General features: G+C 50.6%; 58 protein-coding genes, 2 tRNA genes, 1 other RNA gene and 1 other annotated feature (1 of these 62 cut by a window edge). Of the genes, 54 read left to right on the forward strand and 7 right to left on the reverse strand.

The window, feature by feature from the left end:
• Nucleotides 1-207 precede the first annotated feature (207 nt).
• The 3 genes from CCE92_RS12450 (at nucleotide 208) to CCE92_RS12460 (ending at nucleotide 3715) form a co-directional block, all read left to right on the forward strand.
• Nucleotides 208-684, forward strand: a complete 477-nt coding sequence (locus CCE92_RS12450; RefSeq protein WP_088008360.1) for a glutathione peroxidase — start codon at nucleotides 208-210, stop codon at nucleotides 682-684.
• A gap of 104 nt (nucleotides 685-788) precedes the next feature.
• Nucleotides 789-2255 carry an IMP dehydrogenase gene (gene guaB / locus CCE92_RS12455; protein ID WP_088008362.1) on the forward strand — a complete coding sequence of 489 codons (1467 nt, stop codon included), beginning with the start codon at nucleotides 789-791 and terminating at the stop codon, nucleotides 2253-2255.
• 119 nt (nucleotides 2256-2374) lie between these two features.
• Complete coding sequence (locus CCE92_RS12460) at nucleotides 2375-3715, forward strand: D-alanyl-D-alanine carboxypeptidase family protein (RefSeq protein ID WP_088008364.1); 1341 nt, start codon at nucleotides 2375-2377, stop codon at nucleotides 3713-3715.
• Nucleotides 3716-3730: 15 nt separating this feature from the next.
• Here the strand turns inward: CCE92_RS12460 and pdxR are convergent, their stop codons facing one another.
• Nucleotides 3731-5143, reverse strand: coding sequence for a MocR-like pyridoxine biosynthesis transcription factor PdxR (gene pdxR / locus CCE92_RS12465; RefSeq protein WP_088008366.1), 1413 nt, complete (start codon nucleotides 5141-5143; stop codon nucleotides 3731-3733).
• Nucleotides 5144-5547: 404 nt separating this feature from the next.
• Here pdxR and CCE92_RS12470 point away from each other — a divergent pair, with 404 nt between their 5' ends.
• The 3 genes from CCE92_RS12470 (at nucleotide 5548) to CCE92_RS12480 (ending at nucleotide 10346) form a co-directional block, all read left to right on the forward strand.
• Nucleotides 5548-7188, forward strand: coding sequence for a M4 family metallopeptidase (locus tag CCE92_RS12470; protein ID WP_088008368.1), 1641 nt, complete (start codon nucleotides 5548-5550; stop codon nucleotides 7186-7188).
• A 56-nt stretch (nucleotides 7189-7244) separates the two neighbouring features.
• Nucleotides 7245-7459 (forward strand) — a binding site (T-box leader).
• A gap of 66 nt (nucleotides 7460-7525) precedes the next feature.
• Complete coding sequence (gene serS, locus CCE92_RS12475) at nucleotides 7526-8800, forward strand: serine--tRNA ligase (protein WP_088008370.1); 1275 nt, start codon at nucleotides 7526-7528, stop codon at nucleotides 8798-8800.
• 682 nt (nucleotides 8801-9482) lie between these two features.
• On the forward strand, nucleotides 9483-10346 hold the full coding sequence (locus tag CCE92_RS12480) for an alpha/beta fold hydrolase (protein WP_088008372.1): 864 nt from the start codon (nucleotides 9483-9485) through the stop codon (nucleotides 10344-10346).
• Nucleotides 10347-10352: 6 nt separating this feature from the next.
• Here the strand turns inward: CCE92_RS12480 and tadA are convergent, their stop codons facing one another.
• Nucleotides 10353-10841, reverse strand: a complete 489-nt coding sequence (tadA, locus tag CCE92_RS12485; protein WP_088008373.1) for a tRNA adenosine(34) deaminase TadA — start codon at nucleotides 10839-10841, stop codon at nucleotides 10353-10355.
• A 107-nt stretch (nucleotides 10842-10948) separates the two neighbouring features.
• On the opposite strand from tadA, the gene CCE92_RS12490 reads away from it, so the two are divergent.
• The 3 genes from CCE92_RS12490 to CCE92_RS12500 all read left to right on the forward strand — a co-directional run bounded on the left by CCE92_RS12490 (nucleotide 10949) and on the right by CCE92_RS12500 (nucleotide 13275).
• Nucleotides 10949-11812, forward strand: a complete 864-nt coding sequence (locus tag CCE92_RS12490; protein ID WP_088008375.1) for a YitT family protein — start codon at nucleotides 10949-10951, stop codon at nucleotides 11810-11812.
• A gap of 159 nt (nucleotides 11813-11971) precedes the next feature.
• On the forward strand, nucleotides 11972-12610 hold the full coding sequence (locus CCE92_RS12495) for a deoxynucleoside kinase (RefSeq protein ID WP_088008377.1): 639 nt from the start codon (nucleotides 11972-11974) through the stop codon (nucleotides 12608-12610).
• Nucleotides 12607-13275 carry a deoxynucleoside kinase gene (locus CCE92_RS12500; RefSeq protein ID WP_088008379.1) on the forward strand — a complete coding sequence of 223 codons (669 nt, stop codon included), beginning with the start codon at nucleotides 12607-12609 and terminating at the stop codon, nucleotides 13273-13275. The genes CCE92_RS12495 and CCE92_RS12500 overlap by 4 nt, the downstream gene beginning before the upstream one ends.
• Before the next feature lie 60 nt (nucleotides 13276-13335).
• Here the strand turns inward: CCE92_RS12500 and CCE92_RS12505 are convergent, their stop codons facing one another.
• Together CCE92_RS12505 and CCE92_RS12510 are read right to left on the reverse strand one after the other, a co-directional pair.
• Complete coding sequence (locus CCE92_RS12505) at nucleotides 13336-14037, reverse strand: Crp/Fnr family transcriptional regulator (RefSeq protein WP_088008380.1); 702 nt, start codon at nucleotides 14035-14037, stop codon at nucleotides 13336-13338.
• A 305-nt stretch (nucleotides 14038-14342) separates the two neighbouring features.
• Nucleotides 14343-14435: transfer RNA gene (locus tag CCE92_RS12510), tRNA-Ser, on the reverse strand.
• 115 nt (nucleotides 14436-14550) lie between these two features.
• Here CCE92_RS12510 and ffs point away from each other — a divergent pair.
• Nucleotides 14551-14816: signal recognition particle sRNA large type (gene ffs / locus CCE92_RS12515), an RNA gene on the forward strand.
• A 118-nt stretch (nucleotides 14817-14934) separates the two neighbouring features.
• On the opposite strand, the gene CCE92_RS12520 is transcribed toward ffs, so the two are convergent.
• Nucleotides 14935-16038 (reverse strand): ABC transporter ATP-binding protein, encoded by a 1104-nt coding sequence (locus CCE92_RS12520; RefSeq protein WP_088008382.1) that lies wholly within the window; start codon nucleotides 16036-16038, stop codon nucleotides 14935-14937.
• 148 nt (nucleotides 16039-16186) lie between these two features.
• Here CCE92_RS12520 and dnaX point away from each other — a divergent pair, with 148 nt between their 5' ends.
• From dnaX to rsmI, 13 genes are all read left to right on the forward strand, one after another.
• The gene (gene dnaX / locus CCE92_RS12525; protein ID WP_088008384.1) at nucleotides 16187-17923 is read left to right on the forward strand and encodes a DNA polymerase III subunit gamma/tau; all 1737 of its coding nucleotides are present in this window, start codon (nucleotides 16187-16189) and stop codon (nucleotides 17921-17923) included.
• Nucleotides 17924-17949: 26 nt separating this feature from the next.
• A complete protein-coding gene (locus CCE92_RS12530) occupies nucleotides 17950-18270 on the forward strand; it encodes a YbaB/EbfC family nucleoid-associated protein (protein ID WP_088008386.1) in 321 nt (106 codons plus the stop codon).
• Nucleotides 18271-18281: 11 nt separating this feature from the next.
• A complete protein-coding gene (gene recR, locus CCE92_RS12535) occupies nucleotides 18282-18878 on the forward strand; it encodes a recombination mediator RecR (RefSeq protein WP_088008389.1) in 597 nt (198 codons plus the stop codon).
• A gap of 115 nt (nucleotides 18879-18993) precedes the next feature.
• Nucleotides 18994-20424 carry an aminotransferase class I/II-fold pyridoxal phosphate-dependent enzyme gene (locus CCE92_RS12540; RefSeq protein WP_088008391.1) on the forward strand — a complete coding sequence of 477 codons (1431 nt, stop codon included), beginning with the start codon at nucleotides 18994-18996 and terminating at the stop codon, nucleotides 20422-20424.
• Nucleotides 20417-21061 (forward strand): dTMP kinase, encoded by a 645-nt coding sequence (gene tmk / locus CCE92_RS12545; protein WP_088008393.1) that lies wholly within the window; start codon nucleotides 20417-20419, stop codon nucleotides 21059-21061. Before CCE92_RS12540 ends, tmk begins: the two co-directional genes overlap by 8 nt.
• A gap of 53 nt (nucleotides 21062-21114) precedes the next feature.
• Entirely contained in the window at nucleotides 21115-21444 is a 330-nt protein-coding gene (darA, locus tag CCE92_RS12550; RefSeq protein ID WP_088008395.1) for a cyclic di-AMP receptor DarA, read from the forward strand.
• 12 nt (nucleotides 21445-21456) lie between these two features.
• Entirely contained in the window at nucleotides 21457-21897 is a 441-nt protein-coding gene (locus tag CCE92_RS12555; RefSeq protein ID WP_088008396.1) for a YaaR family protein, read from the forward strand.
• A 572-nt stretch (nucleotides 21898-22469) separates the two neighbouring features.
• The gene (holB, locus tag CCE92_RS12560) at nucleotides 22470-23462 is read left to right on the forward strand and encodes a DNA polymerase III subunit delta' (RefSeq protein WP_088008398.1); all 993 of its coding nucleotides are present in this window, start codon (nucleotides 22470-22472) and stop codon (nucleotides 23460-23462) included.
• A gap of 4 nt (nucleotides 23463-23466) precedes the next feature.
• Nucleotides 23467-24279, forward strand: coding sequence for a PSP1 domain-containing protein (locus CCE92_RS12565; protein WP_088008399.1), 813 nt, complete (start codon nucleotides 23467-23469; stop codon nucleotides 24277-24279).
• A gap of 10 nt (nucleotides 24280-24289) precedes the next feature.
• Entirely contained in the window at nucleotides 24290-24643 is a 354-nt protein-coding gene (yabA, locus tag CCE92_RS12570; RefSeq protein WP_088008466.1) for a DNA replication initiation control protein YabA, read from the forward strand.
• A 60-nt stretch (nucleotides 24644-24703) separates the two neighbouring features.
• On the forward strand, nucleotides 24704-25441 hold the full coding sequence (locus CCE92_RS12575; RefSeq protein WP_175578099.1) for a tRNA1(Val) (adenine(37)-N6)-methyltransferase: 738 nt from the start codon (nucleotides 24704-24706) through the stop codon (nucleotides 25439-25441).
• A complete protein-coding gene (locus tag CCE92_RS12580) occupies nucleotides 25428-25697 on the forward strand; it encodes a GIY-YIG nuclease family protein (protein ID WP_088008403.1) in 270 nt (89 codons plus the stop codon). The genes CCE92_RS12575 and CCE92_RS12580 overlap by 14 nt, the downstream gene beginning before the upstream one ends.
• Nucleotides 25694-26572 (forward strand): 16S rRNA (cytidine(1402)-2'-O)-methyltransferase, encoded by an 879-nt coding sequence (rsmI, locus tag CCE92_RS12585; RefSeq protein WP_088008405.1) that lies wholly within the window; start codon nucleotides 25694-25696, stop codon nucleotides 26570-26572. The genes CCE92_RS12580 and rsmI overlap by 4 nt, the downstream gene beginning before the upstream one ends.
• A gap of 42 nt (nucleotides 26573-26614) precedes the next feature.
• Here rsmI and abrB read toward each other — a convergent pair whose 3' ends face one another.
• Complete coding sequence (gene abrB, locus CCE92_RS12590) at nucleotides 26615-26896, reverse strand: transition state genes transcriptional regulator AbrB (RefSeq protein WP_088008407.1); 282 nt, start codon at nucleotides 26894-26896, stop codon at nucleotides 26615-26617.
• A gap of 312 nt (nucleotides 26897-27208) precedes the next feature.
• Here abrB and metG point away from each other — a divergent pair, with 312 nt between their 5' ends.
• The 20 genes from metG to CCE92_RS12690 all read left to right on the forward strand — a co-directional run bounded on the left by metG (nucleotide 27209) and on the right by CCE92_RS12690 (nucleotide 47173).
• The gene (gene metG / locus CCE92_RS12595) at nucleotides 27209-29179 is read left to right on the forward strand and encodes a methionine--tRNA ligase (protein ID WP_088008409.1); all 1971 of its coding nucleotides are present in this window, start codon (nucleotides 27209-27211) and stop codon (nucleotides 29177-29179) included.
• Nucleotides 29180-29369: 190 nt separating this feature from the next.
• A complete protein-coding gene (locus tag CCE92_RS12600) occupies nucleotides 29370-30140 on the forward strand; it encodes a TatD family hydrolase (RefSeq protein ID WP_088008411.1) in 771 nt (256 codons plus the stop codon).
• 39 nt (nucleotides 30141-30179) lie between these two features.
• Entirely contained in the window at nucleotides 30180-30698 is a 519-nt protein-coding gene (locus CCE92_RS12605; protein ID WP_088008413.1) for a ubiquitin-like domain-containing protein, read from the forward strand.
• A gap of 105 nt (nucleotides 30699-30803) precedes the next feature.
• A complete protein-coding gene (gene rnmV / locus CCE92_RS12610) occupies nucleotides 30804-31370 on the forward strand; it encodes a ribonuclease M5 (protein ID WP_088008415.1) in 567 nt (188 codons plus the stop codon).
• Entirely contained in the window at nucleotides 31363-32259 is an 897-nt protein-coding gene (gene rsmA / locus CCE92_RS12615; RefSeq protein WP_088008417.1) for a 16S rRNA (adenine(1518)-N(6)/adenine(1519)-N(6))-dimethyltransferase RsmA, read from the forward strand. Before rnmV ends, rsmA begins: the two co-directional genes overlap by 8 nt.
• A gap of 135 nt (nucleotides 32260-32394) precedes the next feature.
• A complete protein-coding gene (gene veg, locus CCE92_RS12620) occupies nucleotides 32395-32658 on the forward strand; it encodes a biofilm formation stimulator Veg (RefSeq protein WP_088008419.1) in 264 nt (87 codons plus the stop codon).
• A gap of 116 nt (nucleotides 32659-32774) precedes the next feature.
• Nucleotides 32775-33638 (forward strand): 4-(cytidine 5'-diphospho)-2-C-methyl-D-erythritol kinase, encoded by an 864-nt coding sequence (gene ispE, locus CCE92_RS12625; RefSeq protein WP_088008421.1) that lies wholly within the window; start codon nucleotides 32775-32777, stop codon nucleotides 33636-33638.
• 56 nt (nucleotides 33639-33694) lie between these two features.
• Nucleotides 33695-34522 (forward strand): pur operon repressor, encoded by an 828-nt coding sequence (gene purR, locus CCE92_RS12630; protein WP_088008423.1) that lies wholly within the window; start codon nucleotides 33695-33697, stop codon nucleotides 34520-34522.
• A 1-nt stretch (nucleotide 34523) separates the two neighbouring features.
• Nucleotides 34524-34910, forward strand: a complete 387-nt coding sequence (locus tag CCE92_RS12635) for a RidA family protein (RefSeq protein ID WP_088008425.1) — start codon at nucleotides 34524-34526, stop codon at nucleotides 34908-34910.
• Between the two features lie 106 nt (nucleotides 34911-35016).
• Nucleotides 35017-35301 carry a septation regulator SpoVG gene (spoVG, locus tag CCE92_RS12640; protein WP_088008427.1) on the forward strand — a complete coding sequence of 95 codons (285 nt, stop codon included), beginning with the start codon at nucleotides 35017-35019 and terminating at the stop codon, nucleotides 35299-35301.
• Nucleotides 35302-35438: 137 nt separating this feature from the next.
• Nucleotides 35439-36812: a bifunctional UDP-N-acetylglucosamine diphosphorylase/glucosamine-1-phosphate N-acetyltransferase GlmU gene (gene glmU, locus CCE92_RS12645; protein WP_088008429.1), complete on the forward strand. Its 1374-nt coding sequence runs from the start codon at nucleotides 35439-35441 to the stop codon at nucleotides 36810-36812.
• A 14-nt stretch (nucleotides 36813-36826) separates the two neighbouring features.
• On the forward strand, nucleotides 36827-37792 hold the full coding sequence (locus tag CCE92_RS12650; RefSeq protein WP_088008431.1) for a ribose-phosphate diphosphokinase: 966 nt from the start codon (nucleotides 36827-36829) through the stop codon (nucleotides 37790-37792).
• A gap of 70 nt (nucleotides 37793-37862) precedes the next feature.
• Nucleotides 37863-38543, forward strand: a complete 681-nt coding sequence (locus CCE92_RS12655; protein ID WP_088008433.1) for a 50S ribosomal protein L25/general stress protein Ctc — start codon at nucleotides 37863-37865, stop codon at nucleotides 38541-38543.
• A gap of 72 nt (nucleotides 38544-38615) precedes the next feature.
• Nucleotides 38616-39176, forward strand: coding sequence for an aminoacyl-tRNA hydrolase (gene pth / locus CCE92_RS12660; protein WP_088008435.1), 561 nt, complete (start codon nucleotides 38616-38618; stop codon nucleotides 39174-39176).
• Between the two features lie 65 nt (nucleotides 39177-39241).
• On the forward strand, nucleotides 39242-42769 hold the full coding sequence (gene mfd / locus CCE92_RS12665) for a transcription-repair coupling factor (protein ID WP_088008437.1): 3528 nt from the start codon (nucleotides 39242-39244) through the stop codon (nucleotides 42767-42769).
• 13 nt (nucleotides 42770-42782) lie between these two features.
• Entirely contained in the window at nucleotides 42783-44384 is a 1602-nt protein-coding gene (locus tag CCE92_RS12670) for a putative polysaccharide biosynthesis protein (protein WP_241536047.1), read from the forward strand.
• A 10-nt stretch (nucleotides 44385-44394) separates the two neighbouring features.
• Complete coding sequence (yabN, locus tag CCE92_RS12675) at nucleotides 44395-45861, forward strand: bifunctional methyltransferase/pyrophosphohydrolase YabN (protein WP_088008438.1); 1467 nt, start codon at nucleotides 44395-44397, stop codon at nucleotides 45859-45861.
• On the forward strand, nucleotides 45861-46151 hold the full coding sequence (locus CCE92_RS12680) for an RNA-binding S4 domain-containing protein (protein WP_088008440.1): 291 nt from the start codon (nucleotides 45861-45863) through the stop codon (nucleotides 46149-46151). The genes yabN and CCE92_RS12680 overlap by 1 nt, the downstream gene beginning before the upstream one ends.
• Nucleotides 46152-46319: 168 nt before the next feature.
• Nucleotides 46320-46649, forward strand: a complete 330-nt coding sequence (locus CCE92_RS12685; RefSeq protein ID WP_241536049.1) for an FtsB family cell division protein — start codon at nucleotides 46320-46322, stop codon at nucleotides 46647-46649.
• A 104-nt stretch (nucleotides 46650-46753) separates the two neighbouring features.
• Nucleotides 46754-47173, forward strand: coding sequence for a S1 domain-containing RNA-binding protein (locus tag CCE92_RS12690; RefSeq protein WP_088008444.1), 420 nt, complete (start codon nucleotides 46754-46756; stop codon nucleotides 47171-47173).
• Nucleotides 47174-47517: 344 nt separating this feature from the next.
• On the opposite strand, the gene CCE92_RS12695 is transcribed toward CCE92_RS12690, so the two are convergent.
• Nucleotides 47518-47591: transfer RNA gene (locus CCE92_RS12695), tRNA-Met, on the reverse strand.
• Between the two features lie 81 nt (nucleotides 47592-47672).
• Between CCE92_RS12695 and tilS (CCE92_RS12700) the strand changes: the two genes are divergently transcribed.
• The 11 genes from tilS (CCE92_RS12700) to lysS all read left to right on the forward strand — a co-directional run.
• On the forward strand, nucleotides 47673-48629 hold the full coding sequence (gene tilS, locus CCE92_RS12700) for a tRNA lysidine(34) synthetase TilS (RefSeq protein ID WP_088008446.1): 957 nt from the start codon (nucleotides 47673-47675) through the stop codon (nucleotides 48627-48629).
• Entirely contained in the window at nucleotides 48629-49111 is a 483-nt protein-coding gene (gene tilS / locus CCE92_RS12705) for a tRNA lysidine(34) synthetase TilS (protein ID WP_088008448.1), read from the forward strand. The genes tilS (CCE92_RS12700) and tilS (CCE92_RS12705) overlap by 1 nt, the downstream gene beginning before the upstream one ends.
• Nucleotides 49098-49649, forward strand: coding sequence for a hypoxanthine phosphoribosyltransferase (hpt, locus tag CCE92_RS12710; RefSeq protein ID WP_088008450.1), 552 nt, complete (start codon nucleotides 49098-49100; stop codon nucleotides 49647-49649). The genes tilS (CCE92_RS12705) and hpt overlap by 14 nt, the downstream gene beginning before the upstream one ends.
• 120 nt (nucleotides 49650-49769) lie before the next feature.
• Nucleotides 49770-51776, forward strand: coding sequence for an ATP-dependent zinc metalloprotease FtsH (ftsH, locus tag CCE92_RS12715; protein ID WP_088008452.1), 2007 nt, complete (start codon nucleotides 49770-49772; stop codon nucleotides 51774-51776).
• A gap of 129 nt (nucleotides 51777-51905) precedes the next feature.
• The gene (locus CCE92_RS12720; RefSeq protein ID WP_175578100.1) at nucleotides 51906-52691 is read left to right on the forward strand and encodes a type III pantothenate kinase; all 786 of its coding nucleotides are present in this window, start codon (nucleotides 51906-51908) and stop codon (nucleotides 52689-52691) included.
• Nucleotides 52692-53573, forward strand: a complete 882-nt coding sequence (gene hslO / locus CCE92_RS12725) for an Hsp33 family molecular chaperone HslO (RefSeq protein WP_088008455.1) — start codon at nucleotides 52692-52694, stop codon at nucleotides 53571-53573.
• A 162-nt stretch (nucleotides 53574-53735) separates the two neighbouring features.
• Nucleotides 53736-54665: a cysteine synthase A gene (cysK, locus tag CCE92_RS12730; protein ID WP_088008457.1), complete on the forward strand. Its 930-nt coding sequence runs from the start codon at nucleotides 53736-53738 to the stop codon at nucleotides 54663-54665.
• 104 nt (nucleotides 54666-54769) lie between these two features.
• On the forward strand, nucleotides 54770-55582 hold the full coding sequence (gene folP, locus CCE92_RS12735) for a dihydropteroate synthase (protein ID WP_088008458.1): 813 nt from the start codon (nucleotides 54770-54772) through the stop codon (nucleotides 55580-55582).
• Nucleotides 55582-55944: a dihydroneopterin aldolase gene (folB, locus tag CCE92_RS12740; protein WP_088008460.1), complete on the forward strand. Its 363-nt coding sequence runs from the start codon at nucleotides 55582-55584 to the stop codon at nucleotides 55942-55944. Before folP ends, folB begins: the two co-directional genes overlap by 1 nt.
• On the forward strand, nucleotides 55941-56459 hold the full coding sequence (folK, locus tag CCE92_RS12745) for a 2-amino-4-hydroxy-6-hydroxymethyldihydropteridine diphosphokinase (RefSeq protein WP_088008462.1): 519 nt from the start codon (nucleotides 55941-55943) through the stop codon (nucleotides 56457-56459). Before folB ends, folK begins: the two co-directional genes overlap by 4 nt.
• A 282-nt stretch (nucleotides 56460-56741) precedes the next feature.
• Nucleotides 56742-57028 carry the start of a lysine--tRNA ligase gene (gene lysS / locus CCE92_RS12750; protein ID WP_088008463.1) on the forward strand. Its footprint extends 1198 nt past the window's final position, so the window shows 287 of its 1485 coding nt (coding positions 1-287); its start codon is at nucleotides 56742-56744; its stop codon lies off the right edge, out of view.

Here is a 57028-nt window from a genome sequence, read left to right on the forward strand (position 1 = left end):
TAAAGAAAACTGAACAAACAGGCAGCCGCCGAAGCAAATTTGCTTCGGCGGCTGCCTGTTTTGTTCAGTTTTCTTTACGTAAGTTGAACCGCGAATTGATTGGCTGTCTCATTCCTTTGCTTGCAAAAGTACGTCGGTATAGTTTCCTTGTACTTCCGGAAAGTACCGGCTAATCTTAAGGCAGAACAAGAATAGGAGATGAACTGAATGTCTGCCATCTATGATCTTGAAGTGAGAAAACCGAACGGAGAACTCCAATCTTTAAAAGAATACAAAGGGAAACCGCTCATTATCGTCAACACTGCGAGCAAATGCGGCTTTGCGCCCCAATTCAAAGAACTCGAAGAGCTCTATAAGGAATATCAAGGCGAAGGGCTGGAGATTTTGGGTTTCCCCAGTGCCCAATTCAATAACCAGGAGTTCGAAAACCAGGAAGAGACGATGGAATTCTGTCAGATTAATTATGGTGTCACTTTTCCGATCTTCGACAAAATCGATGTTAAAGGGGAAATGGCAGATCCGCTGTTCAAATTCCTGACTGAAGAACAGAAAGGGCTGCTGACCGGAACCATCAAGTGGAATTTCACGAAGTTCCTCGTGGATAGAAATGGAAATGTGGTTAAACGTTACGCGCCTCAGACATCTCCGAGAAAAATTGAAGAGGATTTGAAAAAGATTTTGTGAAGGACTATTCGGAATTCTTTTACTTCCGGAAGCTGTATTGACACCTTATTTTCGCACTGATAGTATTGCAATAATATTCACAGGACCAGGAGGCGTGTCAGAAAATGTGGGAATCGAAATTTACAAAAGAAGGATTAACATTTGATGATGTACTGCTTATGCCGGCGAAATCAGAAGTATTGCCGAAAGATGTTAATCTGTCTGTTGAACTGGCACCGTCAGTCACATTGAATATCCCGATCATCAGTGCAGGGATGGATACAGTTACAGAAGCAAAGATGGCAATTTCCATGGCGCGGCAGGGCGGTCTGGGCATCATTCATAAGAACATGAGCATTGAAGAGCAGGCAGAACAAGTGGAGACAGTAAAGCGATCTGAAAACGGCGTCATTACGGATCCATTTTTCCTGACGCCTGAAAACCAGGTATTTGACGCAGAACACCTGATGGGTAAATACCGCATTTCAGGCGTGCCGATTGTCAATAATAAAGAAGAGCAAAAACTGGTGGGTATTATTACAAATCGGGACATGCGGTTCATTCAGGATTATTCCAAGCAGATCGCAGAGGTCATGACTCATGATAACTTGGTGACAGCGCCAGTGGGAACGACGCTGGATGATGCAGGAAAAGTCCTTCAGCAGCACAAAATTGAAAAACTTCCGATTGTCGATGAAAACGGGACATTAAAAGGGCTCATCACCATTAAGGACATTGAAAAAGTGATAGAGTTCCCGAATGCGGCGAAGGATCGCCACGGCCGCCTTCTGGCAGGCGCAGCGGTTGGTGTGACAGGAGACACGATGAAGCGGGTGGAAATGCTCGTAAAAGCCCAGGCCGACATTATTGTAGTGGATACCGCGCACGGCCATTCAAAAGGCGTTGTGGACACCGTCAGGGAGATCAGGGCCAATTATCCGGAACTGGTCATTGTCGCGGGTAATGTAGCGACAGCAGAAGCGACGCGGGAACTGATCGAGGCAGGTGCCGATGTAATCAAAGTCGGCATCGGACCCGGATCCATCTGTACAACCCGAGTCGTTGCAGGTGTCGGTGTGCCTCAGATTACTGCAATCTACGACTGCGCGACGGAAGCCCGGAAGCATGGAAAAACGATTATTGCAGACGGCGGCATCAAGTTCTCAGGGGATATTGTGAAGGCTCTTGCTGCCGGCGGGCATGCGGTCATGCTGGGCAGTCTGCTCGGCGGTACTTCGGAAAGCCCAGGGGACACTGAAATTTTCCAGGGAAGACGATTTAAAGTCTACCGGGGCATGGGATCCATCGGGGCTATGGAAAGAGGATCCAAAGATCGTTATTTCCAGGAAGAAGCGAAAAAACTGGTTCCGGAAGGAATCGAAGGGCGAATCCCTTACAAAGGACCGCTTGCTGACACAATTCATCAGCTGACCGGCGGGCTCCGGTCCGGCATGGGATACTGCGGTACTGCCGACCTTCGGGCACTTCGTGAAGAAGCACAATTTATCCGGATGACGGGAGCCGGACTCCGGGAAAGTCATCCGCATGATGTACAGATTACGAAAGAATCCCCTAATTATTCGATTTCCTGACCGAATAAAACCCTTTCCTGCATTAAAAATACAGGAAAGGGCTTTTTTTATGGGCGGCCTGTTTTGGAATAGCCGGGACTGTGCTAAAATAGCGGAGAATTCAAAGCGGGGGTATAAGGATGGACGTATGGAAATACAGAGCAGTGACAGCATGGGTCCTGTCGGTGTTGCTGCTGTTAGGAGTAAACCCGGTCTATGCACAAGGAGAAGCTCCGAAACTTTCAGTCGGAGCGGCGGTGTTGGCAGACGCGGAGACAGGGAAAATTTTATATGCTGAAAATGCTGATGAGCCGCTGGGCATTGCCAGCATGACGAAGATGATGACCGAATATCTGTTGTTCGAGGCTGTGGAACGAGGAGAATTGTCATGGGAAGAACCCGTCGAAATATCAAGTTTTGTCAGTGATCTTTCAGTAGCTCCGGGACTTGCGAATGTTCCGTTGCGGGAAGGAGAGACATACACAGTACAAGAGCTGTACGAAGCGATGGCGATCTATTCAGCGAATGCAGCTACGGTTGCGTTAGCGGAAGCGATTGGCGGATCAGAAGGTGAATTCGTCAGACAGATGAACGCGAAAGCTGAAGAGCTTGGCCTGTCTGGAACGAATTTCGTGAACTCTACCGGTCTCAGTAACAAAGGAATGCTTGGAAATCCACCGGAAGGGACAGACCCACTGGGGGAAAATGTGATGACCGCCATATCCGTGGCAAAATTGGCCAGACAGCTCCTGACAGATTATCCGCAAGTCCTTGAGACCGCAAAAATTCCGGAACTGGTTTTTCGGGAAGGAACGGCAGAAGCTATCACGATGCGAAACTGGAATTTCATGCTTCCGGGGCTTCAGTATGAATTTGAAGGAGTGGACGGGCTCAAGACAGGCACAACGGATTTTGCCGGCTACTGCTTTACAGCAACAGCAGAACGGGATGGAAGGAGACTGATCGCTGTAGTGATGGACGCAACAGACAGCACCGGATACGGTTCCTATGCTGCCCGTTTTGAAGCGGCACGCCAACTGTTGACGTATGGCTTTGATGAATTCACTATGGCGGAGATTTTCCCTGCCGGCTATCAGGTGCCTGCAGCAGAATCACTTCCTGTAAGAAAAGGGAAGACAGACGAAGTGGATATTGCGGCGGCTCAGCCCTTAAAGATGCTTATTCAAAAAGGGGATGCAGGCAGTTATGAACCGGTACTGGAACTGGACAAAGAAATTGCTGCGGCAGGGTGGCTGGAAGCGGGCGTCGAAAAAGGACAGACAGTAGGGACGCTGACGGCTGTCAGCAAACCGGGTGCGGATTTCGGTTTCTTAGATGATAATGTCCCCGCTGTACCGGTCGTGACAGCGACTGGAGTGGAACGTGCGAGTTGGCCGGTACTGGCTTTTGAAAAAGTCCAGGGTATTGTAACATCCACAGTTTCTGCTGCTGGAGATTTCATTGAGCATATATTCAGTTGAACAGGCAAGTTGCAGTCATTTGCGGCTTGCCTGTTTTTTTATGGACCAGCTGGCCATCAGGCGATCAATACGGCTCGGGATCTCACTTTCCGGCAGTCCGCCGAAACCGATCACAATTTTCGCGCTTTCATTTGCCGATTGTTTCACGTGGAACGCGGCAAGACCGGAAACGCGTATGCCAGCTTCCGCAGCCTGTGCGATAAGTTCTTTTTCTGGAGCACCCGTTTTAACGTTCAGTACGAGATGCATGCCAGCCTGATCTCCGGAAACACTGACGTATGGATGATAGTTTTGAAGCGTATCAGTAAGGACCTCCCACTTTTTCCGGTAAATAATACGCATCTTATTCAAATGACGCATAAAATGCCCATTCTCCATGAAACGGGTGACGAGCTGCTGGTCTGTTCTCGGTACGGAAGAGGAATAGTGAAGAAAAGTCTTCCAATAGTCTTCCATTAACGGTGCAGGCAATACCATATAAGCGATGCGAAGAGAAGGCATCAGTGACTTAGAGAATGTGCTGATATAAATGACCCGGTTATGACTATCCATATTCTGCAGGGACGGGATCGGGCGGCCGATATAGCGGAACTCGCTGTCATAATCGTCTTCAATAATGTAACGGTTTTCGCCTGCAGCAGCCCACTTCAGCAATTGAGTCCTTCTCGCGGCGCTCATGACCGCTCCTGTCGGAAACTGATGGGACGGGGTCACGTAAGCGACGTCCGCATCGGTAGCGATCAGTTCTTCGACAAGGAGGCCTTCTGAATCTACAGATACCGGAATAGCTCTACGGTCATTATGGGTGAAAACGGTATGGGTGAGAGGGTACCCGGGATCTTCAAAAGCGAAAATAGCTGAAGGCCCGATCAGCCGGATAAGCAACGGCAGCAATTGTTCTGTGCCGGAGCCGACGATGACTTGTTCCGGTGAACAATTGACGCCGCGCGATTGATAAAGATAGCCGGCAATTTCATTCCGGAGAAGCGGGTCGCCTTGCGGATGGCCCGGTTCGAGAAGTTGGGTATTATTTTTATCCAGCACGTCCTTCAAGATCTTTCGCCACATACTGAAGGGGAATGAATCAGCGTCCACTTTCCCAGGACTGAACTCCTCAAGTCCGGCAGGCGCATTAGTGTTTTTAAGGAATGGTCCTGTTGATTCAGTTAAGGCCAATTCTTCAATATCCTTTACAAAGTAACCTTTACGGGGAAGCGATTCAATGTATCCTTCTGCCACAAGCTGATCGTATGCAAATTCTATTGTCGTCCGGCTGACAGACAGGTGTTCTGCTAATTTTCTCCTGCTGGGCAGCCTGTCACCCATACTGATTTTCCCTTCAAGGATTTCCCGTTTGATGGCTGTATACAACTGTTCGTACAGCGGCTCGGTAGCTTCCCGATCTAAGGCAATCATCATGGCATCCATTTTTTCCCCTCCAATCTGGCACCTTCAGTTTAATTTAATCACAATAATTAAGAAGGTCCACTTTCATTATAAGGAAAGCGAAGGACAAAGAAAATAACCTCCCCGGGGCAGGAAGGCAATTGACAATTCTGCTTCCTTTACTGGGGACTCGGCTTGAAGAAGGGTGATGGAAGCAATAAAATTCCTTAATTTAATAAAAAAATGCTTTCTAATCATTTTATCAGTTATTTTAATAGTAAAAAATATCTAAATTCCATAAAAATCCATAAAATTGAAAGTTTCTTCTCCTAATAATTAAAAGTCAAAATAATTAAACTTAACTATATTTTCTAACAAAAGGTTCCAGTAAAATTTCCAGTAAGCCAATTGTTTCGGCTGAATCCGACAGCAGGAGTGAAAATAATATGAAGAAGACATTAAACTTGAGTCTTGCGGCAGCAGTAGCACTATCAGGAGTTCTTGTACCTTCTGTGTATGCGGAAAAACCGGCTGCAGAAAAAATTGAATGGAATGACCAAGCCACAGCCCCTGTATTCGTTTCGGGTGAACTGACGGCCCCTTCCGACCGCTCAGCAAAAGAAATCGTTTTCTCCTACTTCAAAGAGAGTCCGGAGCTTTACACCGAACCTGGAACAAGCTACCGGGTGACTGAGCAGACCACGGACGAATTGGGGTTCACCTCTGTGGCGCTGCAGCAAATACATAAAGGCGTGCCGGTGTTCGGTGCGGTAGTGAAAGCAGTGATCAACTCCGACGGCGTCCTGACGGCTGTCTCAGGAGAACCTGTTAAAGGGCTCGGCAGTGTTGGGGATTTGAAAAGCGGCACAAGTATAAAGCGGCAGGAAGCGGAAGCTGCCGCAATTGCTGACGTAACCGCTAAAATCGGCGGGACACCGGAACTCGCCCGTGATGTGAAACCTGAATTGGTACTTCATGCGAACGAAGACAGCGCTAAATACGCGTATGCAATGGAAATCGAATTCCTTTATCCGGAACCGGGTAATTATCAGTACTTCATCGATGCAGAGACAGGGGATGTGCTTGAATCATACAATCAGATCCATGAAGCTAAACCGGGTTCGAATGATCCTTTAACAGGTTCTGATACAGTCGGAACAGGAAAAGGGGTTCTCGGAGATACGAAGTCATTCAACACACTGACAAACAGCGATGGTTCTTATCTTGTCGACCGTAAACGGGGGAATGGGATTTTTACGTATGATGCGAGAAACCGGACGCGCTTGCCGGGCTACTTATGGCTTGATGCGGACAACGTCTATAATTCTTCTTACGATGCAGCAGCAGTCGATGCTCACGCATATGCGGCCCAGACTTATGACTATTATAAAAACGAATTCGGCCGCAACAGTTACGACGGCAACGGTGCAAAACTGGTATCTACAGTCCACTACAGCCGCAGTTATAACAACGCGTTCTGGAGCGGGTCACAGATGGTCTATGGCGATGGGGACGGGTATAATTTTGTTCCTTTGTCGGGGGCGCTGGATGTTATAGCGCATGAGCTGACACATGCCGTGACGGATACAACGGCTGATCTTGTCTACCAGAATGAGTCGGGTGCAATCAACGAATCGATGTCCGATATTTTCGGCACACTTGTTGAACACCACTTCAATAATGACCCGGACTGGCTGGTCGGAGAAGACATTTATACACCGACCATCAGCGGAGATGCCCTCAGAAGTATGGCGGATCCAACGGAGAACGGAGACCCGGACCACTATTCCAAACGGTACACCGGGACGGACGACAATGGCGGTGTCCATTGGAACAGCGGGATTAGTAACAAAGCGGCTTATCTTCTGGCGGTCGGCGGCACGCATTACGGTGTGACGGTGAATGGAATCGGTACCGAGAAAGCGGGCGATATTTTTTACCGAACATTGACCGTTTACCTGACACCGAATTCCACGTTCAGTCAGTACCGGTCCGCGGCTGTCCAGGCGGCCACTGATTTATATGGGGCTGGAAGTGCCGAAACGGCAAGTGTGGAAGCGGCATTTTCAGCGGTCGGCGTTTACTGACTGCCGCACTGCTTGTCAAATGGATTATCCTGTAGTAAAGTAAGGATAATTTCAAAGACGAAACGCTGATGGGAAGCAGTAGAACGTCCGTTTTTCACAAGAGAGCCGGTGGGTGGTGCGAACCGGCGGAAAGCGCGTTTGAATCCGTCCCTGAGTTGCATGGCTGAAACCAAGTAGGCCATCGCCGGTCTGGAGGCCGTTATGCAATGAAGAGGAACAGGCAGCGGTCTGTTCAATCAGGGTGGCAACGCGGGTAGCTCTCGTCCCTAATTTAGGGATGAGGGCTATTTTTGTTGCCATTTTCCATTTAGCGGGACGATTATAAGGAGGAAAAAGCATGCTGGATATTCGCTTTGTGCGCGAGAACTTCGAAGAAGTGAAACAGAAACTGGCCAAGAGGGGGGAAGATCTGACCGATTTCGATCAGTTTCAGGAACTGGATGAAAGACGGCGGGAACTGATCACTAAAACAGAAAAGCTGAAAGCGGAACGCAATGAGACTTCCCAGAAAATCGCTGAAATGAAACGCAATAAGGAAAATGCAGATGAAGCGATCGCGAAAATGCGTAAAGTAGGCGATGACATCAAAAAGATGGATGATGAATTGCGGGAAGTGGAGGACCGGCTGAATCATATTATGCTCCGTGTGCCGAACATTCCGCATGAAAGCGTGCCGGTCGGTGATTCTGAAGACGACAACGTTGAATTGCGGACATGGGGAGATAAACCTGCACTCGGCTACGAACCGAAGCCTCATTGGGAAATCGCAGCCGGCCTGCAGATTTTGGATTTCGAGCGTGCTTCAAAGGTGACAGGCAGCCGATTCGTATTTTATCGGGGGCTTGGCGCACGCCTTGAGCGGGCCCTCATTAATTTCATGATGGACCTGCACAGTGATGAACACGGGTATGAGGAAATGCTCCCGCCATACTTGGTGAACCGGGAAAGCCTGACGGGTACAGGGCAGCTGCCGAAGTTTGAAGAAGATGCGTTCCTCATCGAAGAAGAGGACTTCTTTCTTATTCCGACGTCTGAAGTACCGGTAACGAACTTTTACCGGGACGAAATCCTAGGGCCGGACGTGCTGCCAAAATCTTTCGCATCCTACAGCATGAACTTCCGGTCGGAAGCCGGGTCTGCCGGACGGGACACGCGGGGACTCATCCGGCAGCACCAGTTCAATAAAGTCGAGCTTGTCCACTTTGCCAAGCCCGAAGACTCGTATGATACGCTGGAAACCCTGACAGGACACGCAGAAAAGGTTTTGCAGCTTCTTGGGCTTCCGTATCGCGTACTGCTCATGTGTACCGCGGATCTCGGGTTCACCGCCGCAAAGAAGTACGACATTGAAGTATGGATTCCGAGCCAGAACGTGTATCGGGAAATTTCTTCTTGTTCCAATTTTGAAGACTTCCAGGCGCGACGGGCAAATATCAAATTCCGCCGTGAGCCGAACGGCAAACCGGAATTCGTGCACACACTCAACGGCTCCGGGCTTGCCATCGGGCGGACAGTGGCGGCGATCCTCGAAAATTATCAGCAGGAGGATGGAACGGTCATGGTGCCGGAAGTACTGCGTCCGTACATGGGCGGAAAAGAATACATTAAATGAAGAAAAGCCGGGCGGGTGCCCGGCTTCAGACTGTAGACAAACTCAATATTTAATGTATAAATCACTTCACCTTCGGTAACAGCCGGCAAAAACCGCTCGCTTGCTCCTGTGCGAGCTCGTCGCATTAAAACACTTGTTCCTGCGGTTACTCGTCGCATTAAAACACTTGCTCCTGCGCGAGCTCATCGCAGTCAAAACCGTTTTTCCGCAGGCGTCTCGCAATTTTTGCTTAGACTGTCACCAGGAAGCAGGGACTGAATAAGCACCGTCGGAAAGAAGTCAACGTACAAGCTACTTGTTTATCGCTCGCTGCCTCTGCGTTGACTCAGAGTGACTAACTTGCAAAGATTTTTTGCCGGTGACAGAAAAGGATGAGCTGTCCTGCCACTCCTGCGGAAGAACTGGCTGTTCGAGATCGCCGAGCCGCCAAGGCGAGGAAGCTCGGGGGGAAGCTGGCCGAACTGCGCGGCATCGTGCCGCTTCGGCCAGCTAACCCGCTTCGTGCGGGCCACGCGGAAAGGGCAGGGCAGCCCTTTTCTAAACCGGCAGGTTTCTATTCCGCTGAAAAGAACAGACTGGCAGAACCTCGTATAGAATTTCTTTTGTCTATAACCTGAAGCCGGGCGGGTGCCCGGCTTTTTTTCGTCGTCCGGCGGGTATGGAAGAACAGGAGGGGAGAGCAGTGACCGATATCCGTTTCGAATTCATTCAGTCGAATAGCATCACACTGCATGCAGCTGTCGCAGGGCCGGAAGACGGGCCGCTCGCTGTGCTGCTGCATGGATTTCCGGAATTCTGGTATGCCTGGCGTTTCCAAATACCGGCACTTGCTGAAGCCGGTTACCGGGTCATAGCGCCGGATCAGCGCGGCTACAACTTAAGTGATAAGCCTGAAGGACCCGAGCATTACAGGCTGGATCAGCTGCGCGATGACATCATCGGGCTCATCACCCATTCCGGGCATGACAAGGCACTGATCATCGGCCATGATTGGGGAGGAGCAATCGGCTGGCATTTGGCAGCCAGCCGCCCGGAATTCGTGAGGAAGCTGATTGTCGCAAATATGCCGCATCCTCACGCCTTGCTGAACGTAATGAAGAATCACCCGCTTCAGATTGTCAGAAGTTCTTATATCGCCTTTTTTCAGCTGCCCGTCATTCCGGAACGGATCTTCGAGATGGGGGATTATCAAAGCATGAAACAGGGCTTGAAGCGGACGAGCCTGCCCGGGACGTTCAGCGGACAGGATATGGAAGCGTATGAAGCGGCATGGGCCCAGCCTGATGCGCTCACGTCGATGCTTGCCTGGTACCGGGCCATCCGGAAAGGCAGCTTCCGGCAGGTGCCGAAAAGCCGTATTAAAGTTCCTGTCCGCCTCATATGGGGATTGGGGGATCATTTTCTGTCCAAGCCGCTTGCAAAAGAAAGCCTGAAATACTGTGAAGATGGATATGGCGTTTTTATCGGGGAAGCGACGCATTGGGTCAATCGGGAACAGCCTGAACTCGTGAACAGGCACCTTCTGGCATTCCTGCGCGAAAACTAGCCGACATTATAACTGTCTTTTTCTATTTTTCTTCTTCTCACGCAAGGAGCGGAAAAAGTCGGTAAGAAGCGCACCACATTCTTCTGCGAGCACATTTTCTTTCACTTCGCACTGATGATTGAACCGCGGGTCATTCAGCAGGCGGTACAGCGAATCGACACTGCCGGCTTTTATATCTCGTGCACCGTAGACTACGCGGGGAATCCGGGACTGAAGAATGGCACCGGCACACATCGGACAAGGTTCTAACGTAACGTAAAGGATTGTGTTTTCCAAGCGCCAGCTGCCTGTCTTGAGGCAAGCTTCCTGAATGGCCAAAAGTTCTGCATGGGTTACGGCGTTCTGCGTCGTTTCCCGAAGATTATGGGCGCGGGCGATGACTTCTCCATCTTTCACGAGGACAGCGCCGATCGGCACTTCGCCTTTTCGGGCGGCTATTTCCGCTTCTTTTATTGCTTCCTGCATGAATAATTGATCCTGTTCCATATGGTTCATCGGCTCATCGCTCCCGGGGTCCGCATCGGCTCCTGCCTAAAACGGCCGGACGGCATGCGGGATTTACGGTATAATTTATAGAAGACTAATCAAGAAGGAAGGGAAATATGAAAAAAGTACATAAAAAAGAATCACCCGGACACCTGCTGCTCCGCTACACGCTCATGACTACAGGAGCTTCCATGGCAGCGGCGGCCATTGAGCTGTTCCTTGTGCCCAATTCGATTATTGACGGCGGCATTATCGGTATTTCACTGATTCTGAATTATTTACTCAATATTCCATTCGGTGTGCTGATCGTTCTTATTAACTTGCCATTTCTATACTTTGGTTACAAGCATATCGGGCGAAACTTTTTTATTTCTTCCGTTTTTTCCATCGTCGTTCTTGCAGTCGTTGAATCACTGCTGCATTCAGTACCAGGATTCGTAACGGATCCGCTGCTGGCGACTGTATTCGGCGGACTGCTGCTCGGGGCCGGTGTAGGTCTGGTCATCCGTAACGGCGGAGCCCTCGACGGAACAGAGATCCTCGGCATCCTGCTGACAAAGAAAATCCCGTTCTCCGTCGGCGAATTCGTGATGTTCTTCAATATCTTCATTTTCACGTGGGCCGGGTTTGTTCTCGGCTGGGAAGAAGCGATGTATTCCATCATCACTTACTATATCGCCTCTAAAACAATCGATACAGTGATCCAGGGACTGGATGAAACGAAAGCTGTCATTATTATATCAGATGAATTCGAGGAACTGACATCCGCTATCAATGACCGGCTCGGACGCGGCGTGACGAAACTGAAAGGGAAGGGCGGCTATACCGACGATGATAAAGATGTGCTCTATGTCGTCGTGACCCGTCTCGAGATTTCCAAGCTCCGCCAGATCGTCGTCGATATCGACCGGACTGCATTCATGACTGTCATGGACGCCCAGGAAACGCACGGCGGCAATTTCAAAGCGCAGATTCATTAAACACTAATCTTTTCTTGCGCATGATGAGGTATGGAACAGGAAGCGCCGCCTGCCTCGGCATGTACATTTTTTAGTTCACATATATATTTTCGCTCTCTTTTCTGTGGTAAAATGAAGGGCACTAAAAAAGGCGTACATATAAAAAAAGGGGGACTTTTAATGCCGGTGCCATTCATTACGGTAGAAGGTCCGATCGGTGTGGGGAAGACGTCACTGTCAAAAGCGATCGCCGATCAGTATCAATTTCAGCTCTTGAAAGAAATCGTAGATGAAAACCCATTTCTTGATAAGTTCTATGAGGATATAGAAGAATGGAGTTTCCAGACGGAAATGTTTTTTCTGTGCAACCGGTATAAGCAATTGTCTGATATTCAGAAGCAGCATATAAACAGGGGGGAATCGGTAGTCGCAGATTACCATATCTTCAAAAACCTGATCTTTGCGAAACGGACACTTCCAGTGATGGAATATGCAAAATACAAAGCGATTTACAACATACTGACCGCCGACATGCCGAAACCGAATATGGTCATCTATCTCCATGCCAGCCTTGATACGCTGATGAAACGGATTTCATTGCGGGGACGCGATTTCGAGAAGAATATTACCCGCGAATACATGGAGCGGCTCTCAGCGGATTACCATGACTTCATCGAGGACTTTGAACGGACGCACCCGGAAATTCCCGTTCTCCGTTTTAATGGGGACGAACTGGATTTCGTCCAGAAAAGGGCGGATTTAGCCGCGATTTTGGAACAGGTGGACAATACACTGCAGCAAAGGAGTTTACACGCATGAACTTACGTGAAAAATATGGGATTCCGGAAAATGCAGTGATCACGGTGGCCGGCACGGTCGGAGTCGGCAAGTCGACGATGACTAAAAAGCTTGCAGATGCGCTCCAATTCCGTACGTCATTTGAAAAAGTGGACGCGAATCCATATCTCGACCGGTTCTACGAGGACTTTAAAAAATGGAGCTTTCATCTGCAAATCTACTTCCTTGCTGAACGTTTCAAGGAACAGAAGCGCATGTTCGAGTATGGAGGCGGTTTTGTACAGGACCGGTCCATTTACGAAGACACCGGCATTTTTGCAAAAATGCATTACGAAAAAGGAACAATGGACCCAATCGATTACGAAACATATACGAATTTATTCGAAGCGATGGTCATGACCCCTTACTTTCCGCATCCGGACCTCCTGATCTACCTGGAGGGCTCTATTGAAGATATCCTGTCGCGCATACAGGAGCGGGGCCGCGCGATGGAACAGCAGACACCGATCGAATACTGGCTCGAAATGCATGAACGGTACGAGAAGTGGATCAATTCGTTCAATGCGTGTCCGGTCCTCCGGCTGAATATCAGTGATTATGATTTGCTGAATGATCCTAGCTGCACTGAGCGCATTGCGGAAAAGATCGGCCATTTCATGGCACAGACAGCGGTTTTACGAAAATAAAACAAAGAAAAGCCCGGGCGGATGTCCGGGCTTTTCTTCATCATTATTATTGCCGGTTATTCATCGCTGCAGAGCATCCGGGTCGAGAATGCGGATTTTTCGGTGGCTCTCCTGACTGATCCAGCCGGACTCTTCAAAAAAACCGAGTTTCCGGCTGACCGTCTCGGGTGTCGTTCCAAGCAGTGAAGCAAGGTCCTTGCGGGTAACGGTCAGTTTTACGTCGTCTGACTGCTGTATCTTCCGTTGATTCAGCAGGTAAAGAGCGATCCGGGTTTCCGTATCCTCAGTTGCGAAACTTGTGGCCTGCTCTTCAGCCCGTTCCAGCCGGCTTGAGAATTCAGAAAGGATTTTCAGCGAAATTTGCGGGTATTTTATCAAAAAAGCCCGGAGGTCGGCACGCTGGATCCGGCAGATTTCAGTCTGTTCCGCGGCTTCCGCAAACGCATCGTGGACGGAGTCTGAAAACAGGGCAGTTTCGCCAGTGAAATCACCCGGCTCGAGCACTCGGACGAGCTGTTCTTTTCCTGACTCGGTCAGCCTGTAAATTTTCACTCTGCCTTTATGGATAATATAGAGGGTATCCGCCCGGTCCCCTGCACTATAGAGCAGTTCGCCCCTTTTCAACGAAAGGGAAGTGGCGGTGCCGGCGATTTCCCTCATTTCATCAGGTTCCAAGTGGTTGAAGATCGGCACCATCGACACACAGAGCTTGCGGGTGCTGGGACTTGTCAGTGACTGGTCATTTCTCTTTTCTTTCTGCATCTCTGACCCTCCTGCCTGTTCTGTAATTCCATTACGGGCTTCAGCTTCAAAGAACTATCAACACCACCATTATACCGCAAAAGCGGTTCGCGTTCCGCAGATGAAAGCGTCAGGGGAGCGTCATTCGGCCGCAGTATGTGGCAGGAGCACTGCCGGTCCAGCGTGAAGAAAAAGAAAAAAACGGCATGCAGCCGCTTTAATCATTCAATCATTTAAATTTTCCGACACATACCACTTAAGAAAAATTCGTTACAAATGTAACGAATTCAATCTCGAATTAATATGCGCGTGTGTTTAAATCGAAATGGAGGAGGAAGAGGGATTCGAACCCCCGCGGGATTTGACTCCCCTGTCGGTTTTCAAGACCGATCCCTTCAGCCAGACTTGGGTATTCCTCCGTTTGAGACAAAAACTACTTTACCATGCACCGACATGCTTGTCAACAACTTTTAGTATGTTTTGTCGAAGCCTGGAATTTGCATTTTAGCGGATCGCCCGATATACTAGTAAATGCCGTGCTAGGTGGGAAGGTAGCGGTGTCCTGTAACCTGCAATCCGCTCCAGCAGGACTGAATCCCTTTCCGAGGCTGCCTGCATGTGAGGTCTGCCTCCTGCACGCGGTGTTGACGTTTGGGTCCCGCGCAATGGGTACCCACGAACCATGTCAGGTCCGGAAGGAAGCAGCATTAAGTGGTGCTGCTCATGTGCCGCGGGGCAGCCTAGACTGAGCTGGCGACAGGAGTAACGCTCATGTGCAGCAGTCGAAGAAAGGTGCACGGCCTTAACTGTAATCATTTAAGCCTGTCCGCAGTAACTGCGGACGGGCTTTTCTCATGGTCAAAAACCGTAATTGAAAAACCCGCACAGCAAGTATGCGGGTTTTTTCGTTTTCAGCTGTTATTCCGGACGGACACGGCGTGTCGTTTCCGGATCAAAGAAATGGGAGCGTTCCAGATCGAGTGCCAGCGGAAGTGTCTGACCTGCCGTGATTTCCGCATGGGCTTCAACACGGGCAATGAAGTTCTGCTCGCCGAGCCGGGAATAGAGCATGCTTTCTGCACCAGTCAGTTCCGACACTTCGATATAGGCTTCTATGACCGTACCTGGTGATGCCTGGACATCTTCTTTTTCAGCACTGATATGCTCGGGACGGACGCCCAGGACAAGTTCTTTCCCGGCATAGCCATTTTCCTTCAGAAGAGCGAGATGCCGGGCGGGAACATCCAGTGCGGCTCCGTTTGTAACGAATTTATCGCCTTCAAGGACACCGTCGAAGAAGTTCATGGCAGGGGATCCGATAAAGCCGCCGACAAACAAGTTCTCCGGATAGTCATACACCTCTTTCGGTGTGCCGACCTGCTGGATGAAGCCGTCTTTCATGACGACAATCCGATTAGCCATCGTCATTGCTTCCGTCTGATCGTGTGTAACATAAATCGTCGTCGTTTTCAGGCGCTGATGGAGTTTTGTGATTTCTGCACGCATCTGCACCCGGAGTTTAGCATCCAGGTTGGACAGCGGCTCGTCCATGAGGAACACCTTCGCATCGCGCACAATCGCACGGCCGAGAGCGACACGCTGGCGCTGACCGCCGGATAGCGCTTTCGGTTTCCGTTTCAAGTAATCGGTAAGGCCGAGAATGTGCGCAGCTTCTTCGACACGCTTCTTGATTTCCGATTTCGGCAATTTCCGCAGCTTCAGTCCGAACGCCATGTTGTCATAGACAGTCATATGCGGATACAGCGCATAGTTCTGGAACACCATAGCGATATCACGGTCTTTCGGCGCGACGTTGTTCATCAGGCGGTCATCAATATAGAATTCACCGTCTGTAATTTCTTCGAGACCGGCGATCATCCGGAGTGTCGTCGATTTTCCGCAGCCGGAAGGACCGACGAAGACGATGAATTCCTCGTCTTTGACATGGAGATTGAAATCCGAGACTGCCGTCACCTGGTTATCATACTTCTTTTGGATATGTTCAAGTCTTATTTCTGACATTCATGCTACTCCTTTCGATTTCACCGGTAAATAGTAGAAAAAAATCTATAGAAACAGTATAACGCAAACTGCAAAAAAAGTCAGAACAAGAGTCATATGTGATATAATTAAGGAATGAAACCATTTTTTTCAGAAGGAGAGAAGAACGTTGGCATATCAAGCCTTTTACCGGGCGTACCGGCCGCAGTCCTTTTCAGAGATGACGGGCCAGACGCATGTGAAACAGACATTGCAGAACGCTCTCCTTTACGGAAAAACTACGCACGCCTATTTATTTTCCGGTCCCCGGGGCACGGGAAAGACGAGTGCGGCTAAAATATTCGCGAAGGCGCTGAACTGTGAACGCGCGCCGGTGGCGGAACCGTGCAACGAGTGTTCATCCTGTCTGAGCATTATGGAAGGATCGAATACGGATGTGATCGAATTCGATGCGGCATCGAATTCCCGTGTGGAAGAAATGCGGGAAATCATTGAACGGGTCCGGTTCTCCCCAGCCAATTCACGGTTTAAAGTATATATAATCGATGAAGTGCACATGCTGTCCAACAGCGCATTCAATGCTCTTCTGAAAACGCTGGAAGAACCGCCGGCCCACGCGGTTTTTATTCTGGCGACGACAGAGCCGCATAAACTGCCGCTGACCATCATCTCGCGATGCCAGCGCTTTGATTTTAAGCGGCACACACCGGGCGATATTGTCAAACGGATGAACGATGTGCTTGAAGATGCCGGGATCCCCGCCAATGAACAGGCGCTGAAAATCATCGCACAGGCGGCGGCAGGCGGGATGCGGGATGCCCTTAGCCTGCTTGATCAGGTCGTATCATTCAGCGGCGAAGAGATGACGGAAGAGGATGCTCTGCTGGTCACCGGATCCATCAGCCAGGATACGTTCTACCGGATCGCGGGAGCGCTGGCCGATAAGGATATCGCAACGGCGCTGTCCCTGCTTGAAGAACTTGTCCAGAACGGCAAAGACCCCGTCCGGCTCGCGGAAGATTTCGTCACGTTCTTCCGGGATCTCCTGCTGATCAGAACGGCTCCCGGTCTCGAGGGGATGCTGGAACTTGCTGCCGCTGAGCCCCGGTTCAACGAACTGGCAGAACGGATCCCTGCCGAAACACTGTACGGCTGGATCGGAATCCTGACAAAAATACAGCAGGAAATGCGGTTCTCCCACCATACGAAAATTTATATGGAGACGGCGCTCCTGCAGATGGTACAGGCGGAGCCGGTCCATCATTCCGCCGCATCCCCGCAGCCGGATCTTGAGGCCAAGGTCAGTGCCTTGGAAGGCATGATCCGCGAACTCCAGCAGCAGCTGAAAAATGGATCGGCTGCCCAGCCTGCGGCACCGGCGGAACCACAGAAAAAAGTGCGGCCGAAATCGCAGAGCCGCTTCAATGTGCCGGTAGGACGCATTCAGGAAGTGCTGAAGCATGCCACGAAGGAAGACATCAATTCGATTAAAACGAATTGGGCGTCCGTCATGGGGCAGCTCCAGCGTTCCCATGCGGCCCTGCTGAATGATGCAGAGCCCGTAGCGGCATCAAGCGGCGCTTTTGTGTTAAAATTCAAGTATGACATCCATTGTCAGATGGCTTCGGACAATCAAACATTCGCGGCTGCTTTCAGCCAGCTGCTGCAGCAATATACGGGGAAACCATACGAACCGGTCTTTGTTCCGGATGAAAACTGGCTGAAGATCCGCGAGGATTTTATTAAAATGAACGGCTTGAAACAGCAGACGGAAGAACAGCCTGCGGAAGGGGAACCGGAGGAGGCGAATCCGTTCGGCTCAGAAGCGGCCCAGGAAGAAGATCCGTTCATCGCGGAAGCTGAACGGCTGTTCGGTAAGGATTTTGTCGAAGTCCAGGACGACTGAGGAGAAGTAAAAGGAGGCGTTTTAATATGCGCGGCGGAGGAAACATGCAAGGCATGATGAAACAGATGCAGAAAATGCAGAAGCAGATGGCAGAGGCACAGGAAGAACTCGGCAATAAGAAATTCGAAGGGACAGCCGGCGGCGGAATGGTGAAAGTGACGGTGTCGGGCCATAAACAAGTGCTCGATATCGAACTTGATCCGGACGTCGTGGATCCCGAAGACGTCGAAACACTGCAGGACGTACTGGTTGTGGCAGTGAACGACGCATTCAAAAAAGCGGACGACCATGTCAATGCGACTATGGGACAGTTCACGAAAGGACTCAACCTTCCGGGAATGTTCTAGGAGGAAACTGAATGCATTATCCAGAACCGATAGCAAGACTGATGGACAGCTTTATGAAACTGCCAGGCATCGGGCCTAAAACCGCGGCCCGTCTGGCGTTTTTTGTGTTAGGGATGAAAGAGGATACGGTGCTCGGGTTTGCGAAAGCGCTCGTGGACGCGAAACGGAATCTCGGATTCTGCTCGATCTGCGGGCATATCACCGATACTGATCCCTGCTATATTTGTCAGGACCAGTCGCGTGACCGATCGGTGATCTGCGTGGTGCAGGATCCGAAAGACGTCATTGCGATGGAGAAAATGCGCGACTATACAGGTTTGTATCACGTCCTCCATGGGTCGATTTCACCGATGGACGGCATCGGGCCGGAAGACATCAACGTACCGTCACTTCTGACTCGCCTTCAGGAGGATGAAGTGCAGGAGCTTATTCTGGCGACGAATCCGACAATCGAAGGCGAGGCGACGGCTATGTACATCTCACGCCTGGTAAAGCCGTCGGGCCTGAAAACTACACGGATTGCACATGGACTGCCGGTCGGCGGCGATCTCGAGTACGCAGACGAAGTGACACTGTCGAAAGCGCTCGAAGGCCGGAGAGAACTGTAAAAGGGACAGATATGCAAAACCCGGGAGCGCCTGCTTCCGGGTTTTTAAAGTACTGAAACAGTCCCGGATTTCCGTTATACTTAAGGAACGAATGGAATGTGAGGGTGCAGCAGTTATGCAAAGGGTCCAGCGGCGTCCGCTCGTGGACGCGTTACAGAAATTCCAGCAGCAAAAACCGGTATCGTTTCATGTGCCCGGGCATAAGAACGGTCTGCTTTCCGGACTTCCGGATGAGATCCGCCAGGCGCTTCGTTTTGATTTGACGGAGCTTTCCGGGCTGGATGATCTCCATTTTCCTGACGGGGCCATCCTGGAAGCCCAGCAGCTGCTGAAGGAAACGTATGGGACGGACGAAAGCTTTTTCCTTGTGAATGGCTCCACCGTCGGTAATTTAGCTATGGTGCTCGGTTCATGCAGTGAAGGGGACACGGTCATCGTGCAGCGCAATGCCCACAAGTCCGTGTTCCACAGCATTGAACTCGCCAGGCTCGATCCTGTCTATGTCACACCGGAATGGGACACCCGGACGATGACAGCGACACACGTTTCCCTGAAAACCATTCAGCAGGCCCTCCGCGAATATCCGGAAGCGAAGGCGCTGATGCTGACATATCCGAATTACTACGGAATGGCAGGATCCGATTTGAAAAGCATCATCATGCTCGCCCATTCCCGCGGAGTACCGGTGCTGGTCGATGAAGCGCACGGCGCACATTTCATTTCCGGTGTGCCGTTCCCGAAATCGGCCTTATCCCTCGGAGCAGATGCGGTGGTACAGTCTGCACATAAAACCCTTCCGGCGATGACGATGGGTTCTTACTTGCATATCCGGTCGGAATTGGTCGACCGGAAAATCGTTTCGGATTACTTGAGGATCCTCCAGTCGAGCAGTCCGTCTTATCTCATCATGGCCTCCCTTGACGACGCGCGCGCATTCATCGGCGGTTACAGCAAAGCGGACAGCCGCTATTTCCTCGAGAAGCGCCGTCAGTTCATTGAGGGACTCCAGACAATCGAAGGGCTGGAAACTGTCGAAACGGAAGATCCGCTGAAACTGATTTTGCGCGCAGGAAAAGCCGGCGGTTTTGAACTGAAGAAATCATTGGAAGCTCATGGGGTTTACCCGGAACTGGCAGATCCCCGCCAAGTGCTTCTCGTCCTGCCGCTGTTGAAAATCAGGCACTCTTATCCGTTTGCTGAAGTGCGGAGCCGGATAAAAGAAGCGGTGCAGTCACTTGAACGAAAAAATTTTCCGGGAGCTTCTATACCTGTCCAGCCTGCAGTTTCAGCTCCGGACGTACAGCAAAAGGAACTACAGACAGCGGAGGGGGAGTGGGTGCCGGTGGTACGGTCGATCGGCCGGGTCGCTGCCGGTGCGGTGATTCCATATCCGCCAGGCATCCCCCTCATCGTCCCGGGGGAAAAGTGGACGACGGCGAAACTTGAAGAACTGATGGACTTGATGGCAGAAGGGGCGGTGCTCCAGGGAGAGCACCAGCTGGAAGAAAAATTGCTGTACGTAGTACGGGAGGACCAGAATGAATAACAGAGAACGATTTATCACGTTTGAAGGGCCGGAGGGGGCCGGAAAAACAACAGTCATCGGTAAAGTGAAAAAACAGCTCGAGCAGGAAGGTATTCCGGTGATTCTCACGCGGGAACCGGGCGGAATCGCAATTGCCGAACGGATCCGTGAAGTGATCCTTGATCCGGGACATACTGCCATGGACGGCCGCACAGAAGCGCTTCTGTATGCGGCGGCCCGCCGCCAGCATTTGGTCGAGCGGGTGATTCCGGCCCTTCAGGAAGGCTATGCGGTCCTCTGCGATCGGTTCATCGACAGTTCATTGGCTTATCAGGGGCATGCAAGAGGGATCGGCATCCATGAAATTCTTGCCATTAACGAATTTGCGATTGAAGGAATGATGCCGGGACTGACGCTGCTGTTCGATCTGCCCCCGCATCTCGGTCTCCGGCGAATTACGGAAAACGGCGAACGTGAGCAGAATCGGCTCGATCTCGAAAAACTGCCTTTCCATGAAGCGGTACGAGAGGGCTACCGGAATGCAGCGAAAATGTACCCGGAGCGGATCCGGGTGATTGACGCTGCAAAGCCGCTGGATGAAGTGACAGAAGACGCACTTCGGCTGGTAAAAAAGCAACTGGAAAGTTATAGGGTGTAAAACGCATTCATGCTATAATAGAAAGAAGAAGCCTGCTAAAGGGGAGAATTCCGATGAAGCTTGTAGTAGCGGTTGTACAGGATCAGGACAGCAACAGATTGTCCAACGCCCTGACGAAAAACGATTTCCGGGCAACGAAACTGGCCAGCACAGGCGGGTTCCTGCGCTCCGGTAATACGACATTTCTGATCGGTGTCGAAGACGGGCTTGTGCCGGAACTGCTCGATCTGATCCGGGATAACTGCCGCTCCCGCGAACAGATGGTGGCGCCGGTTTCACCGATGGGCGGCAATGCGGATTCGTACATTCCGTACCCGGTCGAAGTCGAAGTGGGTGGCGCAACGATTTTCGTCCTGCCGATCGAACAATTCTATCATTTCTAAAGCGGGGATCCTATGAAAATCAATCACGATTTACGTACCGGAATAAATAACGCCCGGGCGGACAGAATAGAAGCGGCCGCACCAGCCGGCCGTTTCAGTCAGCTGGTCGCCGGCCGGCACCAGCAGCTTCAGACAGAACAGCTGACCCGGCTTTTCGGCGATATCACCCTGGCCGGTGACCGGCTTGCCCGCTCACGCAGCATCCGGGAATTCACAAAGTTCAAAGGGCTGGTCAAACATTTTCTTCAGGAAGCGGTTGACCAGGGAATGGACTTGAAACAGTCCCATACATGGAACCGGTTCGGTGAAGGGAAGAGGCTGAAGATTGTGGAAACGGTCGATTCCGAACTGCTCCTGCTGATGGAGGAGCTGCTGGATCAGGAGAAGAGCTCAATCGATCTGCTGGCGCGAATCGGTGAAATTAAAGGAATGCTCATTAATTTATACACGTGAAGCCCGGGGTCAGCGGACCGCGGGATTTTTCAACAGTCCTCAAAATGAGCATTTTTGCCGGCATTATATCTTAACGATTACTATATGATTACTGAGCTCTCTGATCTGTTTGCTTTACTATGAAAATGCTCATTTTCGTCGGCTCGTTCCTTTTTCGAGAGGATTGCAGCAGGAAGTTATTCGCGAAATTCCGTCGACCTATTTTACCGGCACAATTTGCTGAAGAAGGAGCGGCAGGTGGCGACTCCGACGGGATCAGCGAATGAGTGGGCAAGGAAAGTCCTGACCACTCATTTGCGACGAGCACGCGGAGCGGCGCAGGAGCACAAGGGTTTATCTTCGACAAGCGAGACCCTGCAGGACGCGGAGCGGCCGAAACGGCTTGCGGACCGCCCCTGGCAGCCAGCACCGTGGCGTCCTGTCACGCTGGCTGCATTTCCCACATTGTGTGGGTCAGAAAGCGTCCACTTAAAGCGAGGTCTTCAGCTCGTGTAAGAACTGAAGTGAGATCGAATAAACTAGGACTAAATTTGCTCATTTAAAGATAAATTCATCCGGAAAGGAAGAGACGCATGCAGAAAACGACTGAAGCATATGAACAGATGCAGCCGGCCGTAATGGAAAGGCTCCGTCGTGCTTTCCGGAAAGACCGGCTGGCGCATGCCTACTTATTCGAGGGAACGACCGGATCCGGTCTGGAAGAAGTGGCCGGCTTCTTTGTGCAGCTGCTGCTGTGCAGATCCCCGGAGAACGGGAACCCCTGCGGGGACTGCCGGGACTGTCGGCTGTATATATCGGGCAATCATCCGAACTTCGCCGCGCTGGAACCGGATGGTCAATTCATTAAAATCGATCAGATCCGGGAACTCATCAGCCGGATGAATAAGACCGGTTTCAGTGAGGGGCGGAAAGTGTACTTGATCCGCCAGGCAGACCGCATGAATGCTTCTTCCAGCAACGGTCTCTTGAAATTTCTCGAAGAACCGGAGACGGATGTGACAGCTATCCTTCTGACCGACCGGCTCCATGCAGTCATGGATACAATCCAGTCCCGCTGCCAGCTTGTCACGTTCCGGGAACTGCCGCATCAGCAGGCGATCGAAGCGCTGACCGGACAAGGGGTGACCCGGTCAATGGCCGCCACAGTTTCCATGCTGACACGGAATACCGAAGCGGCAGCCGTGCTTGCTTCAGACGAGCAGTTTGGACAGTCGAGAAGTACAGTGGTAAAATTGGTGGAAGTCCTGAACACGAACGTGCAGGAAGCGCTGCTTTTTCTGCAGTCGGATTGGTTTCCGCTCTTCAAGGAAAAGGAAGATGCGGAGCGGGGACTCGATCTCTTGCTGTTCGCTTACCGGGACATCGCTTCGGTGAAAGCGGGACTGGAAGAAACGCTCACATACCCGGACATGAAAGAAACTTGGAAGCAGATCGCCCTTCAGCGCTCATTCGCTGTTCTGTCGGATCAGCTGCAGGCGATTCTGACAGCGAAGCAGCAGCTCGGCCGGAACATGAACCGGACACTGCTGATGGAGCAGCTGGTGCTGAATCTGCAGGAGGGATGAAGAGGTGTACAACGTAATTGGTGTCCGCTTTAAAAAAGCGGGTAAAATATATTACTTCGCCCCCGGTGATTACCAGATCGATAAAGACGATTTCGTCATTGTTGAGACAGCACGCGGGGTCGAGTACGGAAAAGTCGTCGTACCAGTAAAAGAGGTCGGAGAAAATGATGTGGTCCTTCCGCTGAAGCAGGTCATCCGAAAAGCGACCGAAAAAGATCGGCAGCAAGTGGAAACGAACCGGATGGAAGCGGCCCGGGCCTTCGAAACCGGGCTGAAAAAAATCACTGAGCATAAACTTGATATGAACCTTGTGGATGTTGAATATACGTTCGACCGCAATAAAGTCATCTTTTACTTTACTGCCGAAGGCCGCGTCGATTTCCGCAATCTGGTGAAGGATTTGGCGTCCGTTTTCCGGACACGGATTGAACTTCGTCAGATCGGAGTGCGGGATGAGGCGAAAATGCTCGGAGGGATTGGACCGTGCGGCCGCATGCTGTGCTGCTCCACTTTCCTGGGTGATTTTGAACCGGTTTCGATCAAGATGGCCAAAGACCAGAATCTGTCATTGAATCCGTCCAAAATTTCCGGGCTTTGCGGCCGCCTGATGTGCTGCCTGAAGTATGAGAATGACGAATACGAAGAAGCGAAAAAAGAGATGCCGGACGTAGGCGCCCGCGTTTCCACTCCGGATGGGGATGGGCGAGTCGTCGGACTTAACCTGCTTGAGCGGGTGCTGAAAGTGAAACTCGCAGAACAGGAGCAGGTGCTGGATTATTCATTGGATGAAATTAATGGCCAGGGAATGAAAGCGTGAGGTGACCGTGGTGAAGGACAAGAACTTTCTCGATTCCGTCATGGAATTTGAACAGCAGCTGGAAATGATGCAGCGGCAGTTCAGTGATCTGAAGGAAATACTGGCGCAGACAATGGAAGAACGCCATGCGCTGCAGCTGGAAAATCACCACCTTCGGGCGCGGCTCGAGGAACTCCATGCAGGGCAGCCGGCAGCCGGCCGCAGAAAAGCGAAAAAAAACGCAATCGATATCGGAGAAGGGTATGACAATCTGGCCAGGCTGTATCATGAAGGGTTCCATGTCTGCCATGTGCATTTCGGCAGCTCCCGAAAAGGTGACGACTGCCTGTTTTGCCTTTCATTCCTTAATAAACAGAACAGCTGAATAATTGAAGACCAAAAGGCGGCGATTGTCGCCTTTTGCTATGCAGAAAGGAAGATGATAATGCTCGAACATGATGAGCGGCTGGATTATTTACTGGCAGAAAATCTGCGGATCATTCAAAGTCCTTCCGTTTTTTCTTTTTCGCTTGATGCCGTCCTGCTCGCGCGCTTTGCGTCGATTCCTGTGAAAAGGGGAACAACCGTCGATCTCTGCACGGGGAACGGGGCGATCCCGCTTTTTCTGAGCGCCCGCTCAGCGTCCCGGATCATCGGCATTGAATTGCAGGAACGGCTGGCGGGTATGGCCAGACGCAGCGTTGCCTATAACGGGCTCGAGGACCGGATCGATGTTGTGACAGGAGACGTGAAAGACGCAGCGAAGCTGCTCGGCTATGAAAAATTCGATGCGGTCACCTGCAATCCGCCGTATTTTCCGGCACACGAATTAAGCGACCGGAATACGAGTGAACATTACGCCATCGCCCGTCATGAGTTGTTCCTGACTCTGGAAGAAGCAGTCCAATCAGCGAGCCAGCTCCTGAAACAGGGAGGGAAGGCGGCATTCGTCCATCGTGCGGGAAGGCTCGCGGATATAATGGATTTAATGCGGTCGAACCGGCTGGAACCGAAACGGCTCCGTCTTGTCCATCCGAAAGAAGAGAAAGAAGCGAATACATTATTGATTGAAGGGATCAAGGACGGGAAACCGGACTTAAAGGTCCTTCCGCCGCTCGTCGTGTACAGCGGAAATAATGAATACACGCCGGAAGTCCGGGAGCTGCTGTATGGAAACGGATGATTACTTTTTCTATGTGGTAAAGTGCAGCGACGGAACTTATTACGCAGGCTATACAACGGATCTGGCGAAGCGGCTGGCGGCCCATAACAGCGGAAAAGGCGCCAAATACACAAGGGCGAAGCGGCCGGTCCAGCTGATCCACAGCGAAACATTCAACACAAAACCGGAAGCGATGCGTGCGGAATATGCCTTTAAACAGCTGACGCGCCTGCAAAAGGACCGCTATCTCAATACCGGCAGGAGGACGGAGAAATGAAATCCCAAAAAAGTTTCAGCCAGTCCGGACCGCGGCTTTATTTAGTGGCGACGCCGATCGGCAATTTGGAAGATATGACATTCCGTGCAGTCCGGATTCTGAAAGAAGCGGATGTCATCGCGGCAGAAGATACGAGAAATACAAGAAAGTTATGCACTCATTTCGAGATCCAGACGGCGCTTATCAGTTATCACGAGCATAATCGGGACACAGCTGGTGCAAAAATATTATCCCTCCTCGAAGAAGGGAAGACGGTGGCGCTTGTCAGCGATGCCGGCATGCCGTGCATCTCCGATCCGGGTGCCGCTGTAGCGGCTGAAGCTGCCGATGCGGGCTTTCCCGTCATTCCGGTGCCTGGCGCGAATGCAGCTTTGAGCGCCCTGGCGGCGTCCGGGCTTCCAGCTGACCAGTTTCTGTTCATGGGCTTTTTGCCTCGGCAAAAGAAAGAGCGGAAAGAAGCACTGGAGAGGTTAGGGCGACGGCAGGAAACCCTCCTCTTTTACGAAGCCCCTCACCGGCTGAAGGATACAGTATCAGCGATGGAATCGGTGTTTGGCAGTGAGCGCCGGGTAACGATTGCGCGGGAACTGACTAAGAAGTTCGAGGAATTCCTGAGGGGAACACTGGCGGAAGCGGCGGCATGGACTGCGTCAAGTGAACTCAGGGGAGAATTTTGTGTGATCGTTGAAGGAAACGCGGAAGGGGAACATGAAAGCGACGATTCGGCTTGGTGGAAACTCCTCACTGTCACTGAACACGTGGATGAACTGATCCGCCAAAAAGGGCTTCAGCCGAAAGAAGCCATTAAAGAAGCGGCGAAAGAGCGGGGCGTGCCGAAGCGGGAAGTGTACCAGCTTTATCATGGCCTCACGTAAAGAGACACCGGAATCGGATTCCGGTGTCTCTTTATATGGCATTTAAGCTTTGCTCAGGTTCGATTGGATTTCGCGGACAAGCTGTTCGGCGCCTTCCGGACTGAGAATCAGTTTGCCGCCTACGAGCCGGAGGTTGTTATCTGAAACTTCCCCTGTTACTGCGCATGTCATGTTCGGCATGTACTTTTTGAGGATAATTTTGTCGTCATCAACATAGATTTCGAGCGCGTCTTTCTCTGCAATGCCAAGTGTCCGGCGAAGTTCAATCGGGATGACTACGCGGCCCAGTTCATCTACCTTACGGACAATACCTGTCGATTTCATTTTCTTGATCCCCTTTCGGATTTTGAATCTTTTTCGTCAAAATTCGACAAAATCCTTGCTTGTGGGTTATCATACCAAGTAATGGGAATTAGGTCAATAAAAAACTATACTTTTTATAATAAAAAATGACGGAATTCCGATTTTTCAGCTTCCGCATCAAGGATGCCGGTTAATCGGGAAGCAGAGGGCAAACCTCCTGGCGTTCAGTGCCTGCTCCCGCTCCTGCACCGGCTGACAGGAGCGCGAAATATTGAGAAAAACGGCTTCCTTCGCTAAAATGAAGGATAGATTGAACAAACTGGAGGAATTGGGTTGAGCGAGCAGAAAAAAACGTTCTATATAACTACACCGATTTATTATCCGAGCGGAAAATTCCATATCGGCACCGCTTATACGACTGTGGCTTCCGATGTAATAGCCCGTTATAAACGGCTGCGCGGATTCGATGTCCGCTTTCTGACAGGCATGGACGAGCACGGTCAGAAGATACAGGAAAAAGCGGAAGAAGCGGGAATGGAGCCGCAGGCTTATGTCGATGAAATTGCTGAAGCAGCGAAAAAAGTGTGGGCCACGATGGATATCACTTACGATGATTTCATCCAAACCACTGAAGAGCGGCACAAAAAAGCCGTCGAAAAGATTTTTCAGAAGTTCCTTGATAACGGAGACATTTATAAGGGGGAGTATGAAGGCTGGTACTGCACTCCTTGTGAATCTTTTTATACAGAAAGTCAGCTTGACGAGCATGGGCATTGTCCGGACTGCGGACGGCCTGTCCATAAAGTGAAGGAAGAATCCTATTTCTTCAACATGAAAAAATACGCGGACCGCCTGCTGAAGTACTACGAGGAAAATCCGGCTTTCATTGAACCGGAGTCGCGAAAAAATGAGATGGTCAACAACTTCATCAAACCGGGTCTTGAAGACCTTTCCGTTTCCCGTACTTCGTTCGACTGGGGGATACCGGTGCCCGGGGACCCGAAACATGTCATTTACGTCTGGGTGGATGCTCTCTCGAACTACATTACAGCACTCGGTTACGGTTCTGAAGACGATTCGCTGTTTAATAAGTACTGGCCGGCGGATGTGCATGTAGTCGGTAAAGACATCGTGCGGTTCCATACGATTTACTGGCCGATTTTCCTGATGGCCCTTGATCTGCCGCTTCCCAAGAAAGTGTTCGCGCACGGATTCATCATGATGAAGGACGGCAAAATGTCCAAGTCGAAAGGCAACGTCATTTATCCGGAAACACTCGTGGAGCGGTATGGCCTTGACGCAACACGCTACTTCCTTCTCCGGGAGCTTCCTTTCGGATCGGATGGGGTCTTCTCGCCGGAAGCATTCGTAGAACGCACGAATTTCGATTTGGCAAATGATCTGGGGAACTTACTGAACCGTACAGTCTCGATGATCAATAAATACTTCGACGGACAAATCCCGCAAGTCGCCGGTGAACAGACCGGCTTCGACATTGGGCTGCAGCAGATGGCAGGCGCCACGGTCGCTTCTTATGAGAAACACATGGAAAAAATGCAGTTCAGTATCGTCTTAAGCGAACTGTGGTCTTTCATCTCGCGGACTAATAAATACATCGATGAAACACAGCCATGGGTGCTGGCGAAAGAAGAAAGCGATCGGAATAAACTGGCCTCTGTCATGGCCCACTTGGCTGAGAGCCTGCGATTTGCAGCCGTCATGCTGCAGCCTTTCATGCCGCATGCCCCGAAGAAGATTGCGGAACAGCTGGGGCTTTCTGCCGACAGCCTTGACTGGGACACTTTGGGAACATTCGGTCAGATTCCGGAAGGGACAGCGGTTGCAAAGAAAGGCACACCGATCTTTCCGCGGCTCGAGATGGAACCGGAAGTCGCTTATATCCGGGAACAGATGAAAAGTCCGGTACAGGCGGAGGAACCCGCGGCGGCAGAATCACAGGAGCCTGAAGCTCCTGAAGCATCCGAAATCACGATCGATGATTTTTCGAAAGTGGATTTGCGGGTGGCGACGGTTACAGCGTGTGAACCGGTTCCGAAGACTTCAAAGTTACTGAAACTGCAAGTGAATCTCGGCTATGAAGAACGGCAAGTCGTCTCCGGAATCGCTGAGCATTACGAGCCGGACGACCTGATCGGCAAAAAAGTCGTTGTCGTCACTAACCTGAAACCTGTCAAACTGCGCGGTGAACTTTCTCAAGGCATGATTTTGGCGGGCGAAGGCAAAGAAGCGCTTAATGTCATCACAGTAAACGACCATTTACCGAACGGCACACAGATCAAGTAACAGCAGCAAAGGCATTCCGCCATCAGACGGAGTGCCTTTTGCGTTAATTCCAGCTCAATTTGTCCAGGCACAGATTTTGTAAAGAGCTGTTTCCGTACAGTCATTATTTGTAATCACAATGTAAACGCCCCGTGAATTATGAAACAGCTTTTTCCCTTATAATAAAAACAACGAGTTAGGAGAATGGATCATGTTTATTGATACACACGTGCATTTAAATGCCGACCAATACGAAGAAGATTTGGAAGCTGTCATACAGCGGGCGCTTGATCACCAGGTGGAAACCATGGTCGTCGTGGGGTTCGACCGGAAGACAATCAGACGGGCCCTTGAACTGGCGGAAAAATATGAGTTCATTTATGCCGTAGTCGGCTGGCATCCGGTCGATGCGGTCGATTGCACAGAACAGGACCTTGAAAGGATTGAAGAGCTTGCCGCCCATCCCAAAGTTGTCGCAATCGGTGAAACCGGCCTTGACTACCACTGGGATAAATCCCCGAAAGAAATCCAGCAGGAAGTGTTCCGGAAGCAGATCGCACTGGCAAAACGGGTCAGTCTGCCGATTGTCATCCATAATCGGGAAGCGACGGCAGACGTGCTTCGAATTCTCAAGGAGGAACAGGCCTCGGAAATCGGGGGCATCATGCATTGTTTTGCTGGAACGCCTGAAGAGGCCCGTGAAAGCATCAGCATGAATTTCATGATTTCACTCGGCGGGCCGGTGACTTTCAAAAATGCCAAAGTCCCGAAAGAAGTCGCAACAGAAGTTGACCTCGAGCACTTGCTCATTGAGACGGATGCTCCGTACTTAGCTCCGCATCCATACAGAGGCAAACGTAATGAACCTTCTTATGTGCCTTTGGTAGCAGAGGAAATCGCCCGTTTAAAAGGGCTGACGATTGATGAAGTCGCAAAAGCGACTACGGAGAATGCACGCGCATTTTTCGGGATCGGCCAGTGAACCGCAGAAAGCTGTTCGCAAAGTAAGGAGGATGGTAGTATGTCCGCAATTTCCAGCCGGCATCACGCTGCAGTGAACAATAAACGCAAATTGATTTTCAGCGGACTCCTGCTTTTGCTGGTTTTAGGATGCATTTCGCTGCTTGTCCATGAAAGCAGTAAACAGACCGTCACATTTTATGCGTATGGCGAAACACTGACGGTACGTACCCATGCGCTGACGGTCGGTGATTTCCTGAAAGAGCAGGGAGTCGGTTACAGCGAGCATGACTATATATTTCCTTCTGCCGGGCAGCCGGTCACAGAAGGAATGGAAATTGAATGGACAAACGCCGAACAGTACGCCATTACACTGGAAGACAAGAAAATCACCGCTTGGGCTACGAGCAGCCGGGTAAAGGATATTCTGGAAAAAGCGGATATTTCGCTGTCGGCGAATGATACAGTCACGCCTGCATTGAATGAAAAAGTGGATGCCGGTGACTTGATCCGGATTGAAAAAGTAAGGAAAAACGAGATGAACAGTACTGCTGTTCCGACTTACAGCGCTTCCCGCTGAAACATTGCGAAATCCACAGCCCTGCCGGTCAGCCGGAGGGCTTTTTTGCTTCCGCGACATCCGTCATGTAAAATAAGCAACGGCGACAGGAATGGAGAAATCAATGTGGATATAAAAGAAGTGATTGTTGTGGAAGGAAAAGATGACACGGTAGCCGTGAAACGTGCGACAGGCGCGGACACGATCGAGACGAACGGCTCTGCTGTATCGGACATGACACTGCAGCAGATTGCTCATATGCAAGAAAAGCGGGGAGTGATTGTATTCACGGACCCGGACTATCCCGGAAAACGGATACGGGCCATCATTGAAGAACGTGTACCCGGTGTAAAACATGCATTTCTTGATAAAAAGAAAGCGATCGCCGCTGACGGCAAAGGAATCGGTATCGAACATGCAGCGGACGCAGATATCCGGGCGGCCCTTTCAGCTGTCTATACGCGGATGGACGCCGATACAGAGAGCTGGAACATCACTGCGGATGAATTGATTGCATCCCGGCTGATGCTGCATCCCTCGTCCCGGCAAAGGCGCGAGCGGCTGGGGAGGCAGCTGAAAATCGGCTATGCGAATGCAAAAGGCCTGCAGAAGAGATTAAAGATGTTTGGCATTACACAGGAGCAGTTTAAAGAAGCGGTCCGCATCCTGGACCAGGAGGACAGTTATGACTAAAGATATCGCAACTCCTATCCGTACAAAAGAAATTATGGAAAAACACGGCCTGACTTTTAAAAAAAGCTTGGGGCAGAACTTCCTGATCGACCCGAATATTCTCCGGAACATCACCGCGTATGCCGGTTTGACGAAAAAATCGGCAGCCATCGAGATCGGTCCGGGAATCGGTGCGCTCACAGAGCATCTGGCCAGAACCGCAGGGGAAGTGCTGGCTTTTGAAATCGACCAGCGGCTGCTGCCTGTCCTTGAAGATACACTCTCACCATACGATAATGTTAATATTATCCACAGTGATGTCCTGAAGGCAGATGTAGCGGAACTGATCCGCAAGGAACTTTCAGGTTACAGTGATCTTATGGTAGTGGCGAATCTCCCTTATTACGTGACAACCCCCATCATATTGAAATTGCTGCTGGAAGATCTGCCTCTCCGGGGGCTGGTAGTCATGCTGCAAAAAGAAGTGGCGGAACGGATCACAGCCAAGCCGGGCACGAAATCATACGGCTCACTTTCGATCGTCATCCAGTACTACACAGAAGCGGAAATGGTGATGACTGTGCCTAAGTCGGTTTTCATGCCTCAGCCGAACGTTGATTCAGCCGTAATCCGGATGATCCGGAGAAAAGTCCCGCCAGTGAACGTAATCAGTGAGGAGTTTTTCTTCGAAGTGGCAAGAAGTTCTTTTGCGCAGCGCCGCAAGACATTACTGAACAATCTCCAAGCTCATCTGCCGAAGGGGAAAGAAAAAAAAGAGGCTATCCTCGGTGCGCTCCATAAAGCCGGTATCGAACCTGGAAGACGGGGCGAAACGCTGACGATTGAAGAGTTCGGCCGTCTGTCCGATGCCCTGTATGAGGAATTTGGCCCTTCTTCTGAAGGAAAGTGAAGAATTTTATACAAAAAGTAAAAGAAAAGCATTGAAGTCTGTTGACATGAAGTAAGAGATGTTGCTAAAATATTTAATTTGTTTGACAAATCGAATTTTTTGTGTTACACTTCTGACATAGTGAGGTGTAGACAAATGCCAAGAACGTTAGCGGATATTAAAAAATCGTTGGACTTGCATTTAGGGAAACGGCTTCTACTGAAGGCGAATGGCGGACGCAAAAAAACCATCGAACGCGCTGGTATTTTGCGGGAAACCTACCCGTCTGTTTTTGTCGTTGAGCTCGATCAAGACGAAAATGCATTCGAACGGGTGTCTTACAGCTACACGGATGTACTTACAGAGGCAGTGGAAGTGACTGTCTGCAGCGGGCAGGAAGACGCGCTCGCTGTAAAATGAAACTCGATTTACCGTATCGCAAAAAATCACACAGCGCCCGCGGCGGCATTGTGTGATTTTTTTGCGTCCTGCTGTGGTAAACTGATTTCACGAGTAAGTGCAAAGGAGAGAACTGAATGCTGTATGTTAAAGCGCCGGCGAAAATCAATTTGACCCTTGATGTTCTCCGGAAGCGTCCGGATGGCTACCATGAAGTGGAAATGATCATGACTACCGTCGATCTGGCAGACAGAATCGGACTGTCGGAAACAACGGGTGAAATACGGATTGATTCCGAAGACCGGTTCATCCCGAATGATTCCCGGAATTTAGCCTTTCAGGCTGCACAGTTGATGAAGGATACATATGGAATTAAACAAGGTGTTGCCATTACCATCGACAAACAGATTCCTGTGGCTGCCGGGCTTGCCGGGGGAAGCAGTGACGCGGCCGCCACACTGAAAGGGCTCAATAAGCTTTGGAATCTCCGGCTTTCTGAAGATGAACTTGCTTCATTAGGCGCTGAAATCGGTTCTGATGTTTCATTCTGCGTATACGGCGGGACAGCGCTGGCAAAAGGACGGGGAGAAATCATCGAAAAACTTCCATCTCCGCCGAACTGCTGGGTTGTGCTGGCTAAACCGGCAATAGGTGTTTCAACAGCTGAAGTATATGGTAATTTCAGTGCTGAAAAAGCAAGACGGCCGGATACTGGGGCAATGATCCGTGCGATCGAATCCGGAAACTATGAAGAAATGTGTACCTCTCTCGGTAATGCACTGGAAAGTGTGACACTCGACCTTCATCCCGAAGTCGCTCATATCAAAGACCAGATGAAAAAATTCGGAGCGGATGCTGTATTGATGAGCGGAAGCGGTCCTACGGTATTCGGCTTGGTTCAGCAAGAGATCCGGATTCCCCGGATCTATAACGGTCTCCGTGGCTTCTGTGAAGAAGTCTATGCAGTCCGCCTGATCGGCGAGCGGGAAGCTCTTGCCTAAAGGCGTATATTCATGTAAAATTTTTATTAGAATATTCGTATTTAGGAGAGGGATTCATGAAATGGAAGCGCAGTGAACGCCTTGTCGATATGACAGCCTATTTATTAGAACATCCGCATAGGCTTATTCCGCTCACTTATTTTTCTGAACTTTACGCTTCGGCAAAATCATCTATCAGTGAGGATCTCGGAATTGTAAAAGAAACGTTCGAGACGAAAGGAATCGGTCTGCTGGTGACTGTCCCCGGTGCAGCTGGCGGCGTTAAATACGTGCCAAAGCTGCATGAAGCCGAAACAGAAAGGATTGTGGCAGACTTGATCGCCGAGCTGAGTCATTCGGACAGACTGCTGCCGGGCGGATATTTGTTCATGACAGATGTCCTTGGCAATCCGGAAATGATGAACCGGGTGGGGAAAGTGTTTGCTACAGCTTATGCGGGACATCAGATCGACGCGGTCATGACTGTCGCCACAAAAGGCATACCGATTGCCCATGCAATCGCCCGCCATCTCAATGTGCCGGTCATCGTTGTCCGCCGTGACAGTAAAGTGACGGAAGGGCCGACTGTCAGCATTAATTATGTTTCCGGGTCTGCACGGCGGATCCAGACAATGGTTCTGTCGAAACGCAGTATGAAAAGCGGACAGCGGGTGCTTATTACCGATGACTTCATGAAAGTCGGCGGAACGATGAACGGGATGAAAAGCTTGCTCGAAGAATTCGGTTGTGCGCTTGCTGGAGTAGCCGTGCTTGTCGAAGACGGCGCCGCGGCAAAGCAACTGAGAGAAAAGTACTTGTCCCTTGTCAAACTGTGCAGCGTGGATGAACAGCAGCGCACAATTGAACTGGAACCCGGGAATTATTTGATGGAAGGAGAGTTTTAAGATGAAGTACGTTTCAACAGACAAAGCACCGGCCGCTATCGGCCCGTATTCACAGGGGATTTCTGTGAACGGCGTGTTCTACAGTTCCGGTCAGATTCCGCTGACCGCCAAAGGGGAAATGGCCGAAGGCGGCATTATCGAGCAGACCCACCAAGTATTCGCCAACTTGAAAGCGGTGTTGGCAGAAGCCGGTTCCTCCCTCGACCGGGTCATAAAGGCGACAGTGTTTGTAAAGGACATGGATGATTTTGCGCAGCTGAATGAAATTTATGCGTCCTATTTCGGGGACCATAAACCGGCGAGATCGACAGTCGAAGTTGCGCGTCTGCCGAAAGACGCTAAAGTGGAAATCGAAGTAATTGCCCTTACAACTGCAGCCAGTGAATAATTTTTGAAAAAACAGTTTTATTTAGAAGGAACTTCCGATTCTCTGTCGAACCATTAAGTTATAGAGAAAGTCTTTTATGGCTTAATCGATGAGAGGTGGTGAGAGAATGGAAGTCACTGATGTACGGCTGCGCCGGGTCGAAACTGAAGGAAGAATGAAAGCCGTCGCTTCCATCACACTGGATGGGGAATTTGTCATTCATGACATCCGGGTGATTGAAGGGAATTCAGGGCTGTTCGTGGCGATGCCGAGCAAACGCTCTCCGGACGGGGAATTCCGCGATATTGCCCATCCGATCAATCCCGGAGCCCGGAGCAAAGTGCAGAACGCTGTGCTCACGGAGTATGAACAGAGCGAAGCACCGCAGCTTGTAAAGGAAGCAGTACTATAAGAATAGACGCCTAGAGTCTCCTGTTCTGCAGAGGCTCTTTTTTTTGTGCAGGCAGCTGAACAGCCGCAAACCTTGAAAAACAGGCCTTTTTCGGCTACTCTTAAGAAAGAATCTAACGAGATATCGGAGGCTGAGAAATGACCCGTACATACGCAGTAGTTCTGGCTGCAGGCCAAGGGACGAGGATGAAATCCAAATTATACAAAGTTCTCCATCCGGTATGCGGTACGCCGATGGTTGAACACGTCGTGCGCAATATCAGTGAACTCGGAGCAGACAAAATCGTGACAGTGGTCGGGCACGGAGCGGAAAAGGTACAAGAGCAGCTTGGATCGGAAAGCGAGTACGTGATGCAGGAAGAACAGCTCGGGACGGCGCATGCTGTGCAGCAGGCAGCTTCGCTGATTGAAGGGCTGCCCGGCATCACGCTTGTTGTGTGCGGGGATACGCCGCTGATCCGCCATGAGACGATGCAGCAGCTGATCGAACATCACCAGGATGAAAAGGCGAAAGCGACGATCCTGACCGCTATGGCGGAAAATCCTTCAGGATATGGACGGATCATTCGGGATGCGGAAGACAATGTATCGAAGATCGTGGAGCAGAAAGATGCATCCCCGAAAGAACGGCTCGTAAAGGAGATTAACACAGGCACTTACTGTTTTGATAACGAGGCCCTTTTTAAAGCGCTCAAGCAAGTCTCGAATGATAATGCGCAAGGAGAGTACTACTTGCCGGACGTCATCGAAATTCTTCAAAAACAGGGAGAGACTGTGGCGGCTTATGCGACCGACGACTTCAGCGAGACGCTCGGTGTCAATGATCGGGTCGCGCTGGCCGAAGCTGAACGGATCATGCGCGGACGCATTGCTGAAAAGCATATGCGGAACGGTGTATCCATCGTGGATCCGGCTTCCGTCTACATCAGTTCGGAAACGGAGATCGGCAGGGACACAGTCATCCAGCCGAATGTCATCATTGAAGGGACATCCAAAATCGGCGATGATTGCGAAATCGGCCCGAGCAGTCATATTAAAAACAGCCAGATCGGCGATAGGACAACCGTCCATTCTTCAGTCGTCACAAGCAGCACGATCGGCTCGGACACGGCTGTCGGCCCGTATGCGCATATCCGGCCGGATTCGCAGCTGGGGGATTCCGTGAAAATCGGCAATTTTGTCGAAGTGAAAAAATCGGCACTCGGCCAAGGAAGCAAAGTTTCACACCTCAGCTACATCGGTGATACAGAGATCGGGACGAACGTGAACATCGGCTGCGGAACAATCACGGTCAATTACGACGGCAAAGAAAAACATGTAACACAAATCGGCGATGATTCATTCATCGGCTGTAATTCCAACCTCATTGCGCCGGTATCGATTGGAAAAGGCTCCTATGTAGCGGCCGGTTCGACCATTTCAAAAGACGTGCCTGAAGATGCCCTTGCAATTGCCAGGGCGCGGCAGGAAAATAAAGAAGGTTACGTCCAAAAACTAAACCTGAAAAAATAGGAGGAAACCGCCCAATGGGTTATGCGTTTAATGCAAGTACGAAATTGAAAATTTTCTCGCTCAATTCGAATGAGCCGCTCGCTGCGGAAATTGCCGAGAAAGTCGGTCTGCCTCTTGGCAAGTGCTCTGTCACCCGCTTCAGTGACGGTGAAATCCAGATTAACATTGAAGAGAGCATCCGGGGACATGATGTCTTCATCGTGCAGTCGACATCCAAACCGGTCAATGAGAACCTGATGGAACTTCTGATTATGATTGATGCGGTGAAGCGGGCTTCCGCACGCACGGTCAATGTCGTTATCCCGTATTATGGCTACGCCCGGCAAGACCGGAAAGCGCGTTCCCGTGAACCGATTACAGCCAAGCTCGTTGCGAACCTGCTGGAGACAGCGGGAGCGGACCGCGTAATCGTTCTCGACTTGCATGCTCCGCAAATCCAAGGTTTCTTTGATATTCTGATCGATCATCTTGTAGCCGTTCCGCTGCTGTCTGAGTACTTTAAAAAACAAAGTGTCATTTCACTGGATGACGTCATCATTGTTTCCCCTGATCATGGCGGAGTGACGCGGGCGCGTAAAATGGCAGACCGGCTGAAAGCGCCGATCGCCATCATCGATAAACGCCGTCCGCGGCCGAACGTAGCTGAAGTGATGAACATTGTCGGGAATGTAGAAGGAAAGACAGCCATTCTGATCGATGACATCATTGATACGGCAGGAACCATCACCATCGCTGCAGAGGCTCTTATCAAAAGCGGGGCAAAAGATGTATATGCCTGCTGTACGCACCCGGTGCTGTCCGGTCCTGCGATTCAGCGGATCGATGATTCACCGATCAAAGAATTGGTTGTGACGAATTCGATCGACTTGCCGGATGAAAAGCGTTCGCCGAAAATCAAACAGCTTTCCGTCGCTTCACTTCTTGCGGAAACCATCGCCCGCGTCTATGAACAGAAGTCGGTAAGTTCACTGTTTGATTAAGCTGAAAGGTTTTGATTTCCTGACTGCGGGTAAAGGTTTACCACGCAGATAAACTCAGGAGGGAATAGACATGGCTACAGTAATGAATGCAAAGAAACGCCAAAGTGATGTGCCGCATTCGGCATTGACTGAACTCCGGCAGAAAGGATTCGTGCCTGGAGTCGTTTACGGATATCAGACAGAGACAGTCCCTGTTTCGGTTGAAGAAGTCGAATTGATAAAGACCCTTCGGGAAACAGGACGCAACGGCGTCATTTCCCTTGAAGTGGATGGGAAACAGACGAACGTCGTGTTGAATGATTACCAGATGGATGCACTGAAAGGCAGCTTCAAACACGTGGACTTTTTGGCGATCAACATGACCGAAGACCTCGAAGTGGATGCACCGGTCCACTTGACCGGTGAGGCGAAGGGTGTCTCGGAAGGCGGTATCATAAACCAGCCGAACCATGAAGTGACACTGAACGTGAAGCCGTCGGATATCCCGGATGCGATCGAAGTGGATGTGACCGATCTTGACATCGGTGATTCGCTGACAGTCGGGGATATCCGTGATAAAGTGCCATATGAAATTGTGACTGAAGACAATTACGTCCTCGCCAACGTCCTGGCGCCGCGTGTGGAAGAGGAAGAAGAACCGGAAGCTGAAGAAGGCGAAGAACCGGAAGCTGCGGACGCGGATTCTGAAGAAACAGCTGACGGACAAGGAGAGACTGAGGCTGAGGGCGAAGAAACCGAAAATCAGGAGTGATTTTCCGGAAAAGCTATTGGGGACTGTCCGCAGGCAGTCTCCCTTTTTTCGTGAATGAGTGAGGTGAAATAGATGAAATTGATTGTGGGGCTTGGAAACCCGGGAGCCAGATACGCAGGCACCCGCCACAACATCGGCTTTGAAGTCATCGACCGGCTGGCGGAAAAATGGGACACCCCGCTTGTCCAGTCGAAATTCAACGGCGTTTACGCGACAGTCCATCGTCCGGAGGGTAAAGCGATTTTGCTGAAACCGCTGACTTACATGAATTTATCTGGGCAGTCGGTGCGCCCGCTGATGGATTATTTCGATATCGATACAGACGAACTGACCGTCATTTATGATGACCTGGATTTGCCGTCCGGACAGCTGAGGCTCCGGCAGAAAGGGAGCGCAGGCGGTCATAACGGGATCCGTTCCCTCATTGAGCATTTAGGGACACAGCAGTTCAACCGGATCCGGATCGGCGTCAGCCGGCCGCCAGCCGGCATGAGAGTCCCGGATTACGTGCTGTCGGGGTTCCGGCCGGAAGAAAAGCCGGATGTAGCAAAAGCGGTGGAGCGTGCAGCGGAAGCGTGCGAGTACTGGCTTGAAAAACCTTATTTGGAAGTCATGAATAAATTTAATGGATAAGAGCTGCTTTTGGGTATGCGTGCCCAGAGCTTTTTCTGTTTTGATCATAATGAGGAGGTACAGGAGTGGAACCGATCCTGCAGACTTTTAGTAAAGAAGATATCGCCCGGTCTTTCCTGGCCGACCTGGAACAGGGCAGCGACAGGCAGTTGGTCTCCGGGCTCTCGGGGAGTGCCCGCCCTGTATTGTATCAGTCGATACAAAACGAACTTTCAAAACCGATGCTCATTGTGGCACCCAGTCTGTTCCATGCCCAGCGGATCTACGATGATCTGGTCCGTCTCGGCGGAGATGAACAGGTGCGTCTGTATCCTGCAGATGAACTGCTGGCGGCAGAACTGGCTTTTTCAGGCCCTGAGCTGCGTGCCCAGCGCATCGAAACACTGGACCATATGATGAATACCGGCACCGGCATTTATGTCACTTCAGTGGCTGGTCTTCGGAAACATTTGCCGAAGCCGGGCAGATGGGCCTCTTTTTCGCTGCAGGCTTCAGAAGACGGGGAAGTGGATACGGCGGAATGGACAGCGAAACTGACCGCGATGGGATATGAACGCGCCGGTATGGTGACGACGCCCGGAGAATTTGCGCTGCGTGGCGGAATTCTGGATATTTATCCATTGAATTTCGAGCACCCGGTCCGTATTGAGTTGTTTGATACGGATGTCGATTCAATCCGGCTGTTTTCAGCAGAGGATCAGCGGTCTCTCGATAAACTGGCATCCGTCAGAATTCTTCCGGCTGCTGAAATCATGACCGACAGTGAAAACCGGAAGCTGCTTGCTGAGAGGCTGGAACAGCAGCTCGGCATGACCCTGAAAAACGTGAAGGATGAAAAGGTCAAGGAATCGCTGCTCCAGTACATCCGGCATGATATCGAAATGCTCCGCGAAGGGAATCTGCCGGAGCAGACGGCGAAGTATGCTTCGCTTATGGAAGGGCAGACAGCCTTCCTCACAGATTATTTTCCGTCCGACGGCCTGATTTTCCTGGATGAAATGGGGCGGATCCAAGAAACCGATGAATCCCTGGAGCGCCAGGAAAATGAACTGACTGTTTCACTGCTGGAGGAAGGCAAACTCGTCCACGGTGTCCGGCTGGCGCATACATTCAGGGAATGCCTGAACCGCATGGATCAGCGGGTGACGTTCCTGGCCCTGTTTGCACGGGCGTTTTCCGGTATACAAATGTCGAAGACGGTGAATTATTCCTGTAAACCGATGCAGGCATTCCACGGACAGATGAATTTACTGAAGAACGAATTCGAACGCTGGTCGCAGGGGAAATTCAATGTTTTCATTACAGCCCGCGGCAAAGAGAGGCTGGACAAGGTTCATTCCGTGCTGGAAGATTACGGCATTGAAGCGGAACGCTGGATACCGGCAACAAAGCTTCAGGAAGGCAAGGCGTATATTGTTGATGGGGAATTATCTGCCGGTTTTGAACTGCCGCTGCAGCGGTTTGCTGTAATTACAGACGCCGAACTTTTCAAACGACAGGGAAAAAAGAAGAAGAGAAAGCCGCAGAAGCTGTCGAATGCCGAGCGCATCAAGAGTTATTCGGAAATCAAAGCAGGCGATTATATCGTGCATGTCCATCACGGCATCGGCCGTTATATCGGCATCGAGACGCTGGAAGTGGACGGCAACCATAAAGATTATCTGCATATCCGCTACAGAGCGGATGATAAGCTCTATGTCCCCGTTGAACAGATCGATCTCATTCAGAAATATGTCGCCTCTGATGAAAAGGAGCCGAAACTCCATAAAATGGGCGGCGCTGAATGGAAAAAAACGAAATCCAAAGTATCCAAAGCGGTCAAGGATATTGCAGATGAGCTGATCAAGCTTTATGCGGAACGCGAATCCCAAAAAGGGTTTTCCTATTCGGAAGACACGGATCTCCAGCAGCAATTCGAGGCGGACTTTCCATATGAAGAAACCGATGATCAGCTCCGATCCATTCATGAAGTCAAACGGGACATGGAGAAAGAGCGCCCGATGGACCGTCTGCTCTGCGGTGACGTAGGATACGGCAAGACGGAAGTGGCGATCCGAGCAGCATTCAAGGCTGTACAGGATGGCAAACAGGTGGCTTTTCTGGTTCCGACGACCATTCTGGCGCAGCAGCACTTTGAAACGATGAAAGAGCGGTTCAGGGATTATCCGGTGGAAATCGGCATATTGAACCGTTTCCGGACAAAAAAGCAGCAGACCGATACACTGAAAGGTTTGAAATCGGGAACGGTCGATATTGTGGTCGGCACCCATCGGTTATTGTCGAAAGACGTCATCTACAAGGATCTGGGCCTGCTTGTAGTTGATGAAGAACAGCGATTCGGCGTTACTCACAAGGAGAAGATCAAGCATCTCAAGACGAATGTGGATGTTCTCACACTGACAGCGACACCGATTCCGCGCACGCTCCATATGTCGATGGTCGGCGTAAGGGATTTGTCGGTGATCGAGACACCTCCGGCAGACCGTTATCCTGTCCAGACATACGTGATGGAATCGAATGGCGGTCTTGTCAGAGAAGCGATTGAACGTGAACTTGCAAGGGGCGGGCAAATATTCTACTTGTATAACCGGGTGGACGACATGCTCAGGAAAGTCGATGAAATCCAGGAACTGGTGCCGGAAGCGCGGGTCGGACATGCACATGGCCAAATGGCGGAAACCGAACTTGAGTCTGTGATCTTAAGTTTCCTGGAAGGGGAGTACGATGTGCTCGTCACCACCACCATCATCGAGACGGGCATTGATATCCCGAATGTCAACACGCTCATCATTCATGACGCGGATAAGATGGGCCTGTCCCAGCTGTATCAGCTGCGCGGGCGGGTCGGCAGATCGAACCGTGTGGCGTATGCCTACTTGCTGCACGAACGCAATAAAGTACTGACGGATGTGGCGGAAAAACGCCTCCAGGCCGTCAAGGAGTTTACGGAACTTGGATCCGGATTCAAAATCGCGATGCGTGATTTGTCGATCAGAGGAGCGGGAAACCTTCTCGGCTCCCAGCAGAGCGGGTTCATCGATTCTGTCGGGTTCGATCTTTATTCCCAAATGCTGCAGGATGCCATTGAAGAAAAACAGTCGGGCCGGCCGCAGGAAGAAAAGACGGAAATCGAAATCTCACTGGATACCGACGCCTATATTCCTGACAGTTACATCGCAGACGGCTATCAGAAGATCCAAATGTACAAGCGCATCAAAGCGATTGAAGCGGAAGAAGAAATGCTTGAACTGCAGGATGAACTGATCGACCGCTTCGGGGATATCCCGCTTGAAGTCGAGCGGCTGCTCCGCATCGCCCGAATGAAAGTGTGGGCCCGGACTGCCCGGGCGTCATCCATCAGACAAAACGGGAACTTGACCGAAATCCGGCTGACCGAACAGGGGACCGCTTCAATCGACGGCGGAAAACTGATGGAGGAGACGGCTCCGTTCGGACGGGCTATCGGCATCCATGTCAGCGGGCAGGAACTTGTCCTTAAAATCGATGAAAAGAAACTGAAGAAGAACCATCCGTTCGACGTGCTGGAGTCCGTAGTGAAACTGCTTCCTGAAGCACGCAAGACGGCTGCATGACGGGAGAAATGAAATGGGGCCGCGCCCGGAAACGAGAATGGCGATGAAAGGATTTATGAAAGGGACTTCCCTGCTGCTCGCCGCCGGACTCATCGTTAAACTGCTCAGTGTCGCGTATCGGGTGCCTTTCCAGAACATGGTCGGGGACAGAGGGTTCTACGCTTACCAGCAGATCTACCCATTCATCGGCATTTTTACAGCCTGGACAGCGTATGGATTTTCAGTAGCGGTCTCAAAACTGCTTGCTGACAGCGGACCTGCAGCACACCGGTCAATCAGGCGAATCGCGCTCAGCTGTCTGGCTGTATTCGCCGCCGCAGTGTTCAGTACGCTTTTCATGGGTTCCGGTCAGCTGGCTGAATGGATGGGTGATCGTCAGCTCGCCCCGCTTTTGCAAGTGGCCGCCTTCGCTGTGCTTCCCATCCCTCTCTTGGCTGTTTTAAAAGGCCGGCTGCAGGCAGAGGGACAGATGGCACCTGTCGCTTATGCACAGATCATGGAACAAGGTGTCCGTGTGACTGTTATATTAGGCGGGACATGGATGGTGCTAGCCGCCGGTTATTCGATTTACACAGCTGGAGCCGCAGCTCTGTCGGGGACTGTCGCCGGCGGGGCAGCAGCGGTCATATTCCTATTTGTTTTGACAAAAAGGGGAATAAAAGACGAAAAAAAGGGGGCGGCGGTTCCAATTTGGCCGGCTGTCCGCAAACTGCTTGTTCTGAGCGCGGGATTCAGCTTGAGCGCGCTTATTCTGCTGCTGTATCAGCTGGCTGATTCTTTCACGGTGTTCCGGATCTTGGCTGATACCGATTTGAGTGTGCGGCAAGCGATGGAACGGAAAGGGATATACGACCGGGGACAGCCGCTCATACAGTTCGGTCTGGTGCTGGCGTCCTCGATCGCGCTGTCGGTTGTCCCGCTTGTAGCAAAAGCGGCAAGACAGACAGCAGGACGGTCTCCGGATCAGTTCGTCCGCCTGGCGTTCCGGATGGCATTTTTATTTGCAGCGGCAGCGTCCGCCGGATTGGCGCTGCTCATGCCGTACGTCAATGAAATGCTGTTCGAAACAAATGAAGGATCGGCTGCTCTGGCAGTGTTCGGCATTCAAATTTTTTGGGCTTCTCTTATTTTTGTATGGACAGCCATTCTTCAGGGAATCGGAAAAATCGGCGTGCCGTCCCTGTTCCTGTTGATCGGTTTCGGCCTGAAAGTTTCACTTAATCTTTTCCTCATACCGGAATTCGGCATCATGGGAGCGGCGGTGGCCGGGAATGCCGGTTTGGCATGTTCCGCAGCCTGCCTTTACCTTTACTTCAAGAAGGTGTGGCCCATCCGGTTTGCGCCGCTGCCATTTTACAGAGGCGCAGCTATAGCGGTAGGAATGATGACTGCAGCAGTGACGGCATGGAGCATCCTGGGAGATTCTTACCTGTTCGACGGACTGCCGGGAAGACCGGCTGCAGCGGTTATTGCCTTATCCGGCACAGCGCTTGGTGCAGGTATGTTCCTTACCGTCGTCAGCAGACTTCGCATTCTGAGCGAGAGAGAATGGTTTTTTATTCCACTGGGAAGAAAAGCGGCGCAATATCAGTTGTGGATCAATTCAAAGCGGTAGGGGGATGGAAATGGGAAGTATTCACATTATCGGATTAGGCGCAGGCGATCTGGCACAACTTCCATTAGGTGTGTACAGGCAATTACAGGCAGCAAAGCGGCTGTTTGTCCGTACGGCAGCCCATCCTGTGCTGGAGGAATTAAAAACGGAAGGGCTCGAATTCGAAAGTTTTGATGAAATTTATGAAAAACACGAGACATTCGAACCCGTTTATGAAGAAATCGCAGCCAGACTGCTGGAACTTTCCGCTGAAGGGACAGTCAGTTATGCGGTGCCCGGACACCCGCTCCTGGCAGAGAAAACAGTCCAGCTGCTGATCAGTTATGAACGGCAAGGGCGATGCCGCCTGTCGATCGAAGGAGGCCAAAGTTTTTTGGATCCTCTGTTTGCCTCACTCCGGATTGACCCGATCGAAGGATTCCAATTGGTCGACGGGACCAGCATCAAAATTGACCGGCTTAACATGGATCAGCATGTGCTGATTGCGCAAGTTTACGATACGTTCAGCGCATCGGAAGTCAAACTGGCGCTAATGGAAAAGTATCCGCCCGATTATAAAGTGACGATTGCGACAGCGGCGGGTTCGGCAGCGGAATCCCTCCGCACGGTGCCCTTGTATGAATTGGACCGCGCAGCCGAGCTGGATAATTTGACGACAGTTTATGTTCCGCCGGTGGGCAGCAGGGAAGAACAGCTTAAGGAGTGGCAGGCATTCCGGGCAATCATCGCGGAGCTCCGCGGGCCGTCGGGATGTCCGTGGGATCGTGAGCAAACCCACGAATCGCTGATGCCTTACATGGTCGAAGAAGCCCACGAACTGCTGGAGGCGATTCGCACCGAGGATGATGAAGCCATCACGGAAGAACTCGGGGATGTGCTGCTGCAGGTTTTTCTGCATGCGCAAATCGGGCAGGACAGCGGATACTTTCAGCTCGAGGACATTCTTGAACGGGTCAGCAGTAAAATGATCCGCAGGCATCCTCATGTATTCGGGACCACCGAGGCAGCCACTTCTGAAGAAGTAACTGAAAATTGGCAGCGCATCAAGGAACAGGAAAAACCGGAAGCCGAGTCATTACTGGAAGGACAGGCGGTTTTCAGTTCTTCTCTTCAGACGTCGTTCAACTATCAGAAAAAAGCGGCGGAAGTGGGATTCACATGGCGCGATGCCAAAGGGGCATGGGACAAATTCCATGAGGAGCTGCAGGAATTCCAGCAGGAAACTGCGAAAGGTACAAAGGAAAGGCAGCTTGATGAATTGGGAGATTTGCTCTTTACCCTTGTCAACATCGCCCGATTTTATGGCCTTTCTCCGGAAGAAGCGATGGTCCGGGCGAACAGCAAATTCCGGAAGCGTTTCAGCCATGTGGAAGACTGTGTGAAAAAGGGGGCCGGCGACTTCAGCGATTATTCACTGGAAGAGCTCGACCGGTTCTGGAACGAAGCGAAACAGCACGACCAGAAAGGGGAAAGTTAATGAGACTGGATAAGTTTCTGAAGGTTTCTCGGCTTATTAAGCGGAGAACATTAGCGAAAGAAGTGGCAGACCAAGGCCGTGTAACAATTAACGGGAAAAAAGCGAAGGCAAGTTCGGTCCTTAAGGAGGGCGATGAACTGGAAATCAGATTTGGTCAAAAAATTGTCGTTGCCCGTGTGGATCTATTGAAAGACAGTGCCCGGAAGGAAGAGACAGCCGGCATGTATACCATCCTGAGGGAAGAAAAACTGGCTAAAGCGGAACCCCAATTCATTGATGACGAAGAATAGTGCAAAAAAATGAAAAAAATGGCTATCCCCCCTTATACAGTGCGATTTATTTTTGTATAATAAAGTCAACTATACGTGGGGGGTATGATCATGGGCTTGAAGAACAGACGTAAACCGGCGGATCAGGGGGTCGCTTCAATCCGGAATGATTATGTCCGCTCAGTGGAAATGCAGGAAAAGAAAAATCAGGCTCACAAGGTCAAATTATTCAGAAGGCTTTCTGCTTTCGGTATCATTGCGGCTGTCTGCATGCTTTGGGTGATGGTCACTCTCTTCGGACAAACCCAGACATTAGCCGAGAAAAAAGAAGAAAAGGCGGAAGCTGCTGCGGTATTGGAAGCAGCCCAGGAAAAACAGATCCGTCTGGAAGAACAGATTCAGCTGCTGAATGACGAAGACTATTTAGCTAAACTGGCACGCAAGGAGTATTTCCTGTCAGAAGAAGGCGAAATCATCTTTTCGATTCCTGAAGAAGAAAATACCCGCGAAAAAGAGTAGTCAGTTGACACTCTTTTTTTGTTGACTATAATTAAAGGTAATTGACGGGTTTCTGTCATGACAGAAGCTGGTGTCATAAAATTCTAAGGAGGAACATTTTTTTTATGTCAATTGAAGTAGGCAGCAAGTTACAGGGAAAGGTTACGGGAATCACAAATTTTGGAGCTTTTGTTGAGCTGCCAAACGGTAAGACGGGCCTCGTGCATATCAGTGAGGTTGCAGACAATTACGTGAAGGATATCAACGATCACCTTAAAGTCGGCGAAATGGTTGAAGTCAAAGTGATGAATGTTGAAGCTGACGGGAAAATCGGCCTTTCCATCCGTAAAGCGAAGCCTCAGCCTGAGGGAGCGACAGAACGTCCGCGCCGTCCGCGCCCGAATCGTTCGTTTGACCGGCAGCCGCCGAAGGAAAACTTTGAATCAAAAATGGCAAAATTCCTGAAGGACAGCGATGAGCGCCTGTCGACACTGAAACGTGCGACTGAATCGAAACGCGGAGGACGCGGAGCAAGAAGAGGCTGACTTGCTGGCTGTTTCAATGGCATAGAGAAAATGCTTCACAACGGTTTACCAGCTGATGATCAGGACGCTTCTCTTTTCGGGAAGCGTTTTTTCATATCTTCAGCATATGCGGGAAAATAGAAAAAAGCGGCATTCCCGTTTCAGTGGGATGCCGCTTTCAGTGTTCACTGCTCTGGGAAGCCGCCTTACGCTTGTCGGGGCATAACGGCCGTTTCAGCATTTCGGGTGTCCAGCTCAAACGCCAGCCCGTACGCTGATTTCGCCGCTTCGATCGAAAGCAGGCTTTCGACTCTGCGGCTCCAATCCGCTATCGGGCTAAAATGGCGTTTTCCGCTTTTCTGTAATGGCGGTGGAGGGGATCGAACCCCCGACCTCACGGGTATGAACCGTACGCTCTAGCCAGCTGAGCTACACCGCCCTGTTTAAATGAACAAGAATTATCTTACTATCGAATGAATAACGTGTCAAACAGTTTTAAAGTGAGGAAGTGACCGCCGGAATGGAAAACTTTCAGCAGCAGGTACTGGACTTTATTGAAAAAAGACAGCTGATCGAAAAGGGGGACCATGTGTGTGTCGCCTGCTCGGGCGGCGCAGATTCTATGGTGCTGCTGCATGTCCTGAAGTCGCATAAGACCCGGCTCGGAATCCGGCTGAGTGCCGTCCATGTCGATCATATGCTCCGCGGCGAAGAATCTGCAGAAGATCGCCGCTTTACGGAAGTGATATGCAGAGAGTGGGGTATCCCTTTATTCAGTACGGCGATATCGGTGAAACAGCTGCTGGCTGAAGACGGAGGCAACAGCCAAGACGTATACCGCCGGGCACGCTATCAGTATTTCGAAGAAGTGATGACCGCGGCAACTGCGGATAAGTTGGCGACCGCCCATCACGCGGATGATCAGCTGGAAACGCTGCTGATGAACGGACTTCGGGGATCCCTTCACACTGGAACATTCGGCATTCCAATAACGCGGCCGTTTGCAGGCGGTCAGCTGATCCGTCCATTGCTCGGAGTTTCCCGTGAATCGATCGAAAACTATGCCGGTTCGTCAGGGATAAGGTTCCGGCAAGATTCAAGCAACTTCTCCGAAAAGTATACTCGGAACAGGATCAGGAGCAAACTGATTCCAGCTCTTAAAGAGGAAGAGCCGGAAGCGGCTGTCCGCGCTGCCCGGACGGCCGCTGAGCTGCAGGAAGATCAAGCGTTTCTTAACGGAGAGGCGGAAAAGAAACTGAAGCAGCTGCTGCGGATGGACGGGGACAGCTATCTCATCTCCGCAAGGGCTTTTCGGACTGTACCGTCTGCTTTACAAAAAAGAATGCTTCCTCTACTATTAAAGTATCTATACCCGAAAGAATTTGTACAACCGACGGTACAGCTGGCTGAACAGATGCGGGAAGTGATGCTCAGTTCATCAGGTACTGTTTTTTACATTTGCCTAAAAACCGGGTAATGGTCCGGCAATATGATGAAGTGGAATTCAGTCATGCCATTTCTGTTCCTGCGGACAGGGAACTTGGGGTTCCGATCGCCTCCGGCTGGTCCAGACCTATAAAAGGCTTCAGTTTCCAAATCTCAGAGGCGAAGAAAGAGCCTTTAGAAAATACTGCAGAGATGTGGTATTTTTCACCGGACGATCATATTCCGCTTTCGGTCCGCGGCCGGAAAAAAGGGGACCGGATCCAGCTGCCGGGAATGCAGTCTCCGAAGAAGATTTCCCGCCTCATGATCGATGAAAAACTCCCGGCACCTGACCGGGATTGGTGGCCGCTTATCGTGAACGGGAACGACGAAATCCTTCTCGTGCCCGGAATCCGTTCATCTTCTTGGCTGCGGCGGCATCCGCGAGAAGGAGATTGGGTTTTAGCTGTCAGGTCAGTATCCGGAGACACTAAAAGTTACTATAATTTAGGAGGATATCATGCTACGGAATGACATCGAGGAAGTTTTGATTACAGAAGAAGAGATTCGGGAAAAGACCCGGGAACTCGGCGAGACACTGACCAATGACTACAAGGATAAATTTCCGATGGCGATCGGTGTCCTGAAAGGTGCCCTTCCGTTCATGGGAGATCTCATTAAACGGATGGACTGCTATCTGGAAATGGATTTCATGGATGTTTCCAGTTACGGAAATGCAACGGTTTCTTCCGGTGAAGTGAAAATCATAAAGGATCTCAATTCGAGCGTTGAAGGACGCGACATCCTGATCATCGAAGACATTATCGACAGCGGACTGACGCTCAGCTACCTGGTCGACCTTTTCAAATACCGGAAGGCCAAATCCATTAAGATCGTTACGCTACTTGATAAGCCGAGCGGCCGGAAAGTGGACTTGAAGGCGGACTATATCGGCTTTGAAGTCCCGGATGCGTTTGTGGTCGGTTATGGACTTGATTATGCAGAAAAATACCGAAACCTCCCGTATATTGGCGTGCTCAAGCCTTACGTTTACAGAGGGGAAGAAGCCTAGTCAAGAACTATTCACAATTCAGTGAATAGGCGCTCTGTGTAAGGGCTTTTCATTGTCCGCCCAATTGCCGTTGTGGTAGTATTTAGTATAGTTTTTGCAAACCTTGTGAGGAGGCTCGGGATGAATCGAATATTTCGATACACCATATTCTATCTACTGATATTCCTGGTTATCATCGGGATTTTAGGAACATTCAACAACAGTAACCAGCCGACACAAAATATAGGATATGATGAATTTTTGACAGCATTGGCTGAAGGCGAAATCACGGAAGTGACGATTCAGCCAGATGCCATGGTTTATGAAGTGAGAGGGGAAATGGCCGATTATGAGGAAGGGGAATCGTTCATCACGAACATTCCACTTGAGAATAATGAGGTCATCAGCCAGATTGATGAATTGGCGCTTCAGGAGGACGTAGAAGTTAATTACCTGAAAGCACCGCAGACAAGCGGTTGGGTTCAGTTCCTCACAGGTATCATTCCTTTCGTCATTATCTTCATTTTGTTCTTCTTCCTGCTTAACCAAGCCCAAGGAGGCGGCGGCGGCCGTGTCATGAATTTTGGGAAGAGCAAGGCGAAGCTGTACGATGATGAAAAAAAGAAAGTGCGTTTCCGTGATGTAGCGGGGGCGGATGAAGAGAAACAAGAACTCGTCGAAGTGGTCGACTTCTTGAAGGACCCGCGCAAATTCTCAAGTATCGGTGCGCGGATTCCGAAAGGTATTTTGCTTGTCGGACCTCCGGGAACCGGTAAAACGCTTCTGGCTCGCGCAGTGGCTGGCGAAGCCGGCGTGCCGTTCTTCTCGATCAGCGGTTCGGACTTCGTTGAAATGTTTGTCGGCGTCGGGGCTTCACGTGTCCGTGACCTATTCGAGAATGCAAAAAAGAATTCGCCGTGTATCATTTTCATTGATGAGATTGATGCAGTCGGACGCCAGCGAGGCGCCGGTCTTGGCGGCGGTCACGATGAGCGTGAGCAGACCCTTAACCAGCTGCTTGTTGAAATGGACGGATTCGGCGCGAATGAAGGAATCATCATCATTGCTGCCACGAACCGCCCTGATATTCTGGACCCGGCTCTTCTCCGTCCGGGACGCTTCGATCGTCAGATCACAGTCGGACGTCCGGATGTAAAAGGGCGCCAGGAAGTCCTGCAAGTGCATGCGCGCAATAAACCACTGAGCGATACGGTGGACCTTAAAGCCGTCGCACAGCGTACACCTGGCTTCTCCGGTGCAGACTTAGAGAACCTGCTGAACGAAGCGGCGCTTGTCGCTGCGAGACGCAGCAAAGATAAAATCGATATGTCGGATATCGATGAAGCCACAGACCGGGTCATCGCAGGACCGGCGAAAAAGAATCGGGTCATTTCCGAGAAAGAACGCAATATTGTGGCTTTCCACGAATCCGGCCATACGGTCGTCGGACTCACGCTCGATGACGCGGATGTGGTTCATAAAGTGACGATCGTCCCTCGCGGACAAGCGGGCGGATATGCGGTCATGCTTCCTCGGGAAGACCGGTACTTTATGACGAAACCGGAACTCCTCGATAAAATAGCGGGTCTGCTGGGCGGCCGCGTAGCGGAAGATATCATATTCGGCGAGGTTTCGACCGGCGCGCACAATGACTTCCAGCGGGCAACGCAAATAGCCCGGAGCATGGTCACGGAATACGGAATGAGTGATAAAATCGGACCTGTCCAATTTGGCCAGGCTTCCGGAGGCAACGTGTTCCTCGGCCGCGATATCAACTCCGATCAGAATTATTCGGATGACATCGCATTCGAGATCGACCAGGAAATTCAGCGGATCATCAAAGAACAGTACGAGCGCACGAAATCGATCCTCAGTGAGAGAGAGGACCTGCTCCGTCTGATTGCGACGACACTGCTTGAAGTGGAAACCCTCGATGCCGGCCAAATCCTTCACTTGAAGGAACATGGCACACTGCCGGAACGTGAATACGAATCGCTGAACGGTGAAATCGCAGAAGACGAAGAGACTGAAGAGAAAGTGAATCCTGATGTGACAGGGGCACCATCTGATCCGGATGCCGGTGATTTGCCGGCCGAGGAAGAGACTGCCGATAACCCGGGAGGACCTTTCCAGGAAGACAGAAAGTAATCGATAGTGAGCTGATTGGCTGCCCGGAATCAACGGGAAGTCAATCAGCTTTTTTCTGCGAGTCATCTTGTGTTATGATGTCTTGGATAATTTCCAAGAAGACAAGCTTGAGAGAAGCGGGGACAAATGATGATTTTAGTGCTGGATGCAGGGAATACGAATATCATGCTAGGCGTCTATAATGGAGACAGATTAGCGCATTACTGGCGGATCGGTACCGACCGCAAGAAAACAGAAGATGAATTCGCCATGCAGGTTAAACAGCTGTTGGACCACGCAGACCTTATGCTTGAAGATATTCGGGGAATCATCATCTCTTCCGTCGTGCCACCGATCATGTTTACACTCGAGCAGATGTGCGAGAAGTACTTTCATATAAAGCCACTCGTAGTCGGTCCTGGTGTGAAGACCGGGTTGAATATCACATATGAGAATCCGCGGGAAGTCGGAGCGGATCGGATAGTGAACGCTGTGGCGGCCATCCATGAATACGGCAGTCCGCTGGTCATCGTCGATTTCGGCACAGCTACCACTTATTGCTTTATTGATGAGAAAGGACGTTACATTGGCGGCGCTATAGCTCCAGGTATCAATATTTCGACTGAAGCGCTCTATCTGCAGGCGTCCAAACTGCCGCGCATCGAGATCGCGAAACCCGGGAGCATCATCGGCAAAAATACAGTCTCTGCCATGCAGGCAGGTATCGTATTCGGCTATGTCGGTCAGGCGGAAGGAATCATCGGCCGGATGAAAGCTCAAAGCAATAAAGAACCGAAAGTCGTTGCAACCGGGGGCCTTGCCAAACTTATTGCCGGAGAATCAGAAATGATTGATATCGTAGATCCTTATTTGACACTTAAGGGACTGTATTTGATTTATAAACGAAATGAAACGCAGGGAAAGGAAAGATATTGAATGGCAGATTATTTAGTAAGAGGGTTGGCTTTTAATGGGCAAGTCCGTGCTTTTGCTGCAGACACTACTGATACGGTCGGAGAAGCGCAGCGCCGGCATATGATGTGGCCGACCGCTTCGGCTGCTCTCGGCCGGACAATGACTGCAGGCGTCATGATCGGAGCAATGCTTAAAGGTGAAGATAAAGTGACGCTGAAAGTGGAAGGAGATGGCCCGATCGGTCTGATTCTCGTTGACAGCAACGCGAAAGGCGGCGTCCGTGGCTATGTAACGAACCCGCAGACCCACCTGGACCTGAACAGGCAGGGGAAACTGGATGTCCGGGGAGCGGTCGGGACAGAAGGAATGCTGTCAGTCGTGAAGGACTTGGGACTCCGGGATTACTTCACAGGCCAGACACCGATTGTATCCGGTGAGATCGCAGAAGACTTCACCTATTATTTCGCTGCATCAGAACAAGTTCCTTCATCGGTGGGACTGGGGGTTCTCGTCGATACGGACAATTCCATCATCGCTGCCGGTGGTTTCATTATCCAGCTCATGCCGGGAACAGATGATGAGACGATTGCGAAGATCGAAGAGCGCATCAGTAAAGTGGAACCTATCTCGAAACTGATCGAAAGGGGACTGTCTCCGGAAGAAGTTCTGGAAGAAGTGCTCGGTAAAGGGAATGTTCAGATTCTGGACAATATGCCCGTCCATTTTGACTGCAACTGCTCAAAAGACCGGTTTGCAAGAGGAATCATGGGACTCGGCGAGCAGGAGATCCGAGATATGATCGATGAAGATGGAATGGCGGAAGCCCAATGCCATTTCTGTCTGGAAAAGTATGAGTACTCAAAGAACGAGTTGGAGACGATGATTGAAGAGCTCCGTTCTTGATTGAACAAAATAAGTCTCCGCAGGAAAGCGTCTGAAAGGACGCTTTTTTCTTATTCCTCCATGAAGCTGGTTTGATTCGTCAAAATTGACCGACAAAAGAAACATTGATACGATAGAACCAGTAAAGCCGACAAAATAACTGGGAATTAGGAGTGATGGGCATTGAATAAAGTAGGAAACTCAGTGACAGAATTGATTGGCCAGACCCCGATTGTAAAATTGAATCGCCTCACGGGGCCGGAAGATGCAGAAATTTACGCGAAACTTGAATTCTTCAACCCGGGCAGCAGTGTCAAAGACCGGATTGCGCTGGCAATGATAGAAGCAGGTGAAAAAGCCGGCAAGCTGAAGGAAGGCGATACGATCGTTGAGCCGACAAGCGGCAATACAGGCATCGGCCTTGCGATGGTGGCGGCAGCGAAAGGATACAAAACCGTTCTCGTCATGCCGGAGACCATGAGCATGGAACGGCGCAATCTTTTGCGTGCTTACGGAGCGGAACTTGTTCTTACGCCCGGTCCAGGTGGAATGAAAGCAGCTATTGCAAAAGCGGAAGAACTTGTAGCAGAAAAAGGTTACTTCATGCCTCAGCAGTTCAAGAACGAAGCGAATCCAGAAGTGCACCGGCTGACAACTGGCCCGGAAATCATTGAAGCGATGGGCGAACAGCTGGATGCTTTTGTTTCTGGAATCGGGACAGGCGGGACTATCACGGGAGCCGGTGAAGTGCTGAAGAAGAAATACCCTGAAATCTTAATTGCAGCAGTGGAACCGGCAGATTCGGCAGTCCTTTCGGGAGGAGAACCAGGACCGCACAAAATCCAAGGACTCGGAGCAGGATTTGTGCCGGATGTCCTCGACACCAAAATCTATGATGAAGTGATTCAAGTGACAAACGAACAGGCATATGAAACAGCACGTGAATTGGCGCGACAGGAAGGCATTCTCGGAGGTGTCTCCTCCGGAGCGGCGATTTATGCCTCTCTCCAGGTAGCCAAACGCCTCGGTAAAGGCAAAAAAGTCCTCACCGTCTTACCGTCCAACGGAGAGCGCTATTTGAGCACACCACTTTATCAGTTCGACGAAAAGTAATAAAACAAGCCGGAAAGCATGCAGACTGCATGCTTTTCTTTTTATATTGGAAAGAATTTCGCGATAAAATGAATTTAGAATCAAAATGAAAGGTGCGTAGAAAGATGTTTGATTTCAACGAAAAAACAAGAGTCATGGGGATTTTGAATGTAACGCCTGATTCATTTTCGGATGGCGGAAAATTCAATTCAGTTGAACGGGCGGTGTTGCGTGCTCATCAGATGGTGGAAGACGGTGCAGATATCATTGATATCGGCGGCGAATCGACCCGTCCGGGCTATGAGGCGGTTTCCGTTGAAGAAGAGAAAGAACGGGTCGTTCCTGTAATACAGGAATTGAAAAGACAGCTCGGCATTCCGGTATCGATCGATACATATAAAGCGGAAGTTGCAGAAGCAGCCCTTGAGGCGGGAGCAGACATTATCAATGATATATGGGGTGCTAAACATGATCGGGCGATTGCGGACTTGGCGGCACGATATGAGGTGCCGATCATTTTGATGCACAACCGGAAAAAAGCGGTATACACAGACTTTTGGGAGGAAGTGAAACAGGATACTGAAGAAAGCATCCAGATAGCACTTAAGGCAGGAGTGAAACGAGAACAAATCTGGCTTGATCCGGGTATCGGGTTTGGCAAAACCGCTGTCCATAACGTGGAGATGATGCAGCTGCTCGGCCGGTTCACAAAACTCGGCTATCCTGTTCTGCTCGGAACTTCGCGCAAATCATTCATTGGAAAAGCCTTGGGCGGTGCGCCCGCTAACGAACGGCTTGAGGGTTCACTCGCGACTGTCTGCTATGGAGTTCAGCAAGGCTGTCATATTGTCCGGGTGCATGACGTGAAAGAGACTGTGCGCACCATTCGGATGATGGATATCCTGACAGGTAAGCAGACGATCAAGGAGGCAGATTAATGGACCGAATTCACATTACCGACATGGAGTTTTACGGTTACCATGGCGTTCTGCCGGAAGAAACAAAACTAGGTCAGCGTTTCCGTCTTTCGGTCTCTCTTTCAATTGATTTAAGACAGGCCGGCGAGACAGATGATTTAGAGAAAACGGTACACTATGGAGAAGTATATAATCTTTGCCGTTCTATAGTGGAAGGAGAGCCTAAAAAACTGATTGAAGCGGTGGCTGAAAAAGTGGCAGCTGCCATTTTGGAAAATTACTTCATCGTTCGATCGGTCCAGGTTCATTTTGAAAAACCGGATCCGCCAATCCCCGGACATTATCGTTCCGTTGCCGTCGATATTACAAGGGACCGACCATGAACAATGTTTATCTGTCGATCGGCTCTAACATAGGTGACCGCCTTTCCAAACTTCAGCAGGCAGTGAAACTATTAAATTCCATTCCGGGGACAGAAGTCAAAAAAATTTCAGCTGTCTATGAGACAGCTGCGGTCGGATTAACAGATCAGGCAGATTTTTTGAACGCTGCAGTTCAGATTTGGACAAAATTCGGGCCGGAAGAACTTCTTTCGGTTTGTCAGGATATTGAACGGCAGTTGGAAAGGGAACGGACAGTCCGGTGGGGACCCCGAACGATAGACCTTGACATTTTGCTTTATAATCAAGACAATATTGAAACAGAGAGACTTACCATCCCCCATCCGAGAATGCGGGAGCGGGCGTTTGTCCTCGTCCCGCTTGCTGAACTTAATAGGGAATTGAAGGAACCGCATAGCGATCGTCTTTACCGAGATTTAATCCGAAAAGCGGAAGGGGAAGTCAGACTCTACCGCGAAGCGGTTGATGTTTCAACATTTCTCGAATTAACAGAATGACTCTGCAGCCAACCGGTAATCTGAATCGCTTAAACGTTGGCTGAGCTTTTAAATACAGGAGAAACTCCGCTCCATAAGACCGATCGAAGGGCGAATTCCAATTATCCGCTTTATGGCCAATTAAACAGAACGTGATTGCGAGACTCTTATCAGCACTGTTTAGTTTCGGTCGGACGGGCTGCTACATGATGTGGCGGCTTTTTTGTGTGCATACACGGAAATTGTGTACAATAGGGAAATGATAAAAATTGAGCCGGTTTATAATCAGAAGGAGTGAAGGCAATGTCAGAAGAATTGAATGATCAGTTGAGGGTAAGGCGCCAAAAGATGCAGGAGTTCCGGGAGCATGGAGCAGACCCGTTCGGAAGCCGCTTCGAACGCACCCATTCAACCGCTGAAATTAAAAGCCAGTATGAGCAGTATTCAAAAGATGAATTGGCTGAAACACCGCATGTGGTTGTGATTGCGGGACGCCTGATGACTAAGCGGGGAAAAGGGAAAGCCGGTTTCGCCCATCTTCAAGATCTCGCCGGTCAAATCCAGATCTATGTTCGGCAGGATGCCGTTGG

It is taken from the genome of Indiicoccus explosivorum, assembly GCF_002167005.1.
GTDB lineage: Bacteria > Bacillota > Bacilli > Bacillales_A > Planococcaceae > Indiicoccus > Indiicoccus explosivorum.

Bases quoted from the DNA above. Each gene is read 5' to 3' on its own strand.
- CCE92_RS12670 (WP_241536047.1), top strand. From the start codon at position 42,783: ATGGGGCCGCGCCCGGAAACGAGAATGGCGATGAAAGGATTTATGAAA.
- CCE92_RS12505 (WP_088008380.1), bottom strand. From the start codon at position 14,037: ATGCAGAAAGAAAAGAGAAATGACCAGTCACTGACAAGTCCCAGCACC.
- rsmI (WP_088008405.1), top strand. From the start codon at position 25,694: ATGAAATCCCAAAAAAGTTTCAGCCAGTCCGGACCGCGGCTTTATTTA.
- CCE92_RS12580 (WP_088008403.1), top strand. From the start codon at position 25,428: ATGGAAACGGATGATTACTTTTTCTATGTGGTAAAGTGCAGCGACGGA.
- CCE92_RS12530 (WP_088008386.1), top strand. From the start codon at position 17,950: ATGCGCGGCGGAGGAAACATGCAAGGCATGATGAAACAGATGCAGAAA.
- CCE92_RS12500 (WP_088008379.1), top strand. From the start codon at position 12,607: ATGAACTTACGTGAAAAATATGGGATTCCGGAAAATGCAGTGATCACG.
- CCE92_RS12495 (WP_088008377.1), top strand. From the start codon at position 11,972: ATGCCGGTGCCATTCATTACGGTAGAAGGTCCGATCGGTGTGGGGAAG.
- CCE92_RS12555 (WP_088008396.1), top strand. From the start codon at position 21,457: ATGAAAATCAATCACGATTTACGTACCGGAATAAATAACGCCCGGGCG.
- pth (WP_088008435.1), top strand. From the start codon at position 38,616: ATGAAATTGATTGTGGGGCTTGGAAACCCGGGAGCCAGATACGCAGGC.
- spoVG (WP_088008427.1), top strand. From the start codon at position 35,017: ATGGAAGTCACTGATGTACGGCTGCGCCGGGTCGAAACTGAAGGAAGA.
- CCE92_RS12650 (WP_088008431.1), top strand. From the start codon at position 36,827: ATGGGTTATGCGTTTAATGCAAGTACGAAATTGAAAATTTTCTCGCTC.
- tilS (WP_088008448.1), top strand. From the start codon at position 48,629: ATGGTCCGGCAATATGATGAAGTGGAATTCAGTCATGCCATTTCTGTT.
- guaB (WP_088008362.1), top strand. From the start codon at position 789: ATGTGGGAATCGAAATTTACAAAAGAAGGATTAACATTTGATGATGTA.
- CCE92_RS12655 (WP_088008433.1), top strand. From the start codon at position 37,863: ATGGCTACAGTAATGAATGCAAAGAAACGCCAAAGTGATGTGCCGCAT.
- CCE92_RS12540 (WP_088008391.1), top strand. From the start codon at position 18,994: ATGCAAAGGGTCCAGCGGCGTCCGCTCGTGGACGCGTTACAGAAATTC.
- CCE92_RS12450 (WP_088008360.1), top strand. From the start codon at position 208: ATGTCTGCCATCTATGATCTTGAAGTGAGAAAACCGAACGGAGAACTC.
- CCE92_RS12520 (WP_088008382.1), bottom strand. From the start codon at position 16,038: ATGTCAGAAATAAGACTTGAACATATCCAAAAGAAGTATGATAACCAG.
- yabN (WP_088008438.1), top strand. From the start codon at position 44,395: ATGGGAAGTATTCACATTATCGGATTAGGCGCAGGCGATCTGGCACAA.
- ftsH (WP_088008452.1), top strand. From the start codon at position 49,770: ATGAATCGAATATTTCGATACACCATATTCTATCTACTGATATTCCTG.
- folB (WP_088008460.1), top strand. From the start codon at position 55,582: ATGGACCGAATTCACATTACCGACATGGAGTTTTACGGTTACCATGGC.
- CCE92_RS12605 (WP_088008413.1), top strand. From the start codon at position 30,180: ATGTCCGCAATTTCCAGCCGGCATCACGCTGCAGTGAACAATAAACGC.
- hslO (WP_088008455.1), top strand. From the start codon at position 52,692: ATGGCAGATTATTTAGTAAGAGGGTTGGCTTTTAATGGGCAAGTCCGT.
- abrB (WP_088008407.1), bottom strand. From the start codon at position 26,896: ATGAAATCGACAGGTATTGTCCGTAAGGTAGATGAACTGGGCCGCGTA.
- tadA (WP_088008373.1), bottom strand. From the start codon at position 10,841: ATGAACCATATGGAACAGGATCAATTATTCATGCAGGAAGCAATAAAA.
- folP (WP_088008458.1), top strand. From the start codon at position 54,770: ATGTTTGATTTCAACGAAAAAACAAGAGTCATGGGGATTTTGAATGTA.
- veg (WP_088008419.1), top strand. From the start codon at position 32,395: ATGCCAAGAACGTTAGCGGATATTAAAAAATCGTTGGACTTGCATTTA.
- CCE92_RS12690 (WP_088008444.1), top strand. From the start codon at position 46,754: ATGTCAATTGAAGTAGGCAGCAAGTTACAGGGAAAGGTTACGGGAATC.
- recR (WP_088008389.1), top strand. From the start codon at position 18,282: ATGCATTATCCAGAACCGATAGCAAGACTGATGGACAGCTTTATGAAA.
- hpt (WP_088008450.1), top strand. From the start codon at position 49,098: ATGCTACGGAATGACATCGAGGAAGTTTTGATTACAGAAGAAGAGATT.
- ispE (WP_088008421.1), top strand. From the start codon at position 32,775: ATGCTGTATGTTAAAGCGCCGGCGAAAATCAATTTGACCCTTGATGTT.
- CCE92_RS12575 (WP_175578099.1), top strand. From the start codon at position 24,704: ATGCTCGAACATGATGAGCGGCTGGATTATTTACTGGCAGAAAATCTG.
- tmk (WP_088008393.1), top strand. From the start codon at position 20,417: ATGAATAACAGAGAACGATTTATCACGTTTGAAGGGCCGGAGGGGGCC.
- CCE92_RS12685 (WP_241536049.1), top strand. From the start codon at position 46,320: ATGCAGGAAAAGAAAAATCAGGCTCACAAGGTCAAATTATTCAGAAGG.
- CCE92_RS12720 (WP_175578100.1), top strand. From the start codon at position 51,906: ATGATTTTAGTGCTGGATGCAGGGAATACGAATATCATGCTAGGCGTC.
- CCE92_RS12490 (WP_088008375.1), top strand. From the start codon at position 10,949: ATGAAAAAAGTACATAAAAAAGAATCACCCGGACACCTGCTGCTCCGC.
- serS (WP_088008370.1), top strand. From the start codon at position 7,526: ATGCTGGATATTCGCTTTGTGCGCGAGAACTTCGAAGAAGTGAAACAG.
- darA (WP_088008395.1), top strand. From the start codon at position 21,115: ATGAAGCTTGTAGTAGCGGTTGTACAGGATCAGGACAGCAACAGATTG.
- holB (WP_088008398.1), top strand. From the start codon at position 22,470: ATGCAGAAAACGACTGAAGCATATGAACAGATGCAGCCGGCCGTAATG.
- CCE92_RS12470 (WP_088008368.1), top strand. From the start codon at position 5,548: ATGAAGAAGACATTAAACTTGAGTCTTGCGGCAGCAGTAGCACTATCA.
- glmU (WP_088008429.1), top strand. From the start codon at position 35,439: ATGACCCGTACATACGCAGTAGTTCTGGCTGCAGGCCAAGGGACGAGG.
- CCE92_RS12635 (WP_088008425.1), top strand. From the start codon at position 34,524: ATGAAGTACGTTTCAACAGACAAAGCACCGGCCGCTATCGGCCCGTAT.
- purR (WP_088008423.1), top strand. From the start codon at position 33,695: ATGAAATGGAAGCGCAGTGAACGCCTTGTCGATATGACAGCCTATTTA.
- folK (WP_088008462.1), top strand. From the start codon at position 55,941: ATGAACAATGTTTATCTGTCGATCGGCTCTAACATAGGTGACCGCCTT.
- CCE92_RS12460 (WP_088008364.1), top strand. From the start codon at position 2,375: ATGGACGTATGGAAATACAGAGCAGTGACAGCATGGGTCCTGTCGGTG.
- tilS (WP_088008446.1), top strand. From the start codon at position 47,673: ATGGAAAACTTTCAGCAGCAGGTACTGGACTTTATTGAAAAAAGACAG.
- pdxR (WP_088008366.1), bottom strand. From the start codon at position 5,143: ATGGATGCCATGATGATTGCCTTAGATCGGGAAGCTACCGAGCCGCTG.
- CCE92_RS12600 (WP_088008411.1), top strand. From the start codon at position 29,370: ATGTTTATTGATACACACGTGCATTTAAATGCCGACCAATACGAAGAA.
- CCE92_RS12680 (WP_088008440.1), top strand. From the start codon at position 45,861: ATGAGACTGGATAAGTTTCTGAAGGTTTCTCGGCTTATTAAGCGGAGA.
- rsmA (WP_088008417.1), top strand. From the start codon at position 31,363: ATGACTAAAGATATCGCAACTCCTATCCGTACAAAAGAAATTATGGAA.